Here is a 55899-nt window from a genome sequence, read left to right as displayed (position 1 = left end):
GCCAGGGCGCCGAACTCGCGGCCCAGCAGCCGGTGCGCGGACACCAGCGCCGCGGCCGCCTCCCGGACCGGCGACCGCCCCCGCCCGGTCTCCGCGTCGGCGGTGCTCTCGCTCTTGTCGGGCATGCTCTTCCTCCCGCGCCGCCTACTGGCGGCTCCCGGCCCTCTGTCGCCCAAGCGGCGACAGGAGCAGCACTGCGGCACTCCTCGTCTCCGGTCCCGGAGACGGTGCCGCCGGTTCAACGAGCTGGGGGCAGGACGGGACACGGAGCGGTCGGCGCGGCCGACGGGCCGGGCTACGCGGTGTCGCCTTCCCAGTCCCACAGGTGCGGGTCGTCGGGGCGCGGCTCGTAGTGGGCGCGGCCTCCGGCGCCGTAGTGGCCCAGCGGTGCGATCAGCGCGGCCCCGCACTCCAGCATGTCGGCGTCCCAGCCGGTGACGTCGACCAGTTGGCCGTCCAGGGGTCCGCCCACCAGCTCGCGGTACTCGTGTCCCGGCTCGGGACCGGGATCCTCGCCGGGTTCTGCGCCGTAGACCCGGCGGCCGCGCAGTTGCTTGTTGTGCTCGTCCATCGGGCCAGCGTGGCACCGCCGACCGACAGCCCGCAGGCGATCAGCGCCACCGGAAGGTGACGTCCGTCATCGGCGCCAGCAGTGCCAGCAGCGCCGGCGCAACGGCAACGAGCATCGAAGACGAGGGAGGCCGCCACCGGTGACTCGGTGGCGGCCTCTTGGGCGGCGTGGTCAGGCGGCGTTCTTCAGCGGGCGCCGCAGGAGGTGGTCGAGCCTGTCGGCGGGAATGTTCATGCGTTCGCGCAGGAGCTTGCGCGCCGTGTACAGGGTGACCCGGGCGTTGTTCGGGGTGATGCCGAGCTGCGCGGCGCACTGGGCGGGCGTGGTCCCGATGCGGGCGAGGTCGATAACGGCGCGCTGTCGGCCGGATAGCTTCGCTATCTGCCGGTCGAGCAACTCGCGCTGCCGCTCGTCGTAGAGGCGGATCTGCTCGGCGGCCGGGTCGGTCAGGGGAACAGACGTGCGTGAGGGCGTGCCCGCCCGGACCCGGATATCGGCCGCCGGGCGCTGGCGGTCGACGGGCGCCAGGTCCGAGACCCACTGCTCGCGGAGGCTCAACTGGCCCCTGATCCTTCGCAGCCTCGCGGCGACCGTAACAGCGGTGTAGCCGAGCTTCTCAGCAATTTGATGGAACGTCAGGTCGTCAACGAACCTCATCTTGACCAGCTCCATGGCGTTCTCGCCACTGATGCGGGCGATCATCTCCAGCACCTCCTCGATGCGATCCCCGGCGACAAGCTCCTCGGCGCCGTCGCCGACCGAGGGGAGCAGCAGCTCCAGGCTCTGGAAGTCGCCGATCGGCCGTTCCAATTCGCGGGTGCGGTAGTGGTCGGCGATCTCGGTGCTGAGCACCTTGTGGAAGTAGGCCATGGGCGAGGTGATGAAGCCGAGCCGCTCGCTCCTGTGCAGCATCCGCATGAGCGCGTTCTGCGTGAGGTCCTGGGCCAGGTTCCGGTCGCCGGTCTTGGCCGCGGCGGCGCGGACGCCGGCCACCATAGCCTCCCGGGCGAATTCCTCGGTGACGGTGAAGCCGGTTGGCTGGCCCGTCACCAGCGTGCTGGTGACGACGGACCCGGCGGCGGGATTCGACTCGGCATCTGCGCTGTACTCGGTGCCGGTGTGGAGCCGGAGCTGGCGGCTGCCCGGCTCGGTAGGGGGCCGGAGGGCGGCGGGCACCGCCGTGCCGAGGGTGGCCCCGGCACGGCGGGCGGCGATACCGTTCGCGTCGGTCACCATCTCAGGCTCCGTCGCGGGAGTCGCGGACGACGAACGGGGCCAGCCAGACGGCGGCACCGGCGACCACGGCGGCGATGCCGTCCGGGCCCCAGTGGAGGCCGTAGCCGAGGATCGCGACGACGGCGATCACGACGGTGCCGACGATGACGAGGTCGGCGCGCACAACCAGGCGCCCACGGCGCTTGACGGTACGACGGACCATGACGCCCAGGGCGGCGGCGACTACCAGCCCGGGCAGGCCGAGCAGAAGGAAGTGCAGCAAGAAGTGGCTCATGGCCAGCTCCTCCATGTGCGGTACGGCGAGGGACAGGATGGGCTCCTGGCGACTTCGCGACTCGGCCAAGAACCCCATCCGTCGCCAGGAGCTGATGAACCATCATCTACCTTCTTGTGCAGGCAGTTTGGCCTTCGCCAGCGCAAGCGGAACGTGACGTTTTCCACACGCCCGGGTCTTAACGCCTCTTAATGCCTGCCCCGTCTTGAAGGGTGTCGCGACCCTCGCTCGGAACGGAGGGACGCGGTGAGGGAGAAACAGGGAAGCGGCGCGCGACTCGGCCAAAGTTACCCACGCCGGTTCCCACTGCAAAAACCGTCCTGAACGCCTCCAGGCAGGAAGGACGGTGCCGCCGTCAGGCGGCTCGCGCACGGTCTGATCTGGGGAGGATCAAGATTCGCAGGACCGCGCGCGGCAGGTAGAAGGTGGTGAAGGACGGTCGAGATATCGGGGGCCGTCCTTCACCACCGGGGCCTGCATACCACGCCCGCGCTATCCATCTCCTGCGCCAGCACCTGCCCGGCGGAGGGCCGGCCGACCCCTGCTGCCCAGACAGACGCAGCAGGAAGAGATCGGGGCGGTGCCCAGCGCTGAGGCCTTCAACGCGATCGTGGCCGAGCAGCAGCCCGGCACCCGGGCCGTGGGCGTGCTGGCCGGTGGACTGCTCTGGACCCAGACCGACGGCGCGGGTCGATCCGGGGTAACGGGGTCGCGGCTCAAGGGCGGCAGCGGGCGCGGCGGGGACAGAGCGCGCACACCCCCGTCATCTCACCAGCAGCGGGGGTCGAAGATCGTTCGGGTCAGCGATTCTTGCTCGCGATGCCAATCGTGGGATTCAAGGAGTCCAGGCGGATCCGGATGCCGACGATGAGAGCCGCGGCAATCATCGCGCCGTTGCACACATAGCCGAAGTCACCCCAGTTCTCGGCGAGATGCTTCAGGTTGTAGCTGTTCAGGGAGCGGGACGACAGGCGGCTCTGCCACGCCTGGGAGTGCAGGTACTTGACGCAGTGCTGAACCTCTTCGAGCAGGCCTCGCAGTTGCTCGCGCCCGGCTGCGGTGTCGTAGCTGTAGCCGTTGGGCTTGCCATAGCCGTTGGCGTTCAGAAGCGGGTTGGCGTCGAGAACAGCGTCCAGGTCGGCCTGCGTGATTGTGATGGTCATCGGTTCTCCTTGGGACGCGGACGGTTGGTTCGCGGTGCGGTCGTACTGTTCATCGGCCGGGTGGCAGGTCAAGACACTTCCGCGCGAAGGTGTTTGGCCAGCCAGTGCCAACAACCGCGGATCGGCAGGTGCACGGCCGTATCGGACGGTCGACGGCACCGCGTCGTATGACGCCCCCTCGTCCTCGAAGCCTTGGCCGGATTCCACTCGGGCATCTCCGACGTCCAACCGTGCGTGCAACGTTCGACCCGCGAAAGCAAGTTGGAAGCGGAGCCCGCGAGGCGCCCCCACCGCTACCCATGAAACCACATCCCGCGACCTCCCCGCACCTCGCATATGCGCTCTGACCTGCGGCTTTTCTGTTTCGAGGTTGCAATCGGGTGGCAGAAGACGGGGTACGCAGCAGTTGCTCGTCGTACTCGTCCTTCGGGCCAACGTGGCACCACGGGCCGACAGCGCGCAGGCGATCAGCGCCAGCAAAAGGTGGCACCCGTCATCGCCTCCAGCAGCATCGGGACGGCGGCTGCAGACACGGCCTGGATGGTGACGGCGTCGACCAGGTGCTCGCCGACGTCTGGGTACAGGTGCGTACCGAGCAGGGCGGCAGGGGGCAGCCAGAGCGCTTCGGTGGTGTCGGCGGCGTCGAGCTTGACCAGGGCGACGTCCTCGGCGAGCAGCCGTACACCGCTGGTGTACCAGCGGTGTACGATCGCGATATGGCTGATGCGACGATCAAGGTTTCCCCTGACACGCGTGACCGGCTGGCCGCTCTCGCGGCGGCCCGCGGCACCACGATCGGCGCCCAGGTGGCCCTGCTGGTGGATCAGCAGCCCACCACGGAGCAGATCGCCGAGCGCGTCGCCGAGGGCCGTCGGCTGCTGCGGGAGCACTTCGGAATGACCCTCACGGACCCGGAATTGGACCGGGGTCCGGACCTGCTGCAGCGGGTCTACGACATTGCCGCGGCCGATACCCGCGCCAAGCTCGCCCCCAGGCGCAGCGCGTGATCATTCTGGATTCGAGCGCCTTGGCGGCGCTCGCCGCCGGTCATGAGCGGGTGCACCGGATCGTGGACGCCGCGCTGCACAGTCCGTTCCAGCACCTGCTGGTCCCGGTGCTGTGCCTGGTCGAGGCGGAGATCAAGGATGAGGGTGCCGCGCACGCGGTCCTGGCGCTGCCCTCGCTCGAGTTCGAGGCGCTGGACGCAGGCACAGCCGTGGTGGTGGCGTCCATGGTCCGAGACGGCTACGGAGGGCCGGATCTGGCCCACGCCATCGCGGCGAGCCTGCCGACCCCGGCGCGTCCGATGCAGCACCTGATCCTGACGGCTCGCCAGGAGCTGTACCCGCCCGGTGTCGTCACCGTCGACATCGACGACCCCCGCTTGGAGCCGTAGGTGCCACTCGCAGACGGACCGGGAGACCAGCTTCTTGCCGAAGACGGTGCGCGCATCCTCGCCGAGGAGATCCTTCCCGCCGTACTGCGCGCGGCGGTGCCGCAGGAGCGGCCGGTGGTGGTGTTCGTGGCCGGGCAGGCTGGCAGCGGCAAGACGCTCGTCGTGGATCTGGTTCACGCGGCACTCGCCCACCGGGGCGGTGCGGTGCGGGTGGACCGCGACGCCTACAAGGCCGTCCATCCCGATTACCCGCGGTTCCTCGCCGAGGACGTGCGCACCGCCGGGGTCCGGGTGCGCACGGACACTTACGGGTGGCAGGCTGGCCTGGAGGAGCGGCTGCGGCGGGATCGGCTGGACGCGGTGGTGGAGGCGGCGCTGGGCCGTCCCGAGGACTTCCTAGCCGAGGTCGCCGCGTACCGGCAGGCCGGCTACCGCGTCGAGATCGTGGCGCTGGCCGTGCCGGAGGCTCTCAGCCAGCTCGGCGTGCTGGACCGCTACCTGCGCCTGGCTGTCGAGGGGCGGGCCCGGTTCGTCGGGTGGGACAACCACGATGCTTGCGCCGCCGCGCTGGTGACGGCGCTCGCCGCGGTGGAGGCCGGTCACCTGGCCGACCGGGTGTTCGTCGTGCGGCGCGGCACCGAAACGGCGTTGGAGAGCGTGTACGCCAACGAGCTCGACGTGGCCGGGCGATGGATCCGCCCGCCGCGCGCCGCCCAGGCCGTGCTGACCGAGCGCACCCGCCCGTGGGACGCGGCCGAGACCGGCCGGTTCCGCCGGGAGCTGGCCGCGTGCGAGCGGCGCGTGTACGACCCCCGGATCCCGGCGGACTGGGCGCTGGCAGCCGGGCGCGACGCCGAACGGGCCGCAGCGCTGGCCGAACCGGTGCGCCGCACCGCCCAGCCGCTGCGCCAGCCGCCAGGTGTGGACTACCACCGGCTCTCAACGGATGAGCATGACTTCGTTTTCGATGCGCTCGTCGTACCGACCATGCTGGAGCCGGTCACCGCCCAGGACCGGCCCGTCGTCGTGTTCGTCGCCGGGCAACCCGGCGCTGGCAAGACGAGGGCCGCCCAGTTGGTCCACCGGTCTCTGAACAAGCCGGTCCACCTGTCCGGTGACGACTTCAAGGTCCTACACCCGGACTACCTCCAGCTGCTGCGCACCGATCCGCGCCGGGCCTCGGAGAAGATCCGCACGGACTACCGGGCCTGGCAGGCGAGAGCTGAGGCCTGGGTGCGCGGGCGGCGCGGCAACCTCGTCATCGAGACCACCCCGACCGGCGCCGACCGGTTCACCACCGATGCGCAGGCCTACCGAAAGGCCGGGTACCGCGTGGAGTTGCTGGTGCTGGCCGTGCGCGCGGCCGACTCCCGTCAGGGCACCGCCCACCGCTATGCCCGCGCCAGCGAGCGGGGCCTGCCCGCCCGGTTCACCACCGCGGCCGGCCACGACACCCACTTTCACGTCCTCGCCGACGTCGTCGCGGCCGCCGAGGAGCGGGCCGCTGTCGACCAGGTGACCGTCATGCGGCGCGACGGCACTGCCCTGTACCGCAGTCAGCCCACCCGCCTGCTGCCGCAGCACCCGGCAGCAGCGCCGGCTCTCCTCGCCGAGCAGGCCCGCCTCTACACCCATGAGGAGGCACACCGGTTCTGGGCCGTCCAGCGCGCCCTGCACGCCGCGATGCCGCACTACCGCGACGACCTGGTCGCCATCGGCGCCCAGGCCCTGCCGCTCATGCCCGACACCCTGCGGTCCCTCCGCCTGGCGGCTCCGGCTGCGGCTGCGGCTGCGGCTCTGCCCGTCCCCACCCGCTGAAGGCGCCAGGGTTCGCGTCAGCGGGAGCTCACCAGCTCGGTCGGCCGGAGAAGGTGCCCGCTGGTCGCGTCAGCTGGTGCCTGGGTACGAACTGAACCCTTCCGCGATCTCTCGGTAGCTCGCGAGGATGCTGCTGGAACCGCGGCGAACGTAGAACTCCAGTCGCTCGCCGTCCCGGAGGGCGCACGGCTGGGTGCCGCCGGGTACGTCGACCGCGATGATTCGCTTGTACGGGTGCTGGAGGACCCGGGGGTGACAGGCCGGCGCGGGCTCCAGATTCTTGCGGATCATGTCTCCGATACTGCGCTTCTGCTCGTCGACACTTTGATCCTCCGTCAATCCGACGATCTCCAGGCTGCTGTCCTCGATGCCGAACACGATGGTGCCGCCCCCGGGCTGCGACGCGAACGCCGCCACGGTCTTGAGCACCGGCCTCCGGGCGCGGGGGGTGCTCTCCGGGATCTTTGCCTTGCACTCAAACCGGGGGCCCTCCCCGTCTGCGAGGAGCAGTTCCAGTTCCAGTTCGGGCTGCTCCCAAACGACCGAGGTGTCGCGGGCGCTGCCGAGCGGTGTGGCAGGAAAGTGCCGCATGTCGAGCCATTTGCCGTGGCGGTGTGCGATCAGCAGGCTCTCGGCCTGAAGTCCCTCGGGCAGCTCGAATTCGTAGGAATCGGCGCCCGCGACCGGGAATCGCCGGGAACGGCCGGGCTCGCTCAGTTCCAGAACAACGTCGTCCAGGTCGTAGCCTTCAAGGTCCACGGTGAGCCGGTCCGCGGCAACGGTGACCTTCCGGAACCAGGCGCCCCGCCGGGGCTGAAGGACGCGCCAGAGCTGGTCGACAGATGTCCGGCTGTCGTAGGGGAGCCGATAGAGAAAGGAACTGACGGCCTGCTCGAAGGTCAGGAAGGAAGGGTGTGAGGCGTCTCCGACCAGCACGCCGTGGTTGCGATAGCTGGCGGAGTCCCTGCGGATCGTCCACTCGGTCCGGGGCCAGGGCGTCGTCCTCCCTGCCCAGGCCTGGTTCCCCCGGAGGTCATCGGCGGACACATGAACCGACTGCTGGTCAGCGACCACTTGGAAGCGATCGATCTTCATGGGCTTGCCCTGCAGTAGGTCCGCCACCACCCGGCCCCGCAGCCTCCGAGCGACGAACGCCGCCGTCGGGTACAGCCAGGTCTCCTCCTCGCCGGTGTCGAGATCAGGAGCGTCAAGGAGTACTTCTCCGTGGTGGAGCCGCCACGGCCCCTCTGCGTCAGTCACCAGGACCAGCCGCGCGCGGACGTCCTCGCACCTGCGCACCATCTCCGCCAGGTCGTCCACACTCGCCTGCTCTGAGGCCATCACCATCGGCTCCTCCCCTGCCCGGCCGAAGACTGTCCCGGCGGGTAATCCCATGATGGCCGAACAGAGTCACGACCGGCGGCTGGCCCCACCCGTGAAAGAGACTGGCAGATTCCGCTACCGCAATGGAGCTGTCGGCTGGTCAGAGGCCAAACGCCTCCCAGCCGACTTCCGGTGTGTACCAGTGCAGGGTGACACCAGTCTCGTGATGCTGCGGATTCACGGTGCATACGTAGTCGGCCAGCCGGTCGTATCCGCTGCCAACGCGGCCCGCGCCCAGGTTGGTGGGGTACGGCTTCCTACGGAAGTTGGTCCAGATCGCGTCGGCCTGCTCGCCACTGTCGTCGCAGGCTGGACATGGGTGGGTGTACTCCGTGATGAGCTCCATGATTCTTTTCCCTTCCCCTCCTCATGATGAGGCGCTCCGATGATCCGCGCTGCTCATGATTCAACTGCCGCTCTCCATCTTCCTCAGACGCTCGGCGTACTGCGCCGACACGCGCTCAAGCTCCTCGGGCGCCGCGTCGACCAAGCGGCGCCGGTCCTCAGCGCACGCCTGAAGCAGCTCGGTCAGCTCTTCCAAGCGCTGTTGGTCGCCGGCACGCCGCGCCTCCATGAGTCGACGGCTGTACCAGGCGACGACGGCGCCGATCGCCTCCTGGGCGTCCTCGACGTGAGAGCCGCCGTCTTCGGGGGACGATGACGATCCGGGTGGGGGAGTGTGCACGGCGAACCACCTCAAGAGCTTCGAACGGTTCCGCCGGGGGAGGGGCCACCGACCGCCCGGGCGGGCCCAGTCAGTGGCCCCTTCCCGGCCCTTTCCGCCCGATCCTGCCCCTTGACCTGGTCCATCACCTAAATTGGCCTCAAGTGACATGTCCTGGGGGGACTTCCGTGGCCGACCTTCGCACGCTGTTCAGCTCCAACGACCCGGTCGACAGCGCCGAGGCGTTCACCAACCGCCAGCAGCAGTGGACCCTGGTGGCCACAGCTGTCGAAGAACACCTGCGCGCCGTCGCCGCTCCCGGCTTCGACGTCGAGGACCTGGAGGCGCCCCGCACCAACGTGATCGCCTTCCACGGTGTCGGCGGCGTCGGGAAGACCACCCTGCTGCGCAAGCTCGAAGCCTCCCTCGCCGCCGCCGACCAGCGGCCCCGGCAGTGGGGCACCGGCCTCGGAGCGGGCGAGCGGCTGCTGCCGGTACGCATCGACCTGTCCCGCTCCGCAAGCACCGGCTCCGACTTCGAGCGGGTCGTCCTAACCATCCGCCTCGCCCTCGCCGGCGCCGTCGGCCTGCCGATGCCCGGCTTCGACTTGGCGCTGCGCCGATACTGGGATGCCCAGCACCCCGGCGAGCCGCTGGAGGAGTACATCCGCCGCACCGGGCTGATGGGCAAGGTCGGGCAGTTGCTGCCCGGCCAGCTCGGCGAGGCGGTCGGCCAGATCGCCGGGGCCCTGCAGCTGCCCGGCCTGGTCGGCTCGGCCGCCGGGCAGGTCGCCACCGCTCTGGTCACCGCGCTGCGCGAGCGCCGCGAACAGGCGCGCGCCCTGGCCGGAGCCGCTCGCACCGCGGCCCTGCTGGAAGCCGAGCCCGACCTCGAGGCGCTCTCCTACTACCCGCACCTGCTGGCGTGGGAGATCAGCCGCCTGCCCGCGAAGAAGGCGCTGGTGCCCGTCGTCCTGCTGGACACCTTCGAGGACACCGCCGACCGGCACCGCGACCTGGAACGGCTGCTGCAGCGCCTGGTGTGGCTGATGCCGAACTGCTTCTTCGTCATCGCCGGCCGCAACCGGCTCGCTTGGGGCGAGAACGCCCTGGAAGGGGAGCTCGACCATACCGGCCCGCTTGCCTGGCCCCACCTCGCACCGCGCGGGCAGCAGCCGGCCCAAACGGCGGGCGGCGCCCGGCAGCACCTGCTCGGCGACTTCTCCCCCGCCGACTGCGACCACTACCTCGCCAGCCGCCTGACCCGCGACGGCGCCCCGCTCATCCCCGCGGAAATCCGCGCCATCATCACCGAGCGCTCGCACGGCCTTCCCCTGCACCTGGACCTGGCCGTCGCCCGCTTCCTGGAGATCCGGCGCACCCACCGCACCCCCGCACCGGCTGACTTCGACCACACCTTCCCCGCGTTGATCGCCCGCACCCTGTCCGACCTCACCCCCGACGAACGCCACGTCCTGCGCTCCGCCTCCCTGCTGGACGCCTTCGACGTCGACCTCGCCACCCAGGCCGCAGGCCTCACACACCAGGCGCCTGCCCGCCGGCTCGTGGAGCGGCCCATGATCAGCGAAGACCCCTACGCGATCTGGCCCTACCACCTGCACGGCGCCATCCGCGCCGCCCTGCGCACCGACGACACCCACACCCCCGACCGCTGGACCGACGCCGACTGGCACCGGGCCGCGGTGCGCGCGCTGACCGCCCTCGGCGAGCAGTGGCGCCACACCCACACCCCCGCCCAGGACCGGGCCTGGCTGGTGGCCTGCCTGCGCCAGGGCCTGCGGCTGGCCCGCGACCACTGCCTCGACGACCTCGGCTGGCTCACCGACGCCGCCTTCGCCTACACCGACGACTCCGTGTGGGAGCCGATCGCACCCCCCGCCCGGGCCCGGGACGCCGCCGCGGGCGAAGGGGCCGATACGCCCGCCGACGCCCTGACCGACCTGCTGACCGCCATCAGCCGGCGCCAGCACGAACACCGCGCCCACACCGCCCGCCGCCTGGCCACCGTCCTGGAGGGCGGCCTGCTCTCCGACGAACTCACCCAGCTCGCCCGCTACTACCTCGCCAAGGCCGACAAGGACCTCGGCCGCACCGCGGCCTCCCTTCACGGCATGCAGCAGGTCGCCGCAGCGGGCGGCCGTCTCGCCAGCCAGGCCCAGCGCGGGATCGCCAACCTCGCCCGCATCGCCGGCGACTTCCCCGCCGCTCTCGCCGCCGCCTCCACCTTGACCTGGAAGAGCCGCCGCCACCGGGTGCGCGGCGACATCCTGTGGCCGCAAGGCGACTTCGCCGCGGCCACCCAGGCCCTGCTGGACGGGCGGGCCGAAGCCGAACAGCACGCGGCACCCGGCGAGCGGGCCATCGCCCAGACCCGCCTCGCCGTCGTCACCGCCTTCACCGACCCGGCCCGGGCCGCCGAGGAGATCGCCCTGGCCCGCCAGTACCTGGAGCCGCTCGACCAGCGCGCCACCGTGCTCCACGTCCACGTCGCCGCCCTGATCGCCGACGCCGGCAGCACCGGCCGCGACATCAACGATCGCGCCGCCGTCCTGCGCACCCAGATCGACGTCGCCGGCCTCCCGTGGCTCATCCCCCTGCTGGAAACCGCGCTCGCCTTCCACCACGCCGCCCGCGACGACCAGGACGAGCTGACCGCCACCTTGAACCGCCTCGACCAGGCCACCGCTGGCGGCGACTTCGCCTACTACCTCGACATCGCCCACTTCATGGCCGGCCGCCCCCTGCCCCGCCCCTCCCGCACACACTGGCTCGCCCCGGAGGAGACCGTCCGCGAACGCTGGCACGACCTCGTCACCGCGCGGCGCCGGCAACGGGGCAGCGGCCGCTGACAGCGGGAGGGAGGGACGCCGGGACCCGGCCAGATCCCGGCTCCTTCGCACCGGTCAGTAGCCCTGCGGCGTCGGCGTCATCCTGGCGTGCAACAGCGCGGCCCGGCCGAGCTCCGTGCCCGGGCCGGACTTCGGCTGCGAGTTGAACAAGGCGGTCAGGCCGGGCGGGGCGTCCCGCCAGTGGCGGTGGGCGGGAATCCGCGCCGGGAGGTCGTCCAGCAGCAGGTGGACGACGTGCGCGAGTTCGGTGGCGCGGTCCCCCCAGCCGTCGCCCCACCACAGGTGCTCGCCGGGAAGGCACGGGGCGGGGTGGACCAGGCCGTCGGTGGTGGTGATCCACACCGCCCCGTCGAGAACGACGGACGCCAGTTCACCCCGGCCGGCCGGAAGGGACCGCGGGGCGTAGAACAGCCACTGGGCGCGGCTGGGGTCGTCGTCGTCCTTGGTGCGGACGACCGGCATGTCGGTGAGGGGGTCGGTGAAGAAGGCCTCGACCTGCTTGCCCTCGGCGAGGGTGGCGTGGCCGGCTGTGGGGTCGCACAGGGCGAGCCGCCGCACCCACCGGTCGACGGTGGGGCTGTCGCTCACCCGCAGGTCGGTGAAGCTGCCGTAGGGCAGCAGGTCGGCGTTGCGGCCGAGAGCCACGTGCAGGGCCGCCACGGCGTCTGGCTGGTTGCTGCGGGCGACCTCGGCCCAGCCGGGCCGCAGCGGGCCGTCCTCCTCGGCGGTGCCGAGGGGGTGTCCCTGGGTGTCGGGCTCGGCGGCGATCACCAGCGGGGACGAGGTGTGCCAGGGACGGACCTCGCCGAAGATCATAATCTCCGACCGGACTGCGTCGATGCGGTCGTTGCGGATGGAGCGGGCCATGTCGGTCAGCACCGCGCGGGCGCGCGCGGTGAAGGTGGGGTTGCGGGCCGCGCGCTGCAGCGCGACCTCGCGGTCGTCGGCGGGCAGCTGGACGGTGAGGACCTCGGATCCCGGGGACCACTGCCGGATGATGTCGGGGCGGCGCAGGGCGCCGGGCCACCAGGGCAGGGGCTGGCCGGCGAGCTGCACCGCGACGGACCAGTCGGCTTCGTACTCGATGCAGGGCCGGGCGGTGTCGGCGGCGACCAGGGCGGGGCCGCCGTGGGCGATGTCGCCGAACAGCGAGCAGACCACGGTGATGCCGTGGCCGCGTTCGGCGGCCAGGTCGCCGGCCATGCCCGCTGCCGCTTCGCGTTCGGTGGTGTGGAGCAGGCGGACGACGCCAATGGCCGTGTCCCAGTCGGTGGCGGGTCCGTGGGCGGTGTCGCGGTGGCCGAGGAATCGTCCCGTCCCGGGCCGGTCGGGTAGCGGGCGCTCCAAAAGGGCGCCGCGCTGGCGGAACTGGGGCGTCTTGGCAGCCCATACGTAGACGGCGGTGGCGTCCCAGTGCTGTGCGTCGGGGTCGTCGACGGAGCGGTGGTGCACGTTCTTCGCGGGCGCGGGGAAGTCCGGGTGCTGGCGGGGCAGACGCCACATGCCGAAGGAGGTGATACCGAGGAGGTCCTGCACCTCCGCCTTGGTGAGGTAGGTGGTGGCGAAGCCCATTCAACTACTCCTCGTGTCACGGGGATTGCCCTGCGCTGTAGTCAAACACCGGGCGCGGGAGTCCGGCGGGGGAACGGGAGAACTGCCCCGGCGGATCGGCTGTACCCGGACAGTGCGCCCTACGCAGGGGGCGGAGTTCGGTGAACGCCGTACGTCGGCGGCTCGGCCCGGGCATGATCCGTGCCATGGGAGACGAGGCATCCGTGTCTTGGGTGTTCGACAACGCGACCCGCGACTGGGTCGACCTGGCACACGGCACCACCGGGCTGGCGCCGGGCCTGGCCGGAGGCCGGTACGTGTGCTGGGCGTGCCGGGAGCACCTGATGCTCAAAGGGGCGCGCCCCGACTCCAAGGTCTCCCCCTACTTCTCCCACACCAGCGGCGCGGACTGCGCGGCCGCGCCTGCGGTACGCGAGCAGCTCGAGGCGGACGGCCGGATCGTCATCGAGTTCCAACGGCGGATCACCCGGGCCTGGCCTGGGGTGCACTGCGTCCTGGAAGCGCCGTTCGACGCGGGCGCGAACGCTGCGGCTGGCCGCAGCGTACTCCCGCCCGCCGTGGTGGTGGGCGGAGACGGCAACGAGGTCCTGGTCGTGGAGCGGCCGAGGCGTCCCGTGGGCACAGGCGAGGTCGAGCAACGGATCCAGGCGGTGAAGGCCCGCTACGGCGGCGGAGCCCGGCACGTCTGGTTCTGGGCCAAGGACGCGCTGCAGGCCGCGCGCCTGGCCGACCTGGCCGTGTTGCCGCGCGGCCTGGCCAAGGCCCGGCACGCGACGATCGCCCCGACCGAGCAGCAGCTCGCGATCCTCGCTGCGGGCGGCCGCGTCTACTTCCTCGACGGCCAGCAGGTCCTAATCCCCTACGGCGTCCACGACTTCGACCACGAGCAGCGTTCCGAAGAGGACTGGGACTTCCCCGACTGGCGGTGGGGCTGGCACCGGGACTGGCGCATCAGCCACCCCGTCCCCGCCCCGGACGCCACCCGCTGGGGCCTCGCACCGGTCACCTTCGACGAGCTCACCCGCACCCGCGGCGTGTTCTCCCTGGCCACCGCGAACGACCTGATGAACCGCCTGGAGCAGTCCCAGCGCGGAAGGTGGCGCTCCCGGCGCTCCCAGGCCGCCGCTCTCTACCAGGAGCGCCACCGGCCGACGCCGCCTGCGGAACCTACGGCGCCCCTCCCCATGCCAGCGGCGGAAGCGTCGCCGGAGCCGCCAGCGCCGCCCGCCGCCCCGCCGGAGCCCCCGGCATCTGCCGCGGCCGTACCCGGGTCGCGGCCGCACCGTCCGCCCCTGCCGGAGGAACGCCCCGAACCGGAGGCACAGAAGACGAACCAGCCGGACGGCGAGCAGCTGCCGGAGGACTCCGTCTACCTGCCCGCCGCAGCTGTCCCTCCCGGGCCGATGCCGCCGCCGCCCGCGTACCCGCCCGCTCCCGGGCAGCCTCCCCTGGTTCCTTCGCCAGCACAGGGCCAGCGGCGCGGGTGGCGCTCCCTCTTCGGGCTGCGCACCTGACCGCTCCAGGGCCGGGTCACCTCCAGAAATAGGTGGCGTCCGTCATCGGCGCCAGCAGCACCGACGCGGCGGCCGCGGACACGGCTTGGGTGGTGACGGCGTCGACCAGGTGCTCGCCGACGTCCGGGTAGAGGTGCGCGCCGGCCAGCTCGGCCGGGGCCAGCCACAGCACCTCGGTGGCGTCTTCGGCGTCCAGCTCGACCAGGGCGACGTCCTCGGCGAACGGTAGCGGGAGGTGGACGACGTGGACCAAGTGACGGCGGCGAAACAGCCGACTATCTCCCGGGCGGGTGGTGGCCTGGTGCTGCTCGAACCGCGGGACCAGACCGACGTCGGCGGCGACCAGGTCCAGCCCGAGCTCCTCACGCAGCTCCCGGCGCAGCGCGTCGGCCGGCTGCTCGCCGTCCGCGAGGAGGCCGCCGGGCAGCGAGTGCTGTATGCCGCCGGGGCGGTGACGGCGGATCACGCACACCCGGCCATCCGGGTCGACCAGCAGCGCGCACACCCGCACCGGGACAGTGGACTCGGGCACGCCGATTCAGTCCTGGTTGGGGCGGCCGAGGGTCCAGCCGGAGACAGCTGCAAGGGGGCCGCGCCAGGACGGCAGGGTATGGACGGTGCGGCCGTCCCGGACGGTGACGTCGCGCAGGTGGAGGTGTCGGCGGTCCGGCGGGCGCTTCTTGCCGTCGTCGGCGTCGTCGGCGATCCGGCCGTGGGCGGTGCGGATCGCGCGGGCGAGGTCGTAGTCGTCCAGCTCTTTCAAGAACAGCTTCCGCCACGCCTCGGGTGAGATCACAGTGCCGGTGATCAGGGCGCCGGGGACGGCGAGTGTGACCTCCAGGCGCTCGGCCTCGATGTCCTCGTGCTCCGCACCCAGGCGCAGCAGCTCCAGGTAGGGGTCGAGGTGGGTGTCACGGTCCCCGGCCAGCACCCGGAACACGGCCTGCGCCGCCTCCTTGAACGCCATCTGATCCGCCCCTGCCCTCGTGGGTGACGCCCAGCCAGTTGGCGTGCCGGGCCAGAATTAACCGCGGTTAATTCTGGCCCGGCACGCCGCGCCTGTGGGGTGGTTCGGCGTCCTCGGTGGTGTCTGACATGCTGGGCCGGTCCGAAGTACCGGCGCCCGCCGGGAAGTCGACGGACTCCGAAGTACCAGGGTGACCTGGGAAGTCAACGGATCAAGGAACTGAATCCATGGCAACAGTGATCGTCGTCCTCAATCGCAAGGGCGGCATCGGGAAATCCACGATCACGGTGAACCTGGCCGCGACCACCGCAGCGGTCCTCGCCCCGGACAAGGGGACCGCCAAAGACGGTGTGTTGGCGCCGGTCGCGGCTGTCTCGCTAGACCCTCAGGGCTCCAGCGCGTGGTGGGCGGAACGGGTCGGCGACGATCTCCCCTTCATCTTCGCCGAGGCGTACAACGACCTGGACGACCTGAAGCGGCTGCGCGAGGCGACCGCGGTGGACATCGTCATCGTTGACACTCCGGGGTGGACTCCGCCAGAGGCCCGGGACGAGAACTCCGGCGACCCACTCGGTGAGGGCCGGGTCGCGGACTCAATCCGGGCAGCGCTCGACAACGCCGACCACGTGATAGTCCCCATCGAGACCGAGTCGCTCGGCTGGAAGCCCACCGCCGAGACGATCGAGGAAGTCATCAAGCCCCGCGGTATCCCGTTCACGGTGGTGGTCTCGAACTGGGACCCACGCGACGGCGAAGGCGACCGGGACGATACGAAGCAGTACGTCCGGGACAACGGGTGGCCGCTCGCGAACACGGTGATCCGGCACTACAAGCTGCACTCGAAGGCTGCCGCGCTCGGCCAGGTCGTCACGCAGTACGCCAAGAGCCGCACCGCGCAGGAGTGCCAGGCGGACTTCAGCAGCCTCGCGTTGGAGATGCAGCTGCGGATCGCCCGGGCCCGTGACGGAAGGAACTCCTGATGGCCGGCCGTCGTGTGAACGTCGCGGACCTTCTGGGCAAGCCTGCGGCTCCCGCTGAGAACCGGGATTTTGAGGGTGCTTCCGACAGCAGCGGTCCGGATCGGCTGATCTACGTCAAGACCGCTCGGCTGGCACCTAACCCGCACAACCCCCGAGACGGGGTCGGCGACCTGTCCGACCTGAGCTCGATCGCCGAAATCCAGCGGCAGAGCCTGCTCGTGGTGACCCGCGCGGCATACCTGCTGCTCTATCCGGACGAGGCGGAGCAGCTACGCGGTAGCGACTTCATCGTGGTGAACGGCTGTCGGCGGCACGCCGCTGCGGTGGAGTTCGGGCGCGCGGAGCTGGCGTGTGCGGTGAACGACACCGTCGCCCGGTCCCGGGCTGCGCTGCTGCGAGCTGCTCTCGACGAGAACGTCGAACGTAAGGACCTCGACCCGATCGAGGAGGCCAAGGCGGTCATGGCGATCGTCGCCGAGTATCCGACCGCGAAGGCCGCCGCCGAGGCGGAGGGCTGGACCGGCGCATGGATCTCGCAACGCAAGAGCCTGCTGAAGCTGCATCCCGACCTGCAGGCGATGGTGCGGGCCCACGCGGCCGGTGACGAGTCCGGCCTCTCGATCCGACGGGCCCGGCGCCTCGGTGCGGTCAAGGACATCGAGGAGCTGACGGCCGAGCAGCAGCTGATGCGTCTGGCTGACATCGAACGCGGGGACTCGGCGAAGAAGGCCGCGGGCCGGCAGAGCGCGGCCGTCGATCAGGCGGCCGACGCAAACGGTACCTCCGAGGGTCAAGTGCAGGAGGCTGCGGAATTTACCGCGGTTAATTCTGGTGCCCGGCCGTCGGCCGCCGGGGTGTCAGCTCCGGCAGCCCCCGGAATGCAGGAAGGACGAGCGCCGGGGGCGGCCGCAGAATTTACCGCGGTTAACCCGGCCTCCACAGCTGACCGTCCTGTGCCCAAGCAGTCCGCCGGGGCCACCGGTACGCCCGCTCCAACGCTGGTCGATCTGGCCGCTCTGACCATAGACGAACTCGCTCAGGCCATCTTCTCTGCGCTCAGCATCGACGATGCCTACAGGCTTGCTGACGCGCTCGCCACGAAGGTTCTTGAGTCATCTGGCGAAGGCTAGCCCCGACATGACGAAGGCCCGCGTCCCACTCGATGAATCCGAGTGGGACGCGGGCCTTCGTCATGTCGGGGCGTCAGGCGGCGGCGGTGATGAGGGCGGCTACGGCGAGCGCGACCAGGGCGGCGATGGATGTGTCGGAGGCCCACCGCAGCAGCAGCATCTTGCGGTCGCTGGCGGTGCGTACTTCGCGCCGGGGGCGGACGACGAGCACGGCGAGGATCGTGGCGGCCAGGAGCAGCGCGGCGGCCGGGGCGATGACGGCGAGTCGGGCGCCCGCGGACTGGGCGAGGATCGCGACGGCGGCCGCGAGGACACCGTCCAGGCCCAGCAGAACGCCGGCCTTCTGGTCGGTGCGGCCAACGTCGGCGGCGGTGTGGGTGAGCGCCTCGGCCAAGTTCTGGTCGAAGCGCTCGGTGTTGGTGTCGGTGGTGTCGGTTTCGGTGGTCACGGGCGCTCTCCCGGGGTGGCGGGGTCGGTGGTGAGGGCCATGCGGTGGAGGGCGGTGGCGAGGGCCTCGGTCCAGTCGCCGGTGAACGTCACGGCCCGGTCGTCGATGTAGCAGGCCGCGCCGAGCTTCTTGTTGGTGACCAGCACGGTGCCGCGGGTGGTCCAGTGGGAGCGGTCGGGGTCGTCGTCGACCTCGGCGTCGAAGCCGTGGGCGCTCAGCCAGGCGGCGATGTTGGGGTGGTGCTCGCGCGACCTTGCGGTGACGACGAAGACGGCGCGCAGGTCGAGGAGTTCGCGCAGGGCCTCCAGGGCGCCGGGGATCGGCTCGCCGTAGATGCGGCCGTCCTTCCACCCCTGGTCGTGCGCGATCAGGGTGAGATCAAAGTCAATGCCCACGGCCTGGGTGGCCGCGGACTCAATGCGGAAGGGAACGATGGTGCCGGACAAGGTGAGTGTGCCTCCGTCAGTGGGAGTGGGTGATGGCTGGGCTGGAGCCCGCCGGGCTCGGGGTGCTACCTGCTGCGCGGGGTGTGCCGGGGCCGGAACGCGTGCGGCGGTCCGGCCCCGGGTGGTGGGTGGTCAGGGGTGGTGTGCCCGGCGGGCTCCGTCGCGCAGGCCGGTGATGCGGTGGGCCTGGCGGGAGATCCGGGCGGCGAGGGCGGCCAGGCGGTCTGCGTCCTCGGGCCGGGCGGGTCCGCAGTGCAGGTCGTCCCGGTAGCGCTGGACGTCGGCCTGGAGTTGCGCGGCGTCCTGGCCGTGGGCCTGGAGTTCGCGGTCGACCTCGGGGTCCGGGTCGCGGTAGGCGGTGGAGTGGTCGATCAATCGGTGGTCCTGGTGGTGGTGTCGGGCGACCAGGCTCCAGTGGGGTCGTCGCCCCAGTCCTCCGGGTCCGGATCGGCGGGTGGGGCCTGGCGCGCGGGGCGCAGCCGGTGAAGGAGTGCGCGGAGCACGGTGGCCGGGCGGCTGCCGCGCTCGGTCGGGTCGGTCACCGGGTTCCGGCGGTGGTGGTCTCGGTCCGGGCGGCGGGGAGCGCGAGGAGGGTGGCGGTGGGCAGGGTGGTGCCGGCGGAGGCCGTGGTGAGGAGGTTGTCGGCGTCGGCGGGGGTGAGCGGGGCGGCGTCGAGGTCGATGTTCGAGGCGCGGACGCGGGTGGCGTCCAGGCGCAGGCCGACGATCGTGGTGCGGGTGCCGACCAGGTGGGCCTGGCCGTTGTTGACGACCGTGCCGCCGACCGCGTTGGAGGTGACGGTCACGGAGACGGAGCCGCTCTCGTCGCTGACGGTCAGGATGCGCGGGTCGCGGCTCTGGTAGGTGGTGATGACGCCGTGGACGACGACGAGCGAGTTGTCGGGGGCGGCGGCGAGGCGGGGGAGGTTCTGCATGGTGGTGTCCTTCCGGTGGGTGGGGCTGTGGTCGGGTGACCGGGCAGCCGCGCCGTGTCCCGGCGACGCCCGCCCTGGGCGGGTCGGGTGGTCCGGGGCTGGCGGCGGCGGTCCGCTCGCGAAGGTCAGGCGGATTCGGCGCGCAGGATGTCGGCGCGGGCCTGGCAGTCAGAGGCCAGCTCGGGGTCCGTGTCGGCGGCGTGGGCGGCGACGCCCTGCCAGATCCGGGTGAGGTCGCGGCGCTCATCGGCGGTGCGTGCCGTGGCGGGGGTGCTGGTGCGGACGGCGGTGGCGAGCGGGGCGAGGTCGGTGAGGTCCAGGCGCAGGGGGTTGCGGTCGGGGCGCGGCTCGGTGGGCAGCGGGGTGTAGGAAGGGAGCGGGGCGGTGGCGGCCAGGCCGCGCAGCAGCGCGAGAGCGCCGTCGGCTCCGCGGGGGTTGTGGTTGTACTCCCAGTCGGTGATGGTGACGCCGCACACCGGCAGGTGCTGCGCGATCACGGTCAGGGCGTCGAAGCGCAGGGGCAGGTCGGTGCCGGTGACGCGGGTGACCGCGTGGACGATGTCCTGGAGCAGGATGGCGAAGTTCGGGGCTCCCTGGGGGTCATGCCGGGGGAGCAGCTCGGCGGGGCCGTAGCCGTGGGTCTCGATCCAGGTGGCGGCCTCGGTGAGGACGGCCGCGATGGCGGTCGGGTCGGGCGTCGGGGCCGGGCTGGTGGCGCGCAGGTCGGCGGCGACGGCGAGCAACTCGTCCGGGACGGGGTGCTCGGCCAGGACGCCGCGGGTGGTGAGGGCGCGGCGGGCGAGGAAGGTGAGCTCGTCCTGGAGCGCGGGGCTGCCCTGCGCGGTGACGCAGGCTTCCGCGCCGATGGAGGAGTTGACTGCGCGCTCCAGGATTCCGGCGACGATCTTCGGGTGCATGGGTGTCCTTCCGGTCGGGTGGGGCTGTGGTCGGGTGACCGGGCAGCCGCGCCGTGTCCCGGCAGCACCTGCCCGAGGTGGGTGGGTGGTCCGGGGCCGGCGGCGGCGGTCCGCTCGCGGCAGGGCCGTTCTGGCCGTGCGGGGTGGTCAGCCGTTCAGGCGGACGGGCATCAGCAGGTGCTGGTAGGGGGTCTGGGCGCCCTCACCGAGGCGGGGCAGCAGGAGGACGGGCTTGTCGGCCTTGCGGATGTGCAGTTCGGCCTCGGGGGCGTCCAGCGCCTTGAACGCGTCCGCGAGGTAGCCGGGGTTGAAGCCGATGGCGAAGCCGTCGCCGAGCTCCCCGGCCGTGTTCACGGGGACCCGGTCGCTGCCCTGGGCGTCGTCGCCGGAGCCGGCCTCGATGCGCACGGTGGCGCCGTCCAGGACGAGCAGCACGGGGGTGTTGCGGGTGGCGACCAGGGCGACGCGCTGGAGGGCGTCGGCGGTCTCGGCGACGGGCAGCGTCCACGTCGCGACCGCGGCGATGTCCGCCAGGAGGAAGTCGGTCTTGGGGAACGTGTGGCCGGACAGGATCCGGGTGGTGTAGCTGCGCCCGCCGGGGGTGGCCAGGCCGAACAGGCCCTCGGACCAGTGCAGGGTGAGAGCGTGTTCGCCGTCCAGCGCGCGAGCGGCCTCGGAGAGCGCGCGGGCGGGCACCAGCGCCTGGGGCGCGGTGTCCTTGGCGGCCGGGTCCGGGCCTTCGCCGGGCTCGGGCTTGCGGCGCTTCGCCGCGCCCTTGCGCGGCACCGGGGCAGTGAGGGTCAGGGGCAGTTCGTGGCGAGCGATGCGGTAGCGGTCGGTCGCGGACATCAGCAGCCGCTCGCCCTCCAGGCGCAGCTGGATGCCGGTGATGGCGGGCAGGGTCTGGTCGGCGCTGGCGGCGATGGCGACCTGGGCGACGGTGCGGGCGAGGGCGTCGGCGGAGACGGTGGCGACGGCGTCCGGGAGGGCGGGCAGCGCCGGGTACTCGCCCAGAGGCAGCACCGGCAGGGTGAAGCGCGCGGCGCGGGAGGCGACGGCCAGCCGGGTCCCCTTGTCCACCAGCTCGAGGTCGACGTCCGCGCTCTTGGGCAAGCGGGCGCAGATGTCGTTCAGCAGGCGCCCGGGAACGACGGCCTGGCCGGCGTCGGCGACCTCGGCGGCGGTGGTGTCGGCGGTGTAGACCTCGGTGTCGGAGGCGGCCAGGTGCAGGGTGCCCGGGGTGGCGGTCAGCAGCATGCCGGCCAGGACGGGGACCGGGGGGCGGGCGGGCAGGGCGCGGGCGGTGTAGGAGACGGCGTCGGTCAGGGCGGCGACGGACAGGCGGAGCTTCACGGCGTGGGTTCCGATCTAGGAGAAGGGTCGGCCCGGCCGCGGGTGCGGCCGGGCCGGTGATGCGGGGTCAGGTGGCGCGGGGCGGGGCGGTGTCAGGCGTGCAGGCCGAGGACGCCGCCGCTGTACTCGGCGCGGCTGATCGGGTAGCCGGCCATCTCCACCACGGCGTGGCCGGGGACGTCGGCCAGGGCGGCGAGGAGGTCCTCGGCGGTGAGGCGGCGGGTGCGCTCGGAGATCCGGGTGAGGTAGCCGGTGCCGCTGTCCGGCGCGGCGGCCGCGGGCGCGGTGGACGCGGCCGGGGCGCGCAGGAGGCGGGCGCCGGCCAGGTAGCGGCCGACCGGGTACTCCTCGCCGCCGTCCAAGGCGGGGGCCGGGTCGGCGGGCAGGTCGAGCGCGGCCTGTCCCTCGGCGGCGGGGCGGGCGGTGAGGGTCTGCTCGGCGCTCAGGTGCGCGGGGTCAACCTGGAGGCAGATCAGCTCACCGGTCGGCAGGGTCTTCCACTCGCGGTCCCGGGCGACGGCGAGGGCGTCCTTGGGGGACTCGTAGTAGCCGTACTCCTCGTCCAGCGGCTCCTCGCAGATCGCGCACCACGCGGAGTGCAGGATGTGCGGGCGGACGCTGCCGGTGCGGGCGGCGCGCGGGCGCCGCCACGCCTTGCCGTGGTGCAGCACCACGGCGTGCACGACCGCGTTGAGCGGGCTGCCGTCGTCCAGGTCGGCCGCCACCGCGTTGTGCTCGGCGGCCTCGATCAGGGCCTCCCCGAGGCTGGGCATCGGAATGATCTCGCCCATGGCGGTCAGCCACAGCGCCCACTCCACCCCCTCGTCGCCGACAACGAGGGGCTGCTCGGCGAACAGGCCCCGACGGACGATGGCGGAGGAGGCGGAGGCGAGCACCGGGGCGGACACGACCCGGCTGGTGGTGGTGGTGGTGTTCATCGTGCTGTCCTTCCTGGAGATGGCGAGTACGAGCGGGGTGGAGCGGGTCAGCGGCCGATGCGGGCCGGTTCGAGGCAGGCCGGGCTGGAGACGGTGACGCGGTCGACGGTGGCGAAGCCCTCGGCGCGCAGCTGCTCCGCGGTGGGCAGCAGCTGCTCCTGCTCACACAGGACGTGGTCGGGGACGACCCGCTCCCGGGCCGCGTTCAGCCGGCGGCGTCGCTCGAGCGGGACGTCGAACAGCACCGCGCAGGCCGGGCGCTGCCAGTAGCGGGCGCGGGCGAGCAGGTGCGCCCTGACGTGCGGCATCAGGGCCGTGGAGTCGACCACGGTCAGCAGGCGGCGGGCGAGCCGGGCGTCCAGGAGCAGGTCCTGGATCTGCGCGGCGACCGGGGTGGCGGACTGGTCGGCCGCGGAGTCGGTCGCCATGGCGCGGTACTCGTCCAGGCACAGGCGCGAGGTCGCCGGCCAGCGGGCGGCGGCGAAGGTCGACTTCCCGGCGCCGGAACCCCCGACGAGAACGATCAACGAGCCTGGGGCGAAGTCGGGCGAGCCGGTGGGGTGCACGGGCGGGTGGTCCTTCCGGGGTTGTGGCGGCGGGCGGCGGGCGGTGCGGGCTCCTGGGTGCTTGCTTCACACGGGAGCCCGCCCGGGGCCGGGTTCGGCCCGCACGCGCCGGGGCCCCGAGGAGATCGCTTTCTCCTCGGGGCCCCGGCGCGTTGTCTCAGAGCTGCGGCTGCTGCCGTTCGGCTCGGAGTTCGGGGTGGTCGTCTTCGAAGTTCTGGCGGATGCGCTGCAGGGTGGAGCGGGAGAGGCCGGGGTCGATCAGGCCCCTGCTGGCCAGGGCCTGACGGATCTCCTCGGCCCCGGGCCGGCGGCGCAAGGTGGCGTAGAGCCGACGCAGAACGGTGGGGGTGTCCTCCTGCGGCGGCGCGGCAACGGGGGTCTGCGCAGGGATCGCGATCACCGGGGCGGGCGGGGCAGCGGTGTCCGCGCCGCGGGCGGCGGCGAGCAGGCCGGCCAGGTCGTGCAGCTGGTCGGCGGTGAACTCGAGCCGGGTGTAGCCGGTGGTTCCGGCGCCGTCGGTGGTGAAGGCGATGAGGGCGGCGGTGCCGTGGCGGTGCTCGACGGCGAACTGGGTGACGGCGCCGACGACCTGGACGGTGGCGGGCATGGTGTCCATCCGTTCTTGAGGCAGTGGTTGCGCGTGTTCAACGAGGCCCGGGGTGCGGGAGCGCTTGCTTCGCTCCCGCACCCCGGTTCTCGGCCGCGGGTTCGCCTACGCGGTGCGGAGGTTGCGCAGGAGGGGTGGGAACGGTGCTACGGCGGGGAAGGGCCCCTGCTCCGGGCGGGACAGGGGCCTGGGTGGGCTGTCAGGCCGTGGCCTCGACGGCTTCGGCGGTGTGGCCGGCCTTGCGCGCCGTCCGCTTGTCCCACCAGGTCCGCGCGCTCCAGTCGGTGGCGTAGCTCAGGAGGATGTAGGCCAGCGTGGTGCCGACCGCGAGAATCCCGTGGGCCCATCCCCACTGGCTGGCGTGTGTGGTGGCGGTGATGGCGTTTCCTCCGCCGATGGCGCTGATCAACGTGATGATGCCGCTGGCGCACAGCAGGGCGAACTCGGAGTCGGTGACGTTGCCGATGCCGTGGTGGATGGCGTAGCGGACGTGGAGGGCCAGCACGGTCAGCTGGACGGCCCGCAGGGCCAGGACGACGGCGGCGAGGCCGGACAGGGTGACGAGGTGGTGCATCGGGTTCCTTTCGTGAATGGTGCGGCCAATTTTCGGCGGTGGTGCGGTACTTGATCCGGTCTTTGGAGGGTTTCGTCTGGTTAGCGACGGTCGGCGGCGAGGGTGCTCGGTTCGGCGGGCGAACCTGCCCGGCGCCCTCGGGCTGGGCCAGTTCGCGAACCGGCCCCGGGGTACGTGGTTCACCCCTGGGCCGGTTCGCGGTTCGCGGGTCGAGTGGTGAACCGGTTCGTGGTTCGCCGAGTGCGGTTCGCGGGTCAGGCGGCGGTGCGGTTCGCGAACTCGCGGCGGGCGTCGGTGAGGCGGTGGTAGGCCGTGGTCTTCTTCAGGCCGAGGTTCGCCATGACGTAGTCGAGGTCGACCGTGTCGTAGCCGACGGCTTCGATCAGGGCGAGGACCTGCCGAACCTGCTCGTCCACGAGTTCCTGGGCGGCGCTGCGCCGGTTCGAACCGTCCGGGTCCGGGACGGTGCGTTGCTGGTCGGCGGCGGTTCGCGGCTCGGAGGCGGTCCCGGCCGGTTCGCCGGTGGGGGTGGTGCGGTTCGCGGCCTCCAGTTCGCGGCGGCTGCCGGTCGCGCCGGAGCGCGCCGCGGGCAGGGCCGGGTTCGGCGAACCGCCGGGGCCCTTGGGGGGCTGGTTCGGCGAACCGGGGCGGGTGAGGCGAACCGCGAACTGGGGGACGGCGGCCGGGTTCGGCGAACCGGAGACCGCGACGATCAGGGTTCGGTTCGGCACGGCGGGCAGAGCGCGCAGCGGCATCCAGTCGCCGACGCCGATCGCGGCGGCGATGATGCGGCGAACCGTGCCGAGGCCGGTTCGGCGAACCATCGCGCGGTGGTTCGCCGCGGCTGTCCAGGCGAGCTCGACGGTGGACAGCGACTCGTCGGTGATCGCCAGCGACCACGCGGTGAAGGAGTGGCCGGGGTAGCGGGCCCAGCGGATCGCCCCGATGGTCGGCCGGGACTTGGCGACCTTGCCGTCCGCGCGGAGCTTGCTGCGGTGGATGAGGCGGGCGTAGAGCTCCCACAGCACCATGCCGGTGATGCTCATGACCGAGAACGCGACCGCCCTCGGGGTGGGGTCCCAGTAGCTGAGCTGGTCGACCATCTTGTGAGCGACCGGGTCCCACTTCTGGCCGGTGACGGTGGCGGAGGCGTGCCAGTAGTTCATGACGGCCGCGCCGATGGCGAACGCCCAGGTCGAGACGCGGTAGAGGGTGCCGCTGTCGCCGACCTTGCGGGCCTCGTGGTACATCCACGCGACGAAGGCGGTGGACAGCTCCCAGGCGGCGGCGAACAGCACGGTGAACGGGGCGATCCAGCCCAGGATGTCGTGGGCGAAGCCGGCCTGGCCGGTCCAGGCGACGGCCATCGGCGCGGTGATCGGCACGATCGCCAGCAGGCGGCGGGCGTTGGCCTTGGCGAACGCCTTCACGCGGGCGGTGGCGGTGGGCTTGCCGGCCCGCGCGGCGGTGCGCGCCTCGCGCTTGAGGCGGCGCCGCTCCAGCTTGCGGACGGTACGGCTGGTGGCCTGCCGCAGCTCCTCGGCGGCGGCCTCCAGGTCCTGGGCGGCGAGCTGGCGCAGCCGCTCCGCCTGGCCTTCCGTCTTCTTCGCCTCGGCCAGCGCCTGCTCGCTCTCGTGTCCGAGCGCGGCCGCCGCCTTCTCGGCCTGGCGCAGGATCTTCTCGGCGTCCTTCGTCGCGTCCTGCAGCAGCCGGGCCGCCTCTGCGGCGCTCCGGGTCCGCTGCTGGCGGATCTCCTGTTCGGCCTGGACGCGGACCTGGTCGGCGTCGGCCGCGGCCTTGGCCCGCACCTCGCGGGCCGCATCCGTGGCCTGGTCGATCTCCCGGTCCGCGTCCTCGCGCAGCCGGCGAACCTGGACGCGCACCCGCTCGGCGTCCTCCTCAGCGGCACGGCGCAGCTCGTCGGCCTGCCCGCGGGCGGCCTCCAGCAGGCCGTCCGCCCGGGTCCGGGCGTCGCCGATCAGGGTGTCGGCCTGCCGGGCCGCGTCCTTGTGGGTCTGCTCGACGCGCTTCTCGGCGCGCTCGCGCAGGGCGTCGGCGTCCCGGTCGGCCTGGGCGAGGATCTGCCCGGCCCGCTGCTGGGCGGCGTCGGTGGTCTCGGTGGCGGCCTGCTCGGCGCGGGCCAGGATCTCCTGGGCGGCGGCGGTGTCGAACCGGGCCTGCTCGGCCGCCTGGGCGCGGATCTGGTCGGCCTGTTCGGCAGCGACCCGAGTCAGATCGGCGGCCTGCTGCTCGGCAGCGGCGATCCGCCTGCGGGCGGCCTCCTCCGCCTCCTCGCGCCGCTCGGCGGCGTCCTCGGCAGCGCTCCGGCGGATCAGGTCGGCGTGGTCGTTGGCCATGTCGATCACCTGACGGAACGCCACTTCGGCACGCTGCGTGAGCATCTCCGCGTCCGCCTCAGCGGCGGCGCGCAGCGCTTCGGCCTCCTCGGTCCACTGCTGGGCGGTGGCCAGCTCGGCGTCGGCGGCGCGGCGGGCGGAGCGCAGCAGGGCGTCGGCGGCGGCCTGGGCGAGGTCGCGGATGTCGGCGGCGCGGTCGGCGGCGTCGGCCGCCACCGGGTCCGCCGAGGGGCGGGTGAAGGTCGCCGGGACGACCGCGGCCGGGGTCTTCGGCGCGGTGGCCGCGGGAGGCTTGGCGGCGCTCTTCGCCGGGGGCCTGGCGGCGCCTCCGCGGGGCTTTCGGGGGGTGGTGGTGCGGGCCGGGGTCATGGCCGGTCTCCTCCGATCGGTCACGATGGGTGAGTGTCTGGGTGGTGCGGTGGGGCGGGTGGGCGAGCGGGTGTGTAGGTGGTGGGCAACGGCCTCGGACGCGGGCTCCGGGGCCGTCTCAGGGGGTGTGCGGATCTGATCTGTCTGATCTGTTTTTGCAGTTGGTGATCCGTTTGGTGATCTGTCGGCGACCTGTCCCTGATCCGTCTCGGGGGACGGATCAGGACGGATCGGCGACAGGTCGGGGTCGGATCGGCGGACGGATCAGCGGCGTCCGCCGCCGGTTACTGTGTGTGTCAGACCGCGGTGGCCTTGATGGCGGCTTCGATGTCGGCGAGGAGGAACCCAGAGGGCGGGTTGTCCTTGTCGAGGTCGGGTCGGCGGACCGTGCCCAGCTCCGTGATGCCGGCCTTCTTGAGGTCGCGGGCGATCTTCTTCGCGCCTTCGCGGCGTCGGTCGGTGGGCTCCCTGTCGTCCCACTTGCGCCACTCCTCGCCGGTGGTGGCGAGGTGCTGCAGGACCTGGTCGGTGAGCAGGAAGTCCGGGGCGCCGTGCTTCTCGAACGCTTCCCAGAGCGCCGTCAGGATCGGCGGCAGGTCGGCTTCGTCTGCGCCGTCCGGATCGAAGTCGTCGTCGTCCTCGGCGCACATCGCCAGCAGGTCCGGCCACGGAACGTAGTGGAGGTACTCGTCCTCGTCGGCGAACTTCAGACTGGGCGGGTTCGGCGACCACAGGGCCGCGTCGATCGACGCCTGGTCGACGTCGAGGAGGCCGGCGGCGAGGCGCTCGGCGGCACGGCGGCCTCCTTCGTCGTCGGGGATGTGGTGCCACTTGTGGAGCATCGGGTCCTCGCAGACGCCGGGGGCGCCGACGATGTAGGTCTTGGCGACGTCGTTGAGGTTGTCGCCGGACTTGGGCTGGAGCCGGTGCGGCAGGTAGCCCCAGTCGATCGCGCCGCCGCCCAGGGCCTGGGTGGTGTCGACGTCCCGGCACGCGCCGAGGATCTTCAGCGCGGGGTGCTGGGCGATGTTCGAGCCGAGCAGGGTGCTGGTGGCGCCCTGCGCGGCGAAGATCAGCCAGACGCCTTCCTTCCGCCCGACCAGCATCAGCTCGGCGATGATCAGCTTGCTGCGCTTGGTGAGCTTGGGGAACTCATCGACGAAGACGAAGACCGCGGGGTGCTCGCGGCTGCACTTCCAGGTGTCGCCCATGCCGAGCTTGCGGCGGATGCGGGCGCGGCCGGCGGCGAGCCGGTAGAGGGACAGCAGCGCAAACTCGATCTGGAGCGGGTCCGTGCTGGTGAGCGCGACCGCGTCCTCGAACTTGCCCGGCCCGTCGCCGGACGGGTCGAGGAACACGGTGACCGCGTTGTACGCGGCGGTGGTCCAGTCGAGCAGCGCCCGGATCAGCGTGGACTTGCCGCCGCCGGAGCGGGCGATGACCTCGCCCATCAGCTCGGCGAGGGAGAAGGTGAGGTCGGTGCCGTCCGCGCTCATGCCGAAGGTGCCCGCGGTGGTGATGTCCACCGAGTGCGGGGCCCGGTACGGGGCGGGCTTCATCGCGCCGAACAGGTCGCCGGTGACGATGCGCAGGGTGGCCTCGGAGGTGCGCTTGCGGTTGGGCTGGAGGATCACGTCGCCGTCGCCGACGTCGAACTTTGTCTCCAGGGCGCCGAGCTTGTCGCCGATGTCGCCGGAGGTGCCCTCGGAGACCCGGACCACCACCTCCCAGCCCCACGGGTGCTGGACGGGCTCGTCGACGTGGGCGAGCGGGATGTCCTCGGCGAGCAGCGCCCGGCGCACGCACTCGGCGGCGACGGCCGGGGTAGTGACGTCGTGGATGTGGAAGGGCTTGCCGGTGTCGCCGGGGAACAGCGCGCCGTCGAAGGGGGCCGCGGCGACCTGCTCCTTGTTGTCCTTGTCCTTCTTGTCCTTGGCGGGCTTGCCGGTGGCGATCTCGTAGGCGAGGGCGGGCACGTCGGGCAGCTCCCGGCGCCAGCCGCTGATGCGGCCCTTGGCCCAGGCGGTCAGCAGCAGCCCGGTGGCGGTGATGGTCGGCAGGATCAGGTTGCCGACGGCGATCTCGAGGCCGCCGAGGGCGATGGTCAGGACGGCCAGGCCGGTGCGGCGCTTGTTGGCGGTGCGGCGGCGGTGGCGCTCCAGCTCGGCGTCGACCGGCTCGATGTGGCCGGTGTAGGGCTGGCGCTGGATCTCGCGGGCCCGCTCGCGCCAGTCGGCGGCCTCCGCGTTCAGCGCGGCGGCGACGGTGGTGGCCTGCTTGTGGTCGGCGGTGCTGGCCTCGTCGGTTTGTCCGGCGGCGAGGGCTCGGCGGGCCTTCTTCTCCAGCTCGCCGGCCTTCTCCTCCAGGCGCTCGACCTCCGCGTTCTGCTTGGCGGTCCAGGTGGCGTAGCGGCGGTTGAGCAGGGAGGCGCGCAGGTGCGCCGGGGTCTCCTTGGAGGCGGCGGCCCAGGTGCCGGTCTCGGTCTTCAGGACGGTCAGGCCCTCTCGCAGGGCCGCGTACTCGCGGCGGCCCTGGCGGGCGAGGGCAGCGGCAAGGCGGGCACCGAGGTCCGGGCCCTCGGTCGCGGCGGTGCCGTCGGCGGCCGGGCCGTCGCTGGTCGCCCCGCTGGCGGAGGTCTTGCCGCCGCGAGCGGTCGTAGTGTTGCGGGTGGTGCCGCCGTCGGCGGCGGCCTGGCGCTCGTCGTGCTCGTCGTCGACGAACTCGGCGTCGATGATGACGCGTTCGGGCAGATGGGTGGTCACCGTTGTCTCCTTCACAAGGTGGTGGGCCGGGGCCGGGCGGTTGCGGCCGTCCGCACACGCCGCGCCGCCGGGCACCGCGGGTGCGGGCCGGGGCGGGGCGGGTGCGGGCGACCGGTGGCGTCCGGAGTCAGGCGATGGTGCCGACGAGGGCGGCACCCGCGCTGTTGGCCAGGGGGATGACGGTGGCCATCACGGCGCCGCCGAGGGTGGCGGACAGGCCGAGCAGAACGCCGGAGACCATGCCGACGCGCATCTTCGACTTCCACTTGGCCGGCACCTTCTTCCAGGCGCCGACCACCACCACGGTCAGCAGCAGCAGGATCAGGTTGCCCATGGCGGTGAGCGCGTTGCTGGCGGAGCGGACGGCGAGGTCGGCGTCGCCGCCGGTCGCGCCCCACATCGCCAGCGTCCCGGCGCCGTTGCCCAGCCAGGTGATCGCGCCGGTGGCGAAGCCGATCAGGCCGCTGGTGGTGGCGGTGGCGATGGCGCCGTAGGCCATGCCCGCGGCGAGCGGGACCAGGTCGTCGACCGCGCCCTTCATCGCGGCCGAGCTGTTCTTGATGTTCGCCATCGCGAAGCGGCTGGTGTGCCAGATCGGGATGGCCATGCCGACGAGCAGGCCGCCGATGGTCAGCGACGCGGCGGGGATGTTCACGAGTGCCTCCAGGGCGGTTTCAGTGGAGGGCGGCCAGGACCTGGTCGCCGAGGTGGTTGATGGCGGGCACGAGGGTGGCGGCGGCCAGGCCGGAGAGGCCGGCGGCCAGGCCGAGCGCGGAGCCGGACAGCGCGCCGGTGCCGATCTGGGCGCGCAGTCGGGCGTCGCAGCAGCGCCAGGCCAGGGCGGTGGCGGCGGCGAGCAGCACGGTGGCGACGCCGCCGGGGCCGGTCAGGCCGGCCGGGCCGGGGTGGGCGAGCAGCTGGGTGTCGCTGCCGAGGACCTTGTCGCCGAGCGGGTTGGTGGCCTGGCCGACGAGCAGGTGCGCGGCCAGGCCGAGCAGGCCGCCGGAGCACAGCGCGGACAGCAGGCCGGACAGCAGACCGCCCACCAGGGCGAAGGCGTCGGGCAGCGGGAACCCGCGGCGCCACCAGCGCAGGGCGGTGGCCAGCAGGAGCGCCAGGGCGAGGGCGAGGCCGCCGACGGACAGCTGTATCGACGTCACCTGCGCCTCCGGCAGGGGCGGGTGCGCGGGTGCGCGGGGTGCGGGTCGGGCACGGCGTGGTTCCCTCCGATCAGGCGAGGACGAGGTGGACGAGCAGCGGCACCAGGTGCACCCCGGTCAGCGCGGAGATGGCGGGCGGGGTAAGCAGCACGAGCAGGTCGCCGGCGGCGGCGCGGGTGTGGGCGGAGCCGCGGCGGGCCAGGCGCCACAGCCGCACCGCGGCGAGCAGGTAGATGGCTCCGGCGGCGGCGCGCCCGGGCCACCAGGGCACGGACAGCGCCAGCCCGGCGACGTCGGCGACGACCGCGACGGGGCGGCGGCCCGCTTCGGCGAAGCGGCCCTCCTGGCGAGTGGGCAGGTAGGGGATCCCGGCGGCGGCGACCACCAGGTCACGAATGATGATCACGAGGTCTCCCGGGTCGGGATCGGCGAAGCGGGTCAGGTGAGCAGGCGGGCCAGGCCCTGGACGGCGGCGGCCGCGGCGTACAGCGCGGCCAGCACGACCACCAGCCACAGCAGCGGGGCCTGACGGCGGCGCAGCTCGTCCGCGGTCCACGGCTGTCCGCGCCAGGCGGCGAAGGCGTTCGCCAGCACGACCAGGAGCGCGTAGGGGACGGCGAGGACCGCGAAGGCGCCCAGCAGCAGGTTCGACACCGGCATCAGGCCGCCCCCGTCCCGATGAAGGCGATGCCGAGCAGTCCGGCCGGGGTGACGATCCCGGCGGCGGCCCAGGAGCAGGTGTGCACCCGCACCAGCCAGCGGATCTTGAGCTTGTCGTGGTGGGCCCACTCCAGCAGCAGCGCGCCGACCAGGCCCGCCAGGAGCACGCCCGGCTCGTCGCCGAACACGTGCAGGACCGGGTTCCACACGGCGCGGGCGATGACCGTACCGATGGCCAGGGCCAGGCCGTTGCGCACCGGGCGGATCCGGCGGACGTCGAAGCGCCGCTCCAGCGGCGCGGCCGGCGCGGCCTGGACGATGTGGTTGTAGGTGTAGGTGACCGGGGCGGGCGGGAGGTAGACGGGGGCGACCATCGTGGCCGTCCCGCCGCCACCGCCGCTCCAGCCGGAGCCGCCGCCCGCGTGCACCGGAACCGGCGCGGGCACGGGAGCAGCAGAAGAGGCGGGCCCGGAGGTGTCGGCGTCGCGCCACCAGCTGCCCGGCCCGGACGGCGCGCCCGCACCGGCGGAGCCGGAAGTGGTGCCCGCGGTCGGGGGCTCGGACGGCCGGGGCGGCGGCACCGGCGCCGAGGCGGTGGGCGGCTGCACCGTGGCGTCCACCACGGGCATGTCGTCGCTGTCGCCGTCGGTGCGCTCGCCGGCCTTGCGCACCGAGGCGGGCTGGATCGGCTCAGACATCGGCCCGCTCCCGCTGCGCCTCGGTGCCCTGGGCTGCGATGGTGACGCTGACGACCAGGGACGGCTGGGGCTCGGCGGCGCGGCGCCGGTCGGCGCGGGCGGTGAGGGCCTCGGCCGCCAGGACCATCGCGGAGGTGACCGCGCTGCCGGCGAAGAAGACGCCGAAGACGGTGTCGGTGTTGACGTTCATGGTGCGCGGCCCTTTCTGCAGGGGCGACGGGTGCGGAGGTGGGGCTGTGCTGCGGGGCCCGGTGGCTCCCCGGACCGGCCGTCCCCGGGGGGTGGGAGACGGCCGGTCGGGGCAGCGCACCGGACCGGCCGCCGCCGTGCCCGGCGTGGTGCGTGCCGGGTCGGCGGCTGGCGGTCAAGCTGCTGACGGTGGGTCAGTCGGCGGGGCGCAGGCAGATGTCGTCCACGCGGCGGCCGGTGTTCGCGTCGAGAGCGGCGCGGGTCTGCGGTCCGGCGATGCCGTCGACCTTGATGCCGGAGCAGGTCTGGAACCACACGACGGCGTCGCGGGTCAGCGGACCAAAGCGGCCGTCGACCTCAAGCTGGTAGGTCTGCCCGAGCTCCGAGTTGAGCTGGCGCTGCAGCTGCTCGACCGGCGAGCCGGTGGAGCCGGTGGACAGCAGCGCCGGGGCGGCGGAGGCCGGGGCGACGGCGCCCACGGTGACGGCCGCGGCCAGGACGACGGCGGCGACGGCGGCGCGGATGGCGTAGGGGTTGGTGCGCATGCGGGTTCTCCTCGGTGATCGTGGAGGGGACCTGGGTGGTCCCGGAGCTCCCCGCCCGGCCCGACGGGTCGGGGCGGGCGGGGAACCACGGGGCGGTGCGCAGCGGGGTGTTCGGCGGGGCCCGGGTCGGGCGACGGGGTGGAGCTGGCAGCGGCGGCCGGGGCCGGCGGGCCTAGTCCGCGAGCGAGCCGTCCGGGTAGCGGCGGATGCCGTCGCGGCAGCGGATGACGTAGCAGCCGCGGGGGTCGCGGCCGGAGCGGTCCTTCCGGAACGGCGACCAGCTCTCGACCACGTCGCGGACGTCCCGGCCCCAGGCGTCCATCGGGTCGTCGCCGAACGCGGCGAGCTCGACCGGGGTGTAGACCTCCAGGGCCAGTTCGCGGACGCGGTCGCGGTGGTCGGCCCGCTTGGTGACCCGGGTGCGGGTGGCGGCTGCGGTCTCGGCGGCGGCGTCGGTGGCGGCCTCGTTGGCGATCTCGGCCTCCATCTCCGACCAGTCGTCGCCGGGCTCGGTCGGCTCGACCAGGTCAGCCGGGGCGGTGTTGATGATGGCGTCGGCGCCCTGGTTGAGCAGGCGGCGGCGGGTCGCGCTGTCGTCGAGGTCGGTCACCTGCCACATCTGCGGGTCGGTGCCGGTCAGCTCGGCGACCTCGTCGGCCAGGCGCTCCTCGGCAGTGGTCCACGCCTTGGGGGCGGTGCGGGTGGTGGCGCGGACGATGTGGCGGGCGAGCGCGGCGGCGCCGACGGTCGGCGCGGGGGCCGGACGGCGGGTCAGGGTGGCGTTCACTGTGTCCTCCTGGACGACGGTGTGGCTGGCGGTGGCGGGTTCCGGGTGGAACCCGCCGCCCACTCCCGGCACCCGTCCCGGCATGTGCATGCCAGGACGGTTCCGGGAGGCAGGCGGCGGGGGCCGAACTGCGGAGGTGGAGAAAGGAGGGGAGAGGGTGGCTCTACTTGCCGGAGCCGTTGCCGTTGTTGATCTGCTTCTGGGCCTCGCGGGCCCGGCGCAGCGCCTCGTCGGCCTGGTTGGACAGCTCGGCGGCGGTGATCTGCTTCATGGTCAGCTCCTCCAGAACGAGCGGTTGGTGTCCTCGGGGCGGGGGCGGGGGCTGTTCACCCGGCGTCCGTGCTGGTCGGTCGCGGCCGACGGGACGGTGACCTGGGCGATGCGGTGGTGCTCCCGGGCGGTGGCCTCGTCGTAGGAGTGCCAGCCGCCGGTGGAGCCGCTGCCGGAGGTGGTGGTCCGCGTGCCGGCCGAACCGGTCGCGGAGCCGGAGTTCGAGCTGCTGGTGCTGCTGCCGAAGCCGAAGAAGGAGCGGATGCTCACTTGCTGCCTCCCTGCTGCGGCGCGGGGGTGCTGGGGGTGCCGGTCGGAGCCGGGGTGATGATCTTGTCGCCGCCCTGGAGACTCATCAGGCACCACCGGCCTGCTGCTGGCGCAGCTGCTCGGCCTGCTGACGGGCGGCCTCGGCCGCCTGCGCGGCCTGGTTGGCGGACTCGATGCGGCGGGCGACCTCCTGGTCGCCGAGGTGCTGGCTGCTCATTCAGCACCCCGCCGTCTGCGGCAGCAGGCCGTTGACGAAGGTGCTGACGGCGTCCTGGACAAACCAGCTGAGGTGCGCCCAGCTGGTGCGGGCGGTCTTCGCGTGCTGCTCGGCCTGCTTCCAGACCTGGGCGACGATCGTCATCACCGCGGTCTCGTCGGCGGCCGGGGCGACCACCGAGAGGTCGCGGACGACGAGCGCCAGGACCCGGCCCTCGAACTGCTCCTGCAGCACGACGCTGGCGTGCTGCTTGATGCCAGGGACGCCGTGCGTCGCCCCCGCCGAATCGGTCATGATGTACATGCGGATCACTCCCACGAGAGTCGATTCGAAGTGGTCCCAGGCCGGTGTAGCGAGCACCGGCCTGGGGCCCTTTGCGTTCTTGGCCCTTCGGACCTTGTCGGCTTAGCCAACTTAGCTGGTACAGTTTTGCTGTGTCAACTAGGTCAATGAAGCTAGTCATGCCAGGAAGGCGGGCCTACGATGTGGCTCATGACAGATCAGTTCGCCCAGCCCTACCAGCGGATCGTCCAGGATGTGCTGGACCAGATCCGCCTAGGGCGGCTCAAGGCAGGAGACAAGCTGCCCAGCACCCGCGAGCTTGCTGCTCACTACGACGTAGCACCGGGCACTGTGCAACGCGCACTCTCTGAGCTCCGCAGCGGGAAGGCGATCTACTCTCAGCAGGGGCTCGGGTCGTTCGTGCGCCAGCCGGAATCCGGCGCTGCTCCGGCTCCCGCGACCATCGAGGCACTGGCCCAGCAGCTTGCTGAGCTGACCAACCGCGTCGAGATGCTTGAGCGGCAGAAGTCGCAGGATGACTGACCCGGAGGCCATCCGCTTCACCACTGCGCCCACCCCCTGTATCGAGTCCGTCCTGGCACGACTAATCACAGCTGGTGGAGCGTCAGATCGACATCGCATCCGCGTCATGAGATCCGTGAATCTGCAGCTCAACGCGTTTTCAACATCTGCATCAACATGGGATTCGGTGCCGTACTCATAGGCTCCGAGCATGGCAAATACACAGGCGGGGGACATGGCAAAGAACCGGCTCGGGTGGCGTCCCGAGAAGCTGCGGGAGCAGCGAGAGGCCCATGGCCTGACGTTGGAGCAAGCTGGCGAACGACTCCGCGACGTCGCGGAGAAGGCCGGCTTGAAGGGGATCCCGGCTGCATACCCGCAGACCCTCAGCCAGCACGAACAAGGCGACGTGTACCCGGGCCCGCACTATCGACGGGCGTACTGCCTGCTGTACCGAGCGACCGAACCTCAGCTGGGCTTCCGCAGCGCCTTGCCGGGTGAGAACAGCCAGTTCGAACTGACGCCGCTGGACGACACGCTCGCCGGAAACCACGTCCTCGCCGTCGAGCGAGCGCTGCTCCAGATCTCGGCAGGATCGGCCGAAGCGGACAGCTACGGGCTTCAGCGGCGGATCATGGATGCATGGAAGCGTCGTCACACAGGAGGAGACCCGCACCGTCCAGTCGTCATCCTGGTCGGGGGATTCGCTGGTAGTGGCAAGACGGAGTTCGCTCGCTTTCTGACCCAGCTGACCGGCTGGCCCCTTCTGGACAAGGACCCGCTCACCCGACCGCTCGTCGAACAGCTCTTGGTCGCCCTCGGTGGAGATCGCAACGATCGCCACACCTCGCTGTATCGCGAGCAAGTACGCGCCGTCGAATACGACTGCCTGATGCAGGCGGCCTACGCCAACATCAGCTGCGGAATCTCCAGCGTGCTGTCCGCCCCGTTCATCGCGGAGATGACCTCCGAGGAGTGGATGACCCGGCTTAGCAACCGCTGCCGCGCTCAGGGGGTGGATGTCTTCCCCATTTGGGTCCAGTGCGATCCGGAGTCGATGCGCGAATACATTAGCTTCCGATCTGCGGCACGCGACGCCTGGAAGCTTTCCCGGTGGGAGGAGTACATGGCAACGGTCGATGTTGACCTACGCCCGGTGGTGCCGCACCTGCTGGTGGACAACCGGATGGGTTCGGCAATTTCGCTGGCCGACCAGGCACGACACGCTCTCGCGGCGGTGCGCGCATGAACAACCAACACGGGGTCATCCTCTACGGGCCACCCGCCACGGGCAAGGACACCATCACCACCGCGCTGAACCAGATGAACCCGGAGTTCGCGCTGTTCTCGCGGGTGAAGGTCGGCCCGGGCCGGTCCGCCGGCTACCGGATGGGCACCCCGGAGCTGCTGGAGCAGCTGCGCGCCAACGACGAAGTGGTGTACGAGAACTCGCGCTACGAGAGCACCTACGTGACAGACCGTCCGGGCCTGGACGCCGCGTTCGCCGCCGGGGTTCCGGTGATGCACCTGGGCCAGGTCGATGGGGTGCGGGCCGTGGTCGACGGCTACCCGGCGCGGTGGCTGACCGTGCTGCTGTGGTGCGAGCGAGAGGTGACCGAGGCCCGCTCGGTCGGCCGCGGCGACGCGGACACCGCCGCACGGCTGGCGGCATGGGACGCGACCAGGGCCGATCTCGACGCCAACCCCGACTTCCAATTCGACGTGACGATCCGGACGGACGAGGTCGAACCCGCCGCAGCCGCAGAGCTGATCAGCCGCGCACTGCCTGGCCGCAGTGCCGCTGGCGAGCTGGTGATGGTCGACCTCGACGACACCCTGATCGACCGGCTCGCCGCCGTGACGGCCTGGGTCTCCGGGTACTGCGCCGGTCACGGCCTTGCTGCGGATGTCGAGCAGCGGATGCTGGAGGCGATGCGGCTGCGGGCGGACCGAGGCGAGATGGACCGGCTGCGTGCCGACCTCGCCCTGCCGGAGTCCGCCGACGAGCTCTGGGCCCGCTACCGACCCGAACTCGCTGAGCTTGTCCAGCCGTTCCCCGGGGTCCTCGACGCCGTGGCTGCGGTGCGCCAAGCCGGGCACAAGGTCGTGGTCGTCACCAACGGCGGTGGGGACATCCAGCGCACCAAACTGGCCGCCGCCGGTATCGCCGACATAGTGGACGCGGTGGTCGTCTCCGGCGAGATCGGCTCCCGCAAGCCCGACCGGCTCCCCTTCGCGGCCGCCGCCGCGGCGGTCGGCCGCGACCTCGCCGACGGCGGCTGGATGATCGGCGACAACGCCGAACTGGACGTCGCTGGCGGCCGCGCCGCCGGGCTGCGCACGGTCTGGATCTCACACGGACGACCGTGGCCGGGCGGCCCCGCGCCGGACTTCGTCGCGCAGAGCGCGATCGAGGCGCTGGCGCTCGTCGGCGGGGGCGCCCAGTGACGACCGGTCAGGTTCTCGGTGTGCTGCACCCGGGCAGCATGGGCGCCGCAGTGGCCGCGTGCGCGGCGTCGACCGGCACCCGGGTTCTGTGGTGCCCGGCCGGGCGCAGCGGAGCATCGGTCCGGCGCGCGGAGCAGGCCGGGCTGGAGCCGGTGCCCGTTCTGGAGGAGCTGTTGGCGCAGTGCGACGTGGTGCTGAGCCTGTGCCCGCCGGCAGCCGCGGAGGATGTCGCGGCCCAGGTCGCAGCTCTCGCCTTCGCGGGAGTGTTCGTGGAGGGCAACGCGATCAACCCCGAGCGGATGGTGCGGATCGCGGAGAATGTGGGCCGCAATGCCGTGGTCGTGGACGGCGCGGTGATCGGCTCCCCGCCGATCGGCGCCAAGCGCTGCGCGTTGTACCTCGCCGGACCGGCTGACGCGACGACTGCGGTGGAGGCGCTGTTCACCGGCACCGCGGTCTCGGTGCCGGTCCTCGGCGACGAGCTGGGGAAAGCCTCGGCGCTGAAGCTCTCCTACACCGCCTACCAGAAGGCCAGCCGCGTCCTGGCCGCACTGGCGTACGGGCTGGCCGAGCACCACGGCGTCGACCAGGAGCTGCTGGACGTCGCGGACAAGCGGGCCGGGAGCTACCTGGTGGAGATCGACTACATCGCCAAGACCGCAGGCCGGGCCTGGCGCTGGGCTCCGGAGCTCGAGGAGGCGGCCGACGCACTCGGTAGAGTTGGTCTGCCGGACGAGCTGCTGCGCGCGGCGGCCGCGACCCTCGATCTCTGGACAGACGCGAAGGACCGGAAGGACCTCACAGCTCAGGAAGCAATCGCGATGCTGAAGAAGGCTCAGAGACTGGAGGGGGGAGACACACCGTCGAATCGGTAGACACGCTCCGCAACAGCAGTACTAGGCTCCATCCTGGTGCCCGTTAGCGGAGCACTCAGAACAGATGTCCAGAAATAGCGAAGCGGCCCCCAGTCGCCAAACTTGGGCCGCTCGCTGTGTATCCAGTCGTTGCCGACGGTACCAGGTGTACCCAGGCCGGGGCGAGAGACACCCGTCTCTCGCTTGGCCGGGCTACGCCAGTCGGTACCTGCGGTAGCGGCGCGTACCCCGAGAGGCAGCGCCCCGTGCTCCAGGCCGACTCACCGGCCGACTCCACCGCACCGTCCGGTGTGAGTTCCGATCAGTTCCACCGCCGCTTCCGCGAGCTCTGTCCACAGGGCAGCCGTGAGACGACTGGCGACGTGAAGACCACCCAGCCGAAGTCCAGCTTGCGCACGTGTCACACCGTGCCTCGGAATCCGGCCTGTAGGGGCGTGCATATCCACACCCCTGTCCTGACCTTTCCCAATTCCCGCTCGGCCGTCCAGGCCGCGCTGCTCCTGGCGCTCGCCGCCGGATCGGAGGTGAAGTGATGAAGATGCCCGACCCCGAGTTCGCGAGCGCCTCGGTCCAACGTGCCTGGGAGCCTCCCGAGGAGGTCGTCGTTCCGTACGCACTGGCGTACTCGCCCGGTCTCCAGCCCGAGGACTACGGCGTGCTGATCCGCCTGCTGCTGCGGGACCCGGGCCAGCCGTCGGGGATGCCCGCGCTGTCTGCGGAGTTCCAGGCGACCGGCTGGAAGATGGGCGAGAGCCGCCTGCGCGGGGTGATGAGCCGCCTGCAGAAGGCCGGTCACGTCAGCCACGTACGGGACGGCTACGACGAGAAGAACAAGCGCCCGAAGTGGAAGTTCATGGTCTACCGGAACCCGGCGAACAACAGCGCCTACGTCTCCCGGGGCACCCGAGGTGCTGAGGCATCGTCGCAGGTCAGTCCGACACTGCGAAATCCAACGTGTCGGCCTGAACAGGCCAGTACTCACCCTGCGATTTCCAACGTCTGTGCAAGTCAGGCCGACACTGCGATTTCCAACGTGTCGGAGACACAGACGTTGGATTCCGACGCGTTGGAAACCAACGTCTGTGCAGGTCAGGCCGACACGTTGAAATCCAACGTGGTTCCACACCTCCAGGAGGAGGTAACTACCTCCTCCCCCAACCCCCGCTCGAACCCCACCCGTCACGACGGGGTGGGGCCCCGGGAGGAGGAGGGGGTGGTCTTCGACCCCGAGGAAACCGCGGCCGCCGTCCGGCTGCTCCAGGTGCTCCCCGACCCGTGGACGGTCGGGCGCGCGAAGGCCAAGGTCCTCGCCCCCGGGCTTCTGGAGGCGATGGCGGACCAGGGCTGGCCCGTGATCACGAAGCTGGACAGCCACACCGGGCGGCTGCTGATCCAGCAGCTGACGAAGAACCCGGGCGGGATCAAGAACTACCCATCGATCCTGGAGCGCGACCGCATCCCGAACCTGCCGTTGTTCGAGGTTGTGGCCGGGCCGGACGCCGCACCGTCGGTGGGGCCGGAGAATCCGTGCCCCAGCCACCCGCGGCTTGAGGCTGCCGGGTGTCCGCAGTGCGCGGCCGACGACGAGGTCGACCGGCGGCGCCGCGCGCTCGATGCCGAGCGCGGTATCGATGACGCCTCCGCCCTCCAGGCGCTGGCCTCGCTGCTCCAGCAGGCCAAGAACCCCCGCACGCCGAACGACCGCAAGCGCGACGCGGCGGCACGCCAGGCTGCGGAGGCCCGCCGCCAGTCCGCCCAGCGCGCCGAGTACCTGGCCCGCTGACCACCCGAGAACAGCACGACGGCCGCCGGTTCACCTCGCCAGGCCCCGGCGGCCGTCCGATCCCGAAGAGAGATCACCATGAGCGTACCCAGCCAGAACAGCACCGGCCTCGAGTCCGCGGCCGCCGAGCAGGCCGAGCCGGACGACGACTGGAGCGAACCGGAACCGGAGCCGGACGACGACTTCGACCCGGACACCCCGCTCCCCGCGCCGCGCGCCGCGTTCGGCCGCGACCGGCGCGGCCGGGACCGCGGCCGCACCGACACCGGCGCCGACTTCGAGCGGGTGCCCCCGCAGGACCTCGCCGCCGAGCAGTCGGTCCTCGGCGGGATGCTCCTGTCGAAGGACGCCATCGGCGACGTGATCGAGCTCCTCAAGCCGGCCGACTACTACCGGCCCGCCCACGAGCTCATCCACGGCGCGATCCTGGCCCTGTACGGCCGGGGCGAGCCCGCCGACCCGATCACCGTGGCGGGCGAACTGGGCAAGCGCGGCGAGCTGGTCCGCGCGGGCGGAGCCTCCTACCTGCACACCCTGGTCAACACGGTGCCCACCGCCGCGAACGCCGAGTACTACGCCGAGATCGTCCACGAGCGCGCCGTGCTGCGCCGCATGGTCGAAGCCGGCACCCGGATCGCGGGCATGGGCTACACCGCCGAGGGCGACGTCGAAGACCTCGTCAACGCCGCCCAGGCCGAGGTGATGGCGCTCGCCGAGCAGCGCGGCGAGGACAGCCTGGCCCCGGTGATGGACGGCATGGACGTCACCATGGGCAAGGTCGAGGACCGCAAGCACAACCGCGGCCGGATCACCGGCGTGCCCACCGGCTTCGCCGACCTCGACCAGCTCACCCAGGGCCTCCAGCCCGGCCAGCTCATCGTCATCGCCGCCAGGCCCGCCGTAGGCAAATCAACGCTAGTACTGGACATCGCCCGCTCAGCCAGCATCACCCACCACCTCACCACCGCGATGTTCTCCCTGGAGATGGGCCGCGAGGAGATCCAGCTGCGCGCCGTGTCCGCCGAGGGACGCGTCGCACTGCACCACCTGCGCTCGGGCGAGATGACCGACGACGACTGGGTGCGCTCCGGCCGGGCGATCAGCCGCATGACCGACGCGCCGCTGCTGATCGACGACAACCCCGTGCAGTCCGCCCTGTCCATCGCCGCCCGCTGCCGCAAGATCAAACAGCGCCGGGGCCTGGACCTGGTCATCGTCGACTACCTCCAGCTGCTGCAGGGCGCCGGCCGCCGCGCGGAGAACCGCCAGCAGGAGGTCTCCGACATGTCCCGCAACCTCAAGCTGCTCGCCAAGCAGCTCCAGGTGCCGGTCATCGCCCTGTCCCAGCTCAACCGCGGGCCCGAGCAGCGGGCCGACAAGCGTCCGATGCTCTCCGACCTGCGTGAGTCCGGCTCCATCGAGCAGGACGCGGACGTGGTGATCCTGCTGCACCGCGAGGACAGCTACGAGAAGTCGACCCCGCGCGCCGGGGAGGCCGACCTGATCATCGCCAAGCACAGGAACGGGCCCACCGCGACGATCACCACCGCCTTCCAGGGCCACTACAGCCGCTTCGTCGACATGGCCCGCGACGACGAACCCGGCCGGAACTTCCCCGGCACCGACGAGCACGAGCCCGACTTCACCCCGATCGGCGCCGTCGCCCCGACGCCCGCTGAACCCGCTCCGTGGAGCCCTGGCTCCAACCTGGGCTCGGAACTCGGACTCTGACAGGCCCCAGAAAGGCCCTGACGGCCTCTCAGGCGGCCTCGGACCGCCTCCCGGCTCCCGCCGTCCGTTCGATCCGAAGATTGCCCCGCAGAAGACGATCTAGGGCCTTCCTGTTCGAGTGGCGGAGCCGATCCGTTCGAGTCGGGCCTCGCGCGCACGTGCGAAGCCACCCGCACCTGGCCTACGGCCGCCCGGAAGTCTCGACCGGGTTCTGGAGAGGGCTCTGGATATTGGGCGTCACCCACGACGCCACCCTGGCGTCACCCACGACGCCACCCCTGGCGTCACCGGTGACGCCACCCCCACCTCGGCCGGTGCACCGATCCCTGGCCGTGTCGGTCGCTCGATCCGTGCTGTCCGGGTTCACCTGGAAGAGGTGCCAAAACCTTAGATCCAGCATTAGAAACTGCACTACGATGAGGTGTTAGGAGGTACGACATGCCTGAGGGGACGGACCCGATCGACGCGCTGCTGGCGGAGGTCGACGAGGAGGAGCTCCCGCCGCCGGCGGAGCGCAAGCGGCTGCGCCGGGCGGCGCGGCTGACCCGGGCCCGGGTCGCGGAGCAGGTGGGGGTGCGCGAGGAGACGGTCTGGACGTGGGAGACCGGGCGGTCCGAGCCGCGGCCGCCGCAGCGGGGCCTGTACGCCCGGCTGCTGCGCGGCTTGGGCGAGCGGTTCCCGGCGCCCGCTGGCGCGGCCCGTCCGGCCGCGCTGCAGCTGCCGGTGTCGGTGCCGGTGCCGGAGACGTTCGCCGCCGCGCCGGACACGCCGCCCGTCCCGGCCGCGTCGGTTGCTGCGCCCGTGCCGGTCGAGCCGGTGGCGCCGCAGGTGGTGATGCTGGACCAGAACCCGGACGGGTCGCTGCTGATGGCGTCGGCCGCGCCGTGCGTGCAGTGCGGGCAGCCGTCGGTCTACCGCGTCCAGGGGCACCCGATGCACCTGGGCGGGCTGTGCCGCCCGGCCGCCGCCCCCGCCGCTCCTGCCGCGGCCGCGGTCCCGGCCGCCACCGCCCCCGTCGACCGGGCCGTCCAGGTCGACCCGGCCGGTGATGCGCAGGCCCGCGCCGCCGCAGCACCGGCCCCGGCCCCGGCTTCGCCCCGGCGGAGCTCCGCCGGGGCGAAGCCGGCCGCCACGGCGCGGTCGGCCGGCTCGACCAGGTCGCGGAAGGCCACCGCGGCGAAGAAGCCGTCGGCGACGTCGTCGACACCGGCGTCGGCGTCGTCTGCGGTGGCGGAGTGGCGGCAGGCCGCGCAGGCCCGGTTCCCGGGCGGGCCGCTGGCCGTCCTGGACGTCGCCGCCGACGGCAAGACGCTGATCGCCTACCTGGCCGACGGCAGCACCGCGCCGACCGCCCCGACGACCCGGACGCTGGTCGGCTTGGTGGAGTGGGCGATCGAGGCCGGCCTCGGCGGCGCCCGCCTGCACCGGTTCGGCAAGGACAGCGATCCGGTGCTGGTGCTCACCGACCGGGTGCTCGCCGCCGTCGGCCTGCCCGCCGCGGGCGAGGACGAGAAGAAGGACTTCGTGTCCCGCCTCGGCCGCCTGCCCAAGACCCACAAGGCGGTCAAGGCCATCGAGCGGGCGGGTTGGCAGCTCACCCAGCGCGGGCTGGGCCGCTGGGCCCGCGTCTACCGCCAGCCCGAGGGCGGGCGCCGGGTGTGCGTGCAGCTGTGCATCCCCGGCTGGGGCGCGCTGTCCGCGAAGGACCACTGGGCGATCCCGGAGTCGGTGCTCGCCGATCCGGCCGCCCTGGCGGTGCTGCTGGGCACCTACGCGGAGCGGGTCATCACCCCGTGTGGCGGCGCCCCGGTCTCCGGCCTGGAGCTGATGACCGCGCTGCGCCCGCGCACCCGCTGGGTGATGAACCCGGACGGCACGAAGGGATCTGCCCTGGTGGAGGGCTCCCTGCACCACGCGGTCGACGCCGCGCCGTGCGAGGTGCCGGACATGCACCCGCGCGCCAAGGAGCGCCAGGGCGACGGCCCCGAGCACGTGATGGCCGAGGAGTCCTGGGACTGGCACCGCCCCGCCGACCTGGTCGACGAGAGCGAGCGGATCCTCGCCTGGGCCGTCGGCCTCGACACGAACACGGCGTTCCTCGCCGCGAGCGCCCGCCTGGTCGTCGGGCTCTCGGAGCCGGTGCACGAGCTGAACCCGGCCTTCGACCCGAAGATCCCCGGCGCGTGGAAGGTCGACCTCTCCGGCCTCGACCTCGACCCGCGGCTGCCCAACCCGTTCACCCCGACCGGCGAACGCCCCACCGGGCCGGGCTGGTACGCCACCCCGACCGTCGCCTACGCCGTCGAACTCGGCCTCCAGGTGCGCCCGCTGGAGGGCTGGCTGCGCCACGATTCCGGCCCGTACCTCGACCCCTGGTACGAGCACCTGCGCTCCGCCTACATGACCACCATGGAGCGCCTGGGCGTGCCCGCGGACCTGGCGGTGCGCGACCTCGGCGCGCACCTGGAGGCGATGGCCCGGCTCAAGGAGGGCGACCCGGCCGAGCTGGCGGTGCTGCACGCCATCAAGGCCAGCGCCAAGAGCGGCATCGGCAAGCTCAGGGAGAAGCCGCGCGGCCTGGGCTACAAGTTCGGCGAGCGCTGGTCGGCGCTGGAGCGGCCGACCTGGCGGCCGGACATCCGGGCGGCGGTGATCTCCGCCAGCCGCGTCAACATGCACCGCAAGATGCTCAAACTGGCCACCGCGACCGGCCGCTACCCGCTCGCCGTGGCCACCGACTGCGTGGTCTACGCGGCGGCCGGCCCCTCGCCGCTGGACGTCCTGCCCTACGACGCCGACGGCAAGCCCACCGCGATCCTCGGCGCGAACGGCAAGCCGATCACCGGCCTGCCCCGCCTCGGGGTGTCCCCCGGCCACGTCAAGCACGAGGGGAGCAGGCCGCTGGCGGAGGTCCTGGAGCAGATCACCGACGGCTACAACCCCGGCCGCCTCATCAAGGGCGGCCCGGCCGCCGACGACCAGTAGCACCCGCCACCGGCTCGGCCGGGCCCCGCTCGCCACGGGCCCGGCCGGGCCGGGCTGTCCACGACTTCGACCACCAGCAGCGGCCGCCCAGGGCGGCCGGGAAGGAGCGCGGCCACCGTGAGCCGCCGTATCGACGAAGGGCTGGAGCGCGCCGAGCGCACCCGCCCCCTCCCGCAGTCCACCGCCGCCCAGGTTCGCTTCCTCCTCAAGGGCGCCAAGGGCTCCACCAAGGCCCTGGCCGCCGAGCTCGGCGTCTCCCAGCGCACCGTGCAGCGCTGGCTCAAGGGCCAGGGCACCCCTAAGCCCGCCGCTGCCAAGGCCATCGCGACCAAGGTCCGCACGAAGTGGCAGCCCAAGGTCAAGGAGCGCGTCCGCAAGGCCGCGGAGAGCAACGGCTTCACGTTGCACCTCAGCGCGACGTTCGGCTACAGCGCGGCCGGCGGATCTACCGACGACCCCCGCCCGCGCATGATCAGCCAGAAGATGCCCGGCGACGTCGCCCGCCGCCTCTACGAAGCCCGCGACGCCGGGGCCAGCCAGGCCCAGCAGGAGGAGATCCTCGCCGACGCCCTGTCCGAGTACTACTTCCGCAACAAGGGCGCCCGCGCCCGCGGCCTCGACGCCGAGGTCAACTCGGTCGAGTGGATGGACATCGAGCTGTAGCACCCCACAACCGCCCCGAGAGCGAATCCCCCCGACAAGGACTACGACATGACCCAGGACGACGCACCCGCGCCCGAGTTGGACGAGTTCGGCTTCGACCCGTACGAGGACCTCCTCGACCTCGACCGGCCCTTCCCCCTCGTGCTCTACCGTCACGGCCCCGACGGCGAGCTGATGCTCCCCGCCGCCCACGTCGGAGCGCTGCTGCGCCACGCGGCCGAGACCTTCCGCTCCTGGCGCACCAGCGGCCGGGTGCCCCTCGACCTGGAGACCACCGGCCGCCTCTACGGCGGCCTGCTCCAGCACGCCGCGGACATCGACACCGCCGTCGCCGACACCGCCCGCAACGGCCTGCCCGACCCCGACACCGCCGCCAGCCGCGCCCGCGCCGACCGCATCGCCCACGAGCTCGCGGAGATCGCCGACGCCTGGTCCGCCGCCGGTACCCCCTGACCCGCACCCCAGCGGAGGCCCACAGCCGCCGATGTCGCCTATAAACGCCCTCCGCGCCGCCCGATCGGCAGCGCGGAGGGCGTTTCCCGTGGATCGGAATTCACGTTCTCCGGCACGGTGAGAGACCGGCGCGAGAAAATCCCGATGGGAATTCAGAAATCCGAGGAAAGGAACACCGCCCCCGATGACCGCCACCACCGACGCCGTCGCCGCCGCCGACGGACGCCCGGACACCGTCGCCGCGACCGGAGCCGCCGACGGCACGACCGTTCTCCCGGCCGCCCGGCCCGCCCCGGTGCCGGCCTACGCCTGGTTTGGCGAGGTGCCCGAGCACCTGCTCACCCGGACCCAGTTCGACCGCCTCGACCTCCCGCGCCGCCCCGGCGGCCCGCACCGCGCCACCGTGGCGGGCAGCACCCCCGCCGGGAAGGACACCTTCCGCCTCTACGACCTGGCGGAGTCGCTGCCCACCGCCGCCACCGGCGCGCAGCTCGCTGCGGCCGCCGCCCGCTCCAGCACCGCCCGCACCTGCGAGGAGTGCGGCGCCCGGCCCGACACCCCGCCCACCGCCTGGTCCGACGCCCAGGGCTACCGCAGCCGGCTGATGTGCCGCACCTGCCTGCAGATCGACAAGGCCCGCCAGGCCCAGCAGCAGGCCCGCGTCGACTCCGCGGCCGCCGCCCGCGAACTCGCCGACCTGGTCGCCGAGCGCGCCGAGCAGCTGGTCGCCCTCGACGTCGCCTACACCCTGCGCGCCACCCCCTCCGGCAAGCCGGTCCCGGCCGCCGCCACCCTCACCGCCCTCGACCTGTTCGGCACCCCGCTGTTCCGCCGCACCCTGCGCCTGACCGGCCCGCGCACCAAGGGCGCCCCCGACCACGCCGTCCCCGCCGCCGACGCCCTGGACGAGCTGTCCGGCATCCTCGCCGGCCGGACCGTGCTGATGTGGGACCTGGACGACCTCGACGCGCTGCGCCGCGCCGCGATCGACGCCCCGGCCTACCTGCCCCGCCGCCGCCGCTGCCGCAGCCTCCACCAGCTGGTGACCCGCTGGCGGGCCGACGTCGGCGCCGACGCCCGGCTGCGCCCGGCCATCGCGCCCGGCACCGCGGACCGCCTGCTGCACCTGGTCCACCTCGCCGCCGGGACCACCGCCGCCCGCCGACCCGGCGAGGCCGCCCTGCCCGGCCTGTAGCACCACCGCGCTCCGCCAGGCCCGCTACCCGGTGCGGGTCCCGTTCGTTGAACCGGCTCCGGAGCTGTGTCCGCACAACAGCTCAGGCACGAAGCGAAGGAGCCGGTCATGCCGGACGCGGACGGGGACCTGTACGTGATCACCCTGCTGGACAGCCACGGCGACGAGGACTGGTGGCTGGCGAGCATCGACGTGGAGGGCAAGTACCTCAAGCTGACCGACTGGGGTGTCTCCCTCACCGGCTGCTGGACAGAACTGGTCTGCAAGCGGAGCGACGACGGCCAGCAGTACGGGTTCCAGGTCGGCCGCTGCTTCCTACCCTGGGCCCGCATCGACCGGATCGAGGACAAGCAGGACAACACCAAGGACTTCGGCGACTTCGACGCCTGGGCACAGCGCTACGGCCTCAACGCCGACGACATCCGGGCCCAAGAGAAAGTGCACAACGAGAACGCCGGCTGACCGGCCTCGGCCGCGCACTCTGTCCACAGGCCGTGGGAACGACACTCTTCCCCAGCAGGCCCGGCACTGGTCCGGGTCGCACCCCGAGGGAGACCACTGTGCCCATGACCGCGCCCGACTCCGGCCGGCACCTGCCCCACCACGACCACATCGCCCAGGTCGTCACCGCGCTCGAAGCCGCCGGCCGCGGCCCCGGCGGCTGGCTCCTCGACCAGGACCCGGACGGCGCGCTGACTGCCCAACTTGGCTGGGGCGCCGGAGCCCACGACCCGGCCGGCGACCCGGACGCCTACGACGCCGACCTGCTGCTCACCGTGCACTGGCACCAGCGGGACGGCTGGTCGTACATCTGGGACCACGAGGCCCAGTCCGACCTGCCGTTCGTCCTGATGCACCTCGACCTGCCCGCCGACACGGACCCCGACGGCGTCGCCGCCGCGCTGCTGGCCACTACGATGAGCGAAAGCACCGACCCGGCCCGCTGGCCGAGCCACCCGCGGATCGGCGCGCCGCAGGGCACCACCGCCTGATCCGGGCCTGATCCGGGTTGGGACAACCCTGGGACAACCTTGTCCCAGCACTGTCCCAGCACGCCGGTTATGCCCGTTTTGCTAGGACAGTCCCAGGCCATTTCCCCAGGTAGCGGCGCTTCGCGCTCTACCTGGGACGCAGCTGGGACGACCTGTCGGCTACCGGCCCGCCCCGGATGACCCGTCTCATCGAAGTTTGACGAGTCTCAACGAAGTTTGACCGGTGACGTCCAAGTGCTTGCCCGGCTACAGTTCCGCCTCGTGACTGATGCTTCCCGTCGTACTTCTGCAGACGACGACGCGCTTCTGGAAAGGTTGCGTGCTCTTGCCTGGGGTGCAGAAGGTGCGGGTGTCACCCACGGCTGTCTCCCGGATCAGCCGTTTCCTCCGATCACGGCATCCGAGGTTGAACAGGTGGAGCGGGAGATCGGATACGAGCTGCCGCCGCTGCTTCGACGTATCTACACCGAGGTTGGTGATGGCGGGTTCGGCCCGGAAGGCGGTCTTGCCTCGTTGACACCACGCCGCATCCCGGAGTGGCACCGGCCGGACTGGCCGCTCGCGACTTCCCCCCGCACTCGATATCCGGAGTGGGGGCCGCCGCCCTCCTGGCTCTTCCTGACCGGTGGCGGCTGCAGCATGCAGTGGTACGTCTCGTTGATAGCGCTCGACAACCCGGTCCTGCTCTGGGACGCCGACGGCTGGGAACCCGACTGGGGCGAGAACCCCCACGACGGCCTGCACTACGCGGCGCCGTCACTGCGCCAGTGGCTGTGGACCTGGGCAGATGGCGGCGATGTGTGGGACGAAGCGCTCAAGATCGTGTAAGCGCACCTGCCGGCAGAAGAGGCCGGTCAAACTTCACTGAGACTGGTCAAACTTCGCTGAGCCGGGACACCGGAGCTCCCGGCGGCGGCGCGCAGCCGCTCCACCACCGCTGACCTCTGACAGGTGACCCTGACCGTTTGCCACCTGATCTTGATCACCACCAGGTTCCTGCCACCCGATCTTGACCGTCTGCCCGCTTCACCAGGAGGTCAGGCAGCGCCTCGCGGTCTCAGCGGCTCGCCACGGGGTTCCCTGCGCTGTTGGCCCGCGCCACCATGGGTCTCCCGGGGCGGCACGATTGGACGGCCCCGGCCATTGTCTGGAGGGGCCATGGCTCAACCCGTGCGACTGATCTGGGCGAACAACCTCGACGACCGGGACGGCGCCACGCTCACCGGGACCGGCTACTCGGAGCCCATCGACCTGACGGAGGCGGAGTCGCTCTTCTTCTCCGTTGTCGTCGGCGACCCCCCGCACGACATGGCTGAGCGCCAAGCCAAGGGCGCCCAGCTCACCGTGAGCCTCCAGGTCAGCGATGCCGGCGGCACCTGGCTGCCCGTCACCACACTGAACCCCGAAAAGCCCAGGCCCGTTGGGTACCCGGTTCCCGGGTGGCTCGAGTACCCGCCCTACAGCTACGCCTCCCTGGGGCTGCACCTTCCCCACATCGACCGTCGCTCGAACCACTCCATGACGCCGATGGTTCTCCCGGCCATCGCGGTGATCCGCTGGGACGCCTACCGCCAGGCCCCTGATTCCAGCTGGCAGCCCGCGTCCTTCGGCAAGACCGTGATCTCCCTGTACGGACGCTGATCACAGTGCCGTCCCCCGGTCAAAGTCACCTGGCAATCGGTCAAGGTCGCCTGTCAGAGGACAACCGCCTCGACCGCCTCGCGGGCCTGCGGGTCCGGATGGCTGGCCAGCAGGCCGAGCAGTTCCACGGCCGCGCTCACCACCGCGACCGGCACCGCGACCGTCTTCAGCATCGACAGCTGCGCGACGATCCGGCGGCCGGTCGCGGCGGCGACCGGGTCGACGTCGGCGGCGCCGTCGGTGGGGATCAGGGAGGCCAGGCCGGTGCCGAGCACCCGGGCGGGGGAGGAGGAGCTCACCCCCGCTCAACCTCCGCCGGGCCGCCGAGGTCTCGGCCGTCCGGGTGACCGGCGCCGACCCGGACAGGCAGGTCACCGAGGGGCGGGAACAGATGGACACAGATCATCGGCCACCGGCCTCCCGGCCGTCCTATTTGCGCCGATAGATCTGTTTTATCTGTATCCTCGACCCCCCGTTTTCCCAGGTGACAGTGTTTCCTGACTCCATCTGTCTCTTCTGTATCTATCTGTCTCCCGGCTCTCGGGCGGCCCGGCCGACGGCCACCGCGGCGTCCATCGTCGCGACCAGCACCGGCACCTCGTGCTCCGCATCGCCGTCCCCGCCCACCGCCGCCGGCATCGCCGCCGCCACCGCGCAGACCGCCACCAGCGCGACCCGCTCGCCCGCCGACAGCACTGGCAGGCCCTCGGCGCAGACGCTGCCGGTGACGACGTCGGCCGCCAGGTCGTACGCCAGCTCCTCGGTGAGAACCCCGCCGCCGCCCGGTACCGCCTCCGGTCCGCACGCCCGCTCCACCGCGTCGGCGGCCCGCTCCAGCACCACCCGGTGCCAGCGTTCCGCCTGCCGCCCCGCGAGCTCGCGCACCCACCCCGCGCCCCGCCGACCCGCCTCGTCCGCCTCGGCGAGCAACACGTTCTCCGCGTGCTGCCGCTCGCGCTCCAGCTGCTCCTGGTCCTCGTCCTCGGCGGCCTGCTCGGGCAGCGGGAGAGCGATCACGTTCGTCATGCCCGGCCAACTCGTCCCGGCCCGGGAAGGGCACGGGCGGCCGGTTAGATCGGTCCGGACCGCCGGTTAGTTTCGCCCCCGGGCCGGTGAGTTCCGCCCCGCGCAACCTTGCCGTCGCAGGTCAGCGCGTACGGCTGCGCAACGCACCCTTGCGCAGTCGCACATCCGCACCCCGCCCCGAGGTGCGACTGCGACGGCCCGCGCAGTCGTACCTCCGCACCTGGTTAGAACCGCTGCGAATCGGCGAGTTACGCCCCACCAAGGTCTGGGATTCGCCCCGCCTCAAACTTTCCATCGCAGGTCAGCGCACTGCGATAGGCCGCGCAGTCCTCAGCCGGCCCTGCGCAGCGCCCGCCCCGCCGACCGCACCCCGCACCCGCTCCGGCCGCCGTCCCGCTCCGCGGTCGCACCTCCGCCGACCCCGCTCTGCGCATGCGCAATCCCCGCCCCGCGCATGCGCAGAGCCGGATTGCGCAGCCCTGCGCAGAGCGTTGCGCAGCGGCCCCGGCGCTGCGCAACGGCCGTCGCAGCGCCGCGCCGCCGTCCGCCCGCTGCACTGTGCAGCACGCCCGCCCGGAGCGCCGCCTTCACATGCTGCACACACCTCCGGTCGGCGCTGCACTCGGCACCCGCTCCCCGGCCACCAAGGTCCGGAATCGCCCCACCAAGGTCCAGGGATGCGCCCCACCCACCGGCCACCAAGGTTCGGGATGCGCCCCACCAAGGTTCGGGGCGAATCCCCGGACGGCCGCTGACCTGGGCAGCTACCATCCCCGGCATGGACAGCGCCCCGCAGGCCACCGCGACCGCCCAGATGCCCGACGGCGCGCCCGCGGCCCCGAAGTGCGCCCGGCCCGGCTGCGAGGAGCCCCTCCCGCCGTCCCGCACCCGGCCGCGGACCTACTGCTCCCGCGCCTGCCGCAGCAAGGTCGACCACGCCAAGGCCAAGGCCCGCAAGGCGGCAGCCGAAGCTGCAGCGCCGTCGCCGGCCCCCGCACCCGGCCCCGCCGCCACCGCGCCCGCGGTGCCCGCCGTCCCCGTGGTCAGCACCTGGGCGGCCGACGGCGAGCACTGGGGCGAGGAGGGCCAGCGCCTCCTGGGCACCGCGGACGCGCTGCGCCGCAAGCTGACCAACTTCCTGCTCGACATCGAGGCCGGCGCCGACCCGGTTGCCGCGTTCAAGGTGCTGACCGACCTGCTGCCCTCCTACAGCACCCGCCTCTACCGCACCGCCGAGGAGATCCGGGACCGGGCCCGCTGGCCCGACGCCGACCCAGACGAGCGCATCCGCCGCCGCATGATGGAGCGCATCGACCTGTGGGACGAGGCCGACCCGGACCACCCGGACGAGCAGGACGACCAGGGCGAGCAGCTCGACCAGGACGACGTCCTCGACGCCGACGGCCAGGGCGACGAGCAGCAGCCCGTCCAGGCCGCGCCCGCCGCGCCCCGTCGGCGGCCAGCGGGCCCGCTGGCGGTGCCCCAGGAGCCGTACCTGCGGGGCCTGGGCAAGTTCGACCGGATCCGCGACGCCAGCCGCCTGATGGACCAGCACGGCTGGGACCTCGCCGGCTGGACCCGCGCGCCCGGCGTCTACTACGTCCGCCGCCTCGGCCGCGCGCTCGCCTGGATCGAGCACGGCGTCGGCGGCCGCGACGGCTGGGTGGTCGTGGTCGACGAGGGCTTCGTCGCCGACCCCGCCGACCGCACCCAGCCGCTGGTCCTCGACTCCGAGAGCGCCGCCGCCCTAGTGGTGCGCCAGGCCCTGGAGCAAGGGCTGATCGACTTCGACACCGCCCCGACCCACACCTGACCGGCCGCCCGCCGACTCCCGGAAACCGGGGGCGCAGGCCCGCGCCGGGTACCGTCGAACCGCCCCCGTTGGGCCTTCCCGGGCCGGTGAGTTTCGCCCCTCGAACCGGTTGTCCAGGCCCGTCGGCCCGCTTCCGACGCCGCTTCCGATCCCGCTTCCGGTGCACTTCCGCCCCCACGGCACATCGGCGCAGGTCAGACCCCTTGTCCAGGCCGCCGGAAGACGCCGACAACCCCTCTGTCGCCTAGCGCGGCTCCCTCGGGCTCGCGTTGGGCCGCGTCCGCCCTTTCGCCCAACCCCCGGGCTGTCACCCCCGACCCCCAGGGGAGCAGCCCGGAGCTCACGCCGCGGCCGGGCAGCCAGGCGTTGCGTGGGTGCGGGCGGGCCGGGCCGGGGCGGCGGCGGGCCGGAGCGGCGCGGACCAGGCGGCGAGGCCGGGCAGGAGCGGCGGGGCCGGCTGCTGCGGGCCGACGTCGGCGGGCCGAGACAGCCGTGATCGACTGTCGGTGCCGCGAGGTATGCAGAGCACCCAGCCGCCGCACCGAGCCAACACGTGGGGGAGAGCCGTGAGCAGCCACCAGAGCGCCCCGGACGGGCCCGACGACCCGAACAGCCCCGGACCCGCCGCCGCGCCCCGCAAGCGCGTCCGCAAGGCGTCCAAGACCAACCCCGGCGGCTCCAGCAACGACCTGCGCGCCGACGTCCTACGCGCCCTCGCCGTCGTCAAGATCGCCACCCCCCACCAGCTCTGGCGACTGCTGCGCCCCCACGCGCTGGAGAACAAGTTCGCCCGCGCGACCTTGAACGACCTGGAGAAGAAGCGGATCGCGGTCAAGCACGGCACCGGCAAGGACGGCCGGGACATCTGGGGCATGACCACCGCCGGCCGCGACGCGGCCAAGGCGCTGTTCCCCGACGGCCGGGAGATCGGCGGCATCGCCCGCAAGGCCGGCAGCAGCTCCGCCGCCGGGCACGCCCTGGCCGTCACCGAGACCATCATCTCCTTCCTGGTCGGCGGCACCGGCCCAGGCGTCGACCCCAAGGGCATCCACGGCGACCGCACCGCCCCCGGCGTCGGCCCCGGCTTCGGCCGCCTCGAGCAGTGGGCCACCGAAGTCGAACACCTCACCCCGCACAAACCCACCGTCCGCACCGACGCCGTCCTGCGCGCATCCGACCACGGCATCCCGGTGCTCCTGGTCGAAGTCGACCTCGACAACGAGTCCAACCCGATCGTCGCCACGAAGATCGACAACTACCGGAGCTTCTTCGAGCACGTCCGCACCCGGCCCAACCCCCACCAGCGCGGCACCTTGGCCTACGCCGACTGGGCAGACAGCAGCCGCTCCCGCGAGATCCACTGGCGGCGCACCTACCCGCCCACCGGCCGCCCCGGCTACCCGCCCATCGCCATCGTCCTGGGCCACCTCGGCGAGCGCGCCATGCGCCAGCGCGTGGAAGCCCTCACCCACATGACCCGCCACCACTGGATCGGCCGGCACCTCGGCGACGGCTTCTACGACCGCAGCGAGGCGATCCCGCTGCTGTTCACCAGCCTGGAGCTGCTGACCGAGCGCGGCCCCCTGTCCACGATCTGGCGCCGCGCGGGCCGCGAAGGCCCCCTCCAGCCCCTCCACGACGCCCTGGACGACCACGACGGCCCCGACGCCTACGCCAAGCACCAGCAGGCCAAGCGGGCCCAGCAGCAGGCCGAGCAGGAAGCCGCCGAACGCCGCCGCAAGGAGCGCGAACTCCTCGCTACCGCCTGCCCCACCTGCCACCGCACCGCCGACAAGTACAAGAACCCCACCTTCGCCTCCGACGGCACCAAGCTCTGCCGCTTCTGCCAGAAGAAGGCCGACGAAGCCGAGCGCGCCCAGGTGGCCCAGCAGATCACCGCCGCCGCCGAGACCCATAGCGAACGGGTTCAAATCGCCGAGAACGCCTCTCTTTTCCGGACGGTATTCGGTGCACGAAAGCCGAAAGAATCCAAACGCCGATAAGCACCAAAAACAATCCGGCACGAGCTTTCAACGGCGCAGTGCATTCACAAAAGCCAGACCCGCCGCGATCGTGCCTCTCGGCCAACACCGGGAGGCACAATCGAGACCGGATCAGAATTCACCCCGGCTGCGCCCGGAAAGCCAGCACCGAAACACACCGGGAGAATATCCGGCTGCCGCGCGGTGCAATCCCCGCCTAGCCCAGACAAAGGCCCGCGCGAACAGGCGCACCCGCACCCCGGCCCCTCACTCCCGCCGTCCCGGCCGGGCCGCCACCGGCCCAGGCCAAGGCATGTAAGCCCACAGCGGCCCGGCCGCCCCGCCCCGCGGCCCGGTGCCGGACGGCCCAGACCGCTCGGCACCAACAACAGGGAATGCAGACGGGCGAATTCTGAAACACCAGTCGACCCGACCCGGGGAGGGAATTCGACAGCGGAACGGCGAGCCGCGTGATAGAATCCAGGCATGCAAACAGCCGCGCCGGAGAAACCGTAAGGATTTCCGGAAGTGCCCGGTGGGCATCCCCCAACCGGCAGGGTTTACCAACGGAGCATGACTGATACACTCGGAATCACTGACGGGCCGTCAGTCGGGCGGTCACAAGGTCTAGACCACTGGCCGGGGCGGCCCGAACGGGAGCGACACCGACCCGCACGCACCCCCCAACGCCCACCCCTCCCCCTAGTCAGCCTGTTGTGAGGTCAGCCAAAAATCCAGGTCAGCGACTTGATCGAGCCTCAGCCGCTGGGGCCGTCGGAGCGAAGCGGAGCGGCCGGCCCGAGCGCGGAGCGCCGGGCCCACCCGGGCGAAGCCCGGGTGCGGACACGCGGAGCGGGTCCGCCGGCCCCCAGGATGGGGGCCGCGCACGAAGGGCCGAAGGCC

General features: G+C 72.3%; 61 protein-coding genes (1 of these 61 only partly in view). 24 read left to right on the top strand and 37 right to left on the bottom strand.

Annotated elements, in window-relative coordinates:
- The 5 genes from OO57_RS14915 to OO57_RS14895 all read right to left on the bottom strand — a co-directional run.
- Positions 1-125: the 5' end (the start) of a hypothetical protein gene (locus OO57_RS14915; RefSeq protein ID WP_033252917.1), read on the bottom strand. The gene continues 604 nt to the left of window position 1, outside the view; 125 of the gene's 729 nt are visible here — the first part of the coding sequence; its start codon is at positions 123-125; its stop codon lies beyond the left edge, outside the window.
- Positions 126-295: 170 nt separating this feature from the next.
- Entirely contained in the window at positions 296-571 is a 276-nt protein-coding gene (locus tag OO57_RS14910) for a hypothetical protein (RefSeq protein WP_033252916.1), read from the bottom strand.
- Positions 572-742: 171 nt separating this feature from the next.
- Positions 743-1807 carry an RNA polymerase sigma factor gene (locus OO57_RS14905; protein WP_033252915.1) on the bottom strand — a complete coding sequence of 355 codons (1065 nt, stop codon included), beginning with the start codon at positions 1805-1807 and terminating at the stop codon, positions 743-745.
- A 1-nt stretch (position 1808) separates the two neighbouring features.
- Positions 1809-2081: a hypothetical protein gene (locus tag OO57_RS14900; protein WP_158715127.1), complete on the bottom strand. Its 273-nt coding sequence runs from the start codon at positions 2079-2081 to the stop codon at positions 1809-1811.
- Between the two features lie 800 nt (positions 2082-2881).
- Positions 2882-3244 (bottom strand): hypothetical protein, encoded by a 363-nt coding sequence (locus OO57_RS14895; RefSeq protein WP_033252913.1) that lies wholly within the window; start codon positions 3242-3244, stop codon positions 2882-2884.
- A gap of 560 nt (positions 3245-3804) precedes the next feature.
- Here OO57_RS14895 and OO57_RS14890 point away from each other — a divergent pair.
- From OO57_RS14890 to OO57_RS39455, 3 genes are read left to right on the top strand one after another with little or no spacing between them, the layout of a single operon-like run.
- Entirely contained in the window at positions 3805-4251 is a 447-nt protein-coding gene (locus OO57_RS14890) for a hypothetical protein (protein ID WP_234337349.1), read from the top strand.
- Positions 4248-4640, top strand: a complete 393-nt coding sequence (locus OO57_RS14885; RefSeq protein ID WP_033252912.1) for a hypothetical protein — start codon at positions 4248-4250, stop codon at positions 4638-4640. The genes OO57_RS14890 and OO57_RS14885 overlap by 4 nt, the downstream gene beginning before the upstream one ends.
- The gene (locus tag OO57_RS39455; RefSeq protein WP_051777633.1) at positions 4641-6458 is read left to right on the top strand and encodes a zeta toxin family protein; all 1818 of its coding nucleotides are present in this window, start codon (positions 4641-4643) and stop codon (positions 6456-6458) included.
- A 69-nt stretch (positions 6459-6527) separates the two neighbouring features.
- On the opposite strand, the gene OO57_RS14875 is transcribed toward OO57_RS39455, so the two are convergent.
- The 3 genes from OO57_RS14875 to OO57_RS14865 all read right to left on the bottom strand — a co-directional run bounded on the left by OO57_RS14875 (position 6528) and on the right by OO57_RS14865 (position 8526).
- Positions 6528-7799 carry a helix-turn-helix domain-containing protein gene (locus OO57_RS14875; RefSeq protein ID WP_033252942.1) on the bottom strand — a complete coding sequence of 424 codons (1272 nt, stop codon included), beginning with the start codon at positions 7797-7799 and terminating at the stop codon, positions 6528-6530.
- 142 nt (positions 7800-7941) lie between these two features.
- Positions 7942-8187: a hypothetical protein gene (locus tag OO57_RS14870; protein ID WP_033252911.1), complete on the bottom strand. Its 246-nt coding sequence runs from the start codon at positions 8185-8187 to the stop codon at positions 7942-7944.
- A 60-nt stretch (positions 8188-8247) separates the two neighbouring features.
- Complete coding sequence (locus OO57_RS14865; RefSeq protein WP_158715126.1) at positions 8248-8526, bottom strand: hypothetical protein; 279 nt, start codon at positions 8524-8526, stop codon at positions 8248-8250.
- A 167-nt stretch (positions 8527-8693) separates the two neighbouring features.
- On the opposite strand from OO57_RS14865, the gene OO57_RS14860 reads away from it, so the two are divergent.
- Complete coding sequence (locus tag OO57_RS14860; protein ID WP_033252910.1) at positions 8694-11375, top strand: hypothetical protein; 2682 nt, start codon at positions 8694-8696, stop codon at positions 11373-11375.
- A 54-nt stretch (positions 11376-11429) separates the two neighbouring features.
- Here the strand turns inward: OO57_RS14860 and OO57_RS14855 are convergent, their stop codons facing one another.
- Positions 11430-12947 (bottom strand): hypothetical protein, encoded by a 1518-nt coding sequence (locus OO57_RS14855; RefSeq protein ID WP_033252909.1) that lies wholly within the window; start codon positions 12945-12947, stop codon positions 11430-11432.
- Between the two features lie 185 nt (positions 12948-13132).
- Here OO57_RS14855 and OO57_RS43820 point away from each other — a divergent pair, with 185 nt between their 5' ends.
- The gene (locus tag OO57_RS43820; protein WP_158715125.1) at positions 13133-14461 is read left to right on the top strand and encodes a hypothetical protein; all 1329 of its coding nucleotides are present in this window, start codon (positions 13133-13135) and stop codon (positions 14459-14461) included.
- A gap of 16 nt (positions 14462-14477) precedes the next feature.
- Here the strand turns inward: OO57_RS43820 and OO57_RS14845 are convergent, their stop codons facing one another.
- Together OO57_RS14845 and OO57_RS14840 are read right to left on the bottom strand one after the other, a co-directional pair.
- Positions 14478-14993, bottom strand: a complete 516-nt coding sequence (locus OO57_RS14845) for an NUDIX hydrolase (RefSeq protein WP_051777627.1) — start codon at positions 14991-14993, stop codon at positions 14478-14480.
- A 6-nt stretch (positions 14994-14999) separates the two neighbouring features.
- Positions 15000-15428, bottom strand: coding sequence for a hypothetical protein (locus OO57_RS14840; protein ID WP_033252907.1), 429 nt, complete (start codon positions 15426-15428; stop codon positions 15000-15002).
- A 227-nt stretch (positions 15429-15655) separates the two neighbouring features.
- Here OO57_RS14840 and OO57_RS14835 point away from each other — a divergent pair, with 227 nt between their 5' ends.
- Both OO57_RS14835 and OO57_RS39450 read left to right on the top strand, forming a co-directional pair.
- Positions 15656-16408: a GTPase gene (locus OO57_RS14835; RefSeq protein WP_033252906.1), complete on the top strand. Its 753-nt coding sequence runs from the start codon at positions 15656-15658 to the stop codon at positions 16406-16408.
- Positions 16408-17538, top strand: a complete 1131-nt coding sequence (locus OO57_RS39450) for a ParB/RepB/Spo0J family partition protein (RefSeq protein WP_051777626.1) — start codon at positions 16408-16410, stop codon at positions 17536-17538. Before OO57_RS14835 ends, OO57_RS39450 begins: the two co-directional genes overlap by 1 nt.
- Positions 17539-17611: 73 nt before the next feature.
- Here the strand turns inward: OO57_RS39450 and OO57_RS14825 are convergent, their stop codons facing one another.
- The 24 genes from OO57_RS14825 to OO57_RS14720 all read right to left on the bottom strand — a co-directional run bounded on the left by OO57_RS14825 (position 17612) and on the right by OO57_RS14720 (position 34908).
- Positions 17612-17986 carry a hypothetical protein gene (locus OO57_RS14825; RefSeq protein WP_033252905.1) on the bottom strand — a complete coding sequence of 125 codons (375 nt, stop codon included), beginning with the start codon at positions 17984-17986 and terminating at the stop codon, positions 17612-17614.
- Complete coding sequence (locus OO57_RS39445) at positions 17983-18432, bottom strand: hypothetical protein (RefSeq protein ID WP_051777624.1); 450 nt, start codon at positions 18430-18432, stop codon at positions 17983-17985. Before OO57_RS39445 ends, OO57_RS14825 begins: the two co-directional genes overlap by 4 nt.
- Positions 18433-18564: 132 nt before the next feature.
- The gene (locus OO57_RS14815; RefSeq protein WP_033252904.1) at positions 18565-18807 is read right to left on the bottom strand and encodes a hypothetical protein; all 243 of its coding nucleotides are present in this window, start codon (positions 18805-18807) and stop codon (positions 18565-18567) included.
- A complete protein-coding gene (locus OO57_RS43815; RefSeq protein ID WP_158715124.1) occupies positions 18804-18974 on the bottom strand; it encodes a hypothetical protein in 171 nt (56 codons plus the stop codon). The genes OO57_RS14815 and OO57_RS43815 overlap by 4 nt, the downstream gene beginning before the upstream one ends.
- Positions 18971-19366 carry a hypothetical protein gene (locus OO57_RS14810; RefSeq protein WP_033252903.1) on the bottom strand — a complete coding sequence of 132 codons (396 nt, stop codon included), beginning with the start codon at positions 19364-19366 and terminating at the stop codon, positions 18971-18973. Before OO57_RS14810 ends, OO57_RS43815 begins: the two co-directional genes overlap by 4 nt.
- A 125-nt stretch (positions 19367-19491) precedes the next feature.
- Entirely contained in the window at positions 19492-20283 is a 792-nt protein-coding gene (locus OO57_RS14805; RefSeq protein ID WP_033252902.1) for a hypothetical protein, read from the bottom strand.
- 147 nt (positions 20284-20430) lie between these two features.
- Positions 20431-21636, bottom strand: a complete 1206-nt coding sequence (gene dnaN, locus OO57_RS14800) for a DNA polymerase III subunit beta (RefSeq protein WP_033252901.1) — start codon at positions 21634-21636, stop codon at positions 20431-20433.
- Between the two features lie 92 nt (positions 21637-21728).
- Positions 21729-22574 carry a hypothetical protein gene (locus tag OO57_RS14795; RefSeq protein ID WP_033252900.1) on the bottom strand — a complete coding sequence of 282 codons (846 nt, stop codon included), beginning with the start codon at positions 22572-22574 and terminating at the stop codon, positions 21729-21731.
- 47 nt (positions 22575-22621) lie between these two features.
- Complete coding sequence (locus tag OO57_RS14790) at positions 22622-23140, bottom strand: ATP-binding protein (RefSeq protein WP_051777622.1); 519 nt, start codon at positions 23138-23140, stop codon at positions 22622-22624.
- Positions 23141-23297: 157 nt separating this feature from the next.
- A complete protein-coding gene (locus OO57_RS14785) occupies positions 23298-23747 on the bottom strand; it encodes a hypothetical protein (protein ID WP_158715123.1) in 450 nt (149 codons plus the stop codon).
- 199 nt (positions 23748-23946) lie between these two features.
- Positions 23947-24321, bottom strand: coding sequence for a hypothetical protein (locus tag OO57_RS42530; protein ID WP_033252898.1), 375 nt, complete (start codon positions 24319-24321; stop codon positions 23947-23949).
- 254 nt (positions 24322-24575) lie between these two features.
- Positions 24576-27047, bottom strand: coding sequence for a hypothetical protein (locus tag OO57_RS14775; RefSeq protein ID WP_033252897.1), 2472 nt, complete (start codon positions 27045-27047; stop codon positions 24576-24578).
- A gap of 296 nt (positions 27048-27343) precedes the next feature.
- Positions 27344-29809, bottom strand: coding sequence for a hypothetical protein (locus tag OO57_RS39440; protein WP_051777620.1), 2466 nt, complete (start codon positions 29807-29809; stop codon positions 27344-27346).
- Positions 29810-29936: 127 nt separating this feature from the next.
- A complete protein-coding gene (locus OO57_RS14765; protein WP_033252896.1) occupies positions 29937-30464 on the bottom strand; it encodes a hypothetical protein in 528 nt (175 codons plus the stop codon).
- Positions 30465-30483: 19 nt separating this feature from the next.
- Entirely contained in the window at positions 30484-30969 is a 486-nt protein-coding gene (locus OO57_RS14760; protein ID WP_033252895.1) for a hypothetical protein, read from the bottom strand.
- Positions 30970-31039: 70 nt separating this feature from the next.
- Positions 31040-31375: a hypothetical protein gene (locus OO57_RS14755; RefSeq protein ID WP_033252894.1), complete on the bottom strand. Its 336-nt coding sequence runs from the start codon at positions 31373-31375 to the stop codon at positions 31040-31042.
- Positions 31376-31407: 32 nt separating this feature from the next.
- The gene (locus tag OO57_RS14750) at positions 31408-31629 is read right to left on the bottom strand and encodes a hypothetical protein (RefSeq protein ID WP_033252893.1); all 222 of its coding nucleotides are present in this window, start codon (positions 31627-31629) and stop codon (positions 31408-31410) included.
- Positions 31629-32327 carry a hypothetical protein gene (locus tag OO57_RS14745; protein ID WP_033252892.1) on the bottom strand — a complete coding sequence of 233 codons (699 nt, stop codon included), beginning with the start codon at positions 32325-32327 and terminating at the stop codon, positions 31629-31631. The genes OO57_RS14750 and OO57_RS14745 overlap by 1 nt, the downstream gene beginning before the upstream one ends.
- Positions 32320-32517 (bottom strand): hypothetical protein, encoded by a 198-nt coding sequence (locus OO57_RS14740; protein ID WP_033252891.1) that lies wholly within the window; start codon positions 32515-32517, stop codon positions 32320-32322. The genes OO57_RS14745 and OO57_RS14740 overlap by 8 nt, the downstream gene beginning before the upstream one ends.
- 193 nt (positions 32518-32710) lie before the next feature.
- On the bottom strand, positions 32711-33061 hold the full coding sequence (locus OO57_RS14735; protein WP_051777618.1) for a peptidoglycan-binding domain-containing protein: 351 nt from the start codon (positions 33059-33061) through the stop codon (positions 32711-32713).
- Positions 33062-33233: 172 nt separating this feature from the next.
- A complete protein-coding gene (locus OO57_RS14730) occupies positions 33234-33938 on the bottom strand; it encodes a hypothetical protein (RefSeq protein WP_158715122.1) in 705 nt (234 codons plus the stop codon).
- Positions 33939-34121: 183 nt separating this feature from the next.
- A complete protein-coding gene (locus OO57_RS14725) occupies positions 34122-34388 on the bottom strand; it encodes a hypothetical protein (protein ID WP_033252889.1) in 267 nt (88 codons plus the stop codon).
- 85 nt (positions 34389-34473) lie between these two features.
- Entirely contained in the window at positions 34474-34605 is a 132-nt protein-coding gene (locus tag OO57_RS46775; protein ID WP_267884960.1) for a hypothetical protein, read from the bottom strand.
- Positions 34606-34908: a hypothetical protein gene (locus OO57_RS14720; RefSeq protein WP_033252888.1), complete on the bottom strand. Its 303-nt coding sequence runs from the start codon at positions 34906-34908 to the stop codon at positions 34606-34608. It lies immediately after the preceding gene.
- Between the two features lie 189 nt (positions 34909-35097).
- On the opposite strand from OO57_RS14720, the gene OO57_RS14715 reads away from it, so the two are divergent.
- The 15 genes from OO57_RS14715 to OO57_RS14640 all read left to right on the top strand — a co-directional run bounded on the left by OO57_RS14715 (position 35098) and on the right by OO57_RS14640 (position 50175).
- Entirely contained in the window at positions 35098-35430 is a 333-nt protein-coding gene (locus OO57_RS14715) for a GntR family transcriptional regulator (protein ID WP_033252934.1), read from the top strand.
- Between the two features lie 214 nt (positions 35431-35644).
- Positions 35645-36658: an AAA family ATPase gene (locus tag OO57_RS14710; RefSeq protein WP_033252887.1), complete on the top strand. Its 1014-nt coding sequence runs from the start codon at positions 35645-35647 to the stop codon at positions 36656-36658.
- Positions 36655-37857, top strand: a complete 1203-nt coding sequence (locus tag OO57_RS41080) for an HAD family hydrolase (RefSeq protein ID WP_081973688.1) — start codon at positions 36655-36657, stop codon at positions 37855-37857. Before OO57_RS14710 ends, OO57_RS41080 begins: the two co-directional genes overlap by 4 nt.
- On the top strand, positions 37854-38732 hold the full coding sequence (locus OO57_RS14695; protein ID WP_324606783.1) for an NAD(P)-dependent oxidoreductase: 879 nt from the start codon (positions 37854-37856) through the stop codon (positions 38730-38732). The genes OO57_RS41080 and OO57_RS14695 overlap by 4 nt, the downstream gene beginning before the upstream one ends.
- 245 nt (positions 38733-38977) lie before the next feature.
- A complete protein-coding gene (locus OO57_RS14690) occupies positions 38978-39265 on the top strand; it encodes a hypothetical protein (protein WP_033252886.1) in 288 nt (95 codons plus the stop codon).
- Positions 39265-40515, top strand: coding sequence for a hypothetical protein (locus OO57_RS14685; protein ID WP_033252885.1), 1251 nt, complete (start codon positions 39265-39267; stop codon positions 40513-40515). The genes OO57_RS14690 and OO57_RS14685 overlap by 1 nt, the downstream gene beginning before the upstream one ends.
- Positions 40516-40593: 78 nt before the next feature.
- The gene (gene dnaB / locus OO57_RS14680; protein WP_081973687.1) at positions 40594-42246 is read left to right on the top strand and encodes a replicative DNA helicase; all 1653 of its coding nucleotides are present in this window, start codon (positions 40594-40596) and stop codon (positions 42244-42246) included.
- A gap of 438 nt (positions 42247-42684) precedes the next feature.
- Positions 42685-45231 (top strand): telomere-associated protein Tap, encoded by a 2547-nt coding sequence (gene tap, locus OO57_RS14675; RefSeq protein ID WP_033252884.1) that lies wholly within the window; start codon positions 42685-42687, stop codon positions 45229-45231.
- Positions 45232-45348: 117 nt separating this feature from the next.
- On the top strand, positions 45349-45894 hold the full coding sequence (gene tpg, locus OO57_RS14670; RefSeq protein WP_051777614.1) for a telomere-protecting terminal protein Tpg: 546 nt from the start codon (positions 45349-45351) through the stop codon (positions 45892-45894).
- A gap of 48 nt (positions 45895-45942) precedes the next feature.
- Complete coding sequence (locus OO57_RS14665; RefSeq protein ID WP_033252883.1) at positions 45943-46347, top strand: hypothetical protein; 405 nt, start codon at positions 45943-45945, stop codon at positions 46345-46347.
- Positions 46348-46531: 184 nt separating this feature from the next.
- Positions 46532-47542 (top strand): hypothetical protein, encoded by a 1011-nt coding sequence (locus OO57_RS14660; protein WP_033252882.1) that lies wholly within the window; start codon positions 46532-46534, stop codon positions 47540-47542.
- Between the two features lie 108 nt (positions 47543-47650).
- On the top strand, positions 47651-48004 hold the full coding sequence (locus OO57_RS14655; protein WP_033252881.1) for a hypothetical protein: 354 nt from the start codon (positions 47651-47653) through the stop codon (positions 48002-48004).
- 104 nt (positions 48005-48108) lie between these two features.
- Positions 48109-48534, top strand: a complete 426-nt coding sequence (locus OO57_RS14650; RefSeq protein WP_033252880.1) for a hypothetical protein — start codon at positions 48109-48111, stop codon at positions 48532-48534.
- A 261-nt stretch (positions 48535-48795) separates the two neighbouring features.
- On the top strand, positions 48796-49362 hold the full coding sequence (locus OO57_RS14645; RefSeq protein WP_033252928.1) for an SMI1/KNR4 family protein: 567 nt from the start codon (positions 48796-48798) through the stop codon (positions 49360-49362).
- Between the two features lie 330 nt (positions 49363-49692).
- Positions 49693-50175 carry a hypothetical protein gene (locus OO57_RS14640; RefSeq protein WP_033252879.1) on the top strand — a complete coding sequence of 161 codons (483 nt, stop codon included), beginning with the start codon at positions 49693-49695 and terminating at the stop codon, positions 50173-50175.
- A gap of 53 nt (positions 50176-50228) precedes the next feature.
- Here OO57_RS14640 and OO57_RS14635 read toward each other — a convergent pair whose 3' ends face one another.
- Positions 50229-50474, bottom strand: a complete 246-nt coding sequence (locus OO57_RS14635; protein WP_033252878.1) for a hypothetical protein — start codon at positions 50472-50474, stop codon at positions 50229-50231.
- A gap of 223 nt (positions 50475-50697) precedes the next feature.
- Positions 50698-51201, bottom strand: coding sequence for a hypothetical protein (locus tag OO57_RS14630; RefSeq protein ID WP_033252877.1), 504 nt, complete (start codon positions 51199-51201; stop codon positions 50698-50700).
- Positions 51202-51979: 778 nt separating this feature from the next.
- Between OO57_RS14630 and OO57_RS14625 the strand changes: the two genes are divergently transcribed.
- The gene (locus OO57_RS14625; RefSeq protein WP_033252876.1) at positions 51980-53014 is read left to right on the top strand and encodes a hypothetical protein; all 1035 of its coding nucleotides are present in this window, start codon (positions 51980-51982) and stop codon (positions 53012-53014) included.
- Between the two features lie 566 nt (positions 53015-53580).
- Positions 53581-55017: a replication-relaxation family protein gene (locus tag OO57_RS14620; RefSeq protein WP_033252875.1), complete on the top strand. Its 1437-nt coding sequence runs from the start codon at positions 53581-53583 to the stop codon at positions 55015-55017.
- Positions 55018-55899: the final 882 nt, after the last annotated feature.

It is taken from the genome of Kitasatospora phosalacinea (assembly GCF_000717185.1).
In the GTDB taxonomy this organism is placed as follows: domain Bacteria; phylum Actinomycetota; class Actinomycetes; order Streptomycetales; family Streptomycetaceae; genus Kitasatospora; species Kitasatospora phosalacinea_A.
Note: the sequence above shows the minus strand (reverse complement) of the source record. Positions and strands in the feature narration are given on the sequence as shown.

Bases quoted from the DNA above. Each gene is read 5' to 3' on its own strand.
- OO57_RS14900 (WP_158715127.1), bottom strand. From the start codon at position 2,081: ATGAGCCACTTCTTGCTGCACTTCCTTCTGCTCGGCCTGCCCGGGCTG.
- OO57_RS14750 (WP_033252893.1), bottom strand. From the start codon at position 31,629: ATGCCGGTGTCGAACCTGCTGCTGGGCGCCTTCGCGGTCCTCGCCGTC.
- OO57_RS41080 (WP_081973688.1), top strand. From the start codon at position 36,655: ATGAACAACCAACACGGGGTCATCCTCTACGGGCCACCCGCCACGGGC.
- OO57_RS14805 (WP_033252902.1), bottom strand. From the start codon at position 20,283: ATGCACCCGAAGATCGTCGCCGGAATCCTGGAGCGCGCAGTCAACTCC.
- OO57_RS14665 (WP_033252883.1), top strand. From the start codon at position 45,943: ATGACCCAGGACGACGCACCCGCGCCCGAGTTGGACGAGTTCGGCTTC.
- OO57_RS14785 (WP_158715123.1), bottom strand. From the start codon at position 23,747: ATGCCCGCCACCGTCCAGGTCGTCGGCGCCGTCACCCAGTTCGCCGTC.
- OO57_RS14840 (WP_033252907.1), bottom strand. From the start codon at position 15,428: ATGGCGTTCAAGGAGGCGGCGCAGGCCGTGTTCCGGGTGCTGGCCGGG.
- OO57_RS14855 (WP_033252909.1), bottom strand. From the start codon at position 12,947: ATGGGCTTCGCCACCACCTACCTCACCAAGGCGGAGGTGCAGGACCTC.
- OO57_RS14775 (WP_033252897.1), bottom strand. From the start codon at position 27,047: ATGACCCCGGCCCGCACCACCACCCCCCGAAAGCCCCGCGGAGGCGCC.
- OO57_RS14875 (WP_033252942.1), bottom strand. From the start codon at position 7,799: ATGGCCTCAGAGCAGGCGAGTGTGGACGACCTGGCGGAGATGGTGCGC.
- OO57_RS14905 (WP_033252915.1), bottom strand. From the start codon at position 1,807: ATGGTGACCGACGCGAACGGTATCGCCGCCCGCCGTGCCGGGGCCACC.
- OO57_RS14650 (WP_033252880.1), top strand. From the start codon at position 48,109: ATGACCGCGCCCGACTCCGGCCGGCACCTGCCCCACCACGACCACATC.
- OO57_RS46775 (WP_267884960.1), bottom strand. From the start codon at position 34,605: ATGAGCAGCCAGCACCTCGGCGACCAGGAGGTCGCCCGCCGCATCGAG.
- OO57_RS14795 (WP_033252900.1), bottom strand. From the start codon at position 22,574: ATGAACACCACCACCACCACCAGCCGGGTCGTGTCCGCCCCGGTGCTC.
- OO57_RS14625 (WP_033252876.1), top strand. From the start codon at position 51,980: ATGGACAGCGCCCCGCAGGCCACCGCGACCGCCCAGATGCCCGACGGC.
- OO57_RS14655 (WP_033252881.1), top strand. From the start codon at position 47,651: ATGCCGGACGCGGACGGGGACCTGTACGTGATCACCCTGCTGGACAGC.
- OO57_RS14715 (WP_033252934.1), top strand. From the start codon at position 35,098: ATGACAGATCAGTTCGCCCAGCCCTACCAGCGGATCGTCCAGGATGTG.
- dnaB (WP_081973687.1), top strand. From the start codon at position 40,594: ATGAGCGTACCCAGCCAGAACAGCACCGGCCTCGAGTCCGCGGCCGCC.
- tap (WP_033252884.1), top strand. From the start codon at position 42,685: ATGCCTGAGGGGACGGACCCGATCGACGCGCTGCTGGCGGAGGTCGAC.
- OO57_RS14870 (WP_033252911.1), bottom strand. From the start codon at position 8,187: ATGGAGCTCATCACGGAGTACACCCACCCATGTCCAGCCTGCGACGAC.
- OO57_RS14630 (WP_033252877.1), bottom strand. From the start codon at position 51,201: ATGACGAACGTGATCGCTCTCCCGCTGCCCGAGCAGGCCGCCGAGGAC.
- OO57_RS14910 (WP_033252916.1), bottom strand. From the start codon at position 571: ATGGACGAGCACAACAAGCAACTGCGCGGCCGCCGGGTCTACGGCGCA.
- OO57_RS14720 (WP_033252888.1), bottom strand. From the start codon at position 34,908: ATGTACATCATGACCGATTCGGCGGGGGCGACGCACGGCGTCCCTGGC.
- OO57_RS14640 (WP_033252879.1), top strand. From the start codon at position 49,693: ATGGCTCAACCCGTGCGACTGATCTGGGCGAACAACCTCGACGACCGG.
- OO57_RS14730 (WP_158715122.1), bottom strand. From the start codon at position 33,938: ATGCACATGCCGGGACGGGTGCCGGGAGTGGGCGGCGGGTTCCACCCG.
- OO57_RS14710 (WP_033252887.1), top strand. From the start codon at position 35,645: ATGGCAAAGAACCGGCTCGGGTGGCGTCCCGAGAAGCTGCGGGAGCAG.
- OO57_RS39450 (WP_051777626.1), top strand. From the start codon at position 16,408: ATGGCCGGCCGTCGTGTGAACGTCGCGGACCTTCTGGGCAAGCCTGCG.
- OO57_RS14810 (WP_033252903.1), bottom strand. From the start codon at position 19,366: ATGCAGAACCTCCCCCGCCTCGCCGCCGCCCCCGACAACTCGCTCGTC.
- OO57_RS14740 (WP_033252891.1), bottom strand. From the start codon at position 32,517: ATGAACGTCAACACCGACACCGTCTTCGGCGTCTTCTTCGCCGGCAGC.
- OO57_RS14835 (WP_033252906.1), top strand. From the start codon at position 15,656: ATGGCAACAGTGATCGTCGTCCTCAATCGCAAGGGCGGCATCGGGAAA.
- OO57_RS14895 (WP_033252913.1), bottom strand. From the start codon at position 3,244: ATGACCATCACAATCACGCAGGCCGACCTGGACGCTGTTCTCGACGCC.
- OO57_RS42530 (WP_033252898.1), bottom strand. From the start codon at position 24,321: ATGCACCACCTCGTCACCCTGTCCGGCCTCGCCGCCGTCGTCCTGGCC.
- OO57_RS14660 (WP_033252882.1), top strand. From the start codon at position 46,532: ATGACCGCCACCACCGACGCCGTCGCCGCCGCCGACGGACGCCCGGAC.
- OO57_RS43820 (WP_158715125.1), top strand. From the start codon at position 13,133: ATGGGAGACGAGGCATCCGTGTCTTGGGTGTTCGACAACGCGACCCGC.
- OO57_RS14735 (WP_051777618.1), bottom strand. From the start codon at position 33,061: ATGCGCACCAACCCCTACGCCATCCGCGCCGCCGTCGCCGCCGTCGTC.
- OO57_RS14685 (WP_033252885.1), top strand. From the start codon at position 39,265: ATGAAGATGCCCGACCCCGAGTTCGCGAGCGCCTCGGTCCAACGTGCC.
- OO57_RS14745 (WP_033252892.1), bottom strand. From the start codon at position 32,327: ATGTCTGAGCCGATCCAGCCCGCCTCGGTGCGCAAGGCCGGCGAGCGC.